The following is a 57,671-nucleotide window of genomic DNA, read 5'->3' as shown; positions in this document are numbered from 1 at the left end:
TGAATATTCTCTTCATGCCCCTTTCCCCGGAAGTTTTATCCGTAGCAATAGATGCTGGATGCAATGTCAATCAAATTGATCATTCAGGGAAAGGATTTATTGAAAATGTATATGATTATGAATTACATGATATCATTCTCTCGCATATTGATAAATTTGACAGAAGAACGCTGCATGTAGATTTTTGTGATCTCGACTCAGCCTTTTTCTTGTATTACCTTTCTGAACATGGATTCAAAATAGAACTTAATAAAGACCATTTCACCATTAACAGTTACATTGGTGATTATAAAGAAATCTTATCCATACTTGATTTCATCAGTGAAATTCATGATATTCACTTCTATAAATATAAAGGCGGCCCTCTCTATAAAGATATCAACAAGCGAATTGTAAAGTGGATGATAAGAAATAATCTCTTGGTTGATTTATCAAAAATAAATAAACACAAGGATTATGAAGAAATTAATTCATACAAAATCCGTCGAGAACAGAAAGAAATCTCCAGGCATTTAAAACCTGCTAAAAGTATATCTGCAACAGTCAAAAACGGCGGAAGATTGTGAGAGCTTATATGTGTGATTCATTCTCATTGTTTCAATATACTGCCTCAACATGAACAAAGAAATTCAGCATCAACTATATTGGGAATTACTCTATGAATCGTATGGAGCTAAGGGTCTGACGCCTCTGCCTGGTGATGTGGAAGCTGCAGGCAATTTTAAAATATCTGCTCGTTGTTTAGTGAACTTGTCAATCATTACCCAAGTGATATTGATTATCAGCACTCGTGCTGGATCACGGCACTTCTGGAAATAAAACTTAATGAGGTAAATGATTGTCAGATGTATTCGAGAACTGCCCATCGCTGATAGCCAGTATCAATGTCAAATCAGGTTCTGATCTCCTAATCGTGCTCTCGCGATCAGTTTTCATAGAAACAGTATCCTTTATGCTCGGAAAGGCATATACCCCTAAAGCAGCTCAGGTTTATCTGGCTGAGGCTATGACGCGAAACCATTAGGGAATCTAAAAAAAGTAAAGACTGTGTGATTTGTGAGCTTGATTGAATGCACTGAGAGCTCACGCCGCTGGCGATATTGCTTAAACACAACCGGCAAATAGATCGATAGTCCCCACGGAGGAACGAGGGCATATGCCAGCTTACGTTGTTCGGGAACTTCTGCTTAGTGCCAGGAGCGGACATTTTGTCTCTCGATTCAGGCGGCCAAATTCAGTAAACCACTTCATACTCACTGATCAGCCGCGATGTGTGCGCTGTGTTGCCGTTATTGCAATCACATCCTAAGAAGATTTCTGAGAAACGCAATTAACTTCAATGATATTATATACAAAGGAAACGCTGGGAAACCGGGGTAAAGTTTGGGTGTCACAAAGCCCCGAACCGTTTCGCGGTGCATCACATAGCAATCACCTATCCCTGAGGTAACTATATGGACTTTACGGAATATCAAGAAGAAATAATCGAAGATGTTAAATCTTGCCTTGAAAACTTACAAGTCCAACCCATTTTATTCATGGGTGCAGGTATTTCACAACGATATATAAAAGCGCCTGACTGGGAAGGTCTATTAAAGCAACTAGCGGAAATATGCCCCTTGATCAAACGCCCTTATGGTTACTACAGCCAAACAAAGGGTGATAACAAACCTTTGATTGCTAGCGATTTTTGTGACTTCTATGCTGAATGGGCTTGGGATGATGGCAAGGATCGCTATCCAGAGACATACTTTGAAGGAACGACTCCAAAAGATATTTATATTAAGCATGAAATTGCATCCATTCTGAATGAATTATCAAACTCCGTTGATTTCTCGAACATGGAATATACAGAGGAAGTTCAGAAATTAAGGAAAGTAAAACCTCATGCAATAATCACAACAAATTATGACGACACATTAGAAAAAATATTTGACAATTATCAGGCAATAGTTGGTCATAACGTTGTTAAAGTGAATTATTCATCTTATGGCGAAATCATGAAAATTCATGGTAGCAGTCATGAAGTTGAAAGTATTGTTATTACAAATGAAGATTATGTTGATTTCTATAAACGTAAGAAATATATCAGTGCTAAGTTGCTAACATATTTTGCTGAACACCCCTTGTTTTTCTTTGGGTACAGTATCAATGATGAAAACATAAAGGCAATTCTCTCTGATATAGATGAAATCATCGCTCCCAATAATGCATTGATTCCAAATATTTATCTTGTCTCCTTCAGTAAGGACTGCGAGGCCACTGGTTCTCATCAAAAGGAATTGCTAATCGGTGTTGGTGAGAATAAAAGCGTTCGAATCAAGGTGATATACGCAAATAATTTTGGTTGGATTTTTGATGCGTTATCATCTAATACACCGGAAATTAGCGTTAATCCAAAACTTGTGCGAGCATTTCTAGCCAGAACGTACACATTCGCATCAGAATCCCTTGTTAAACAAGAACTTCCATACGATTTTGAGATGTTCCGCAATATTGCAGAGCATGATGATGCATTAGCAAAAATGTATGGTATCGCTGAACTCAATAATGGGCAGGCACTAAATGCTAGTTTCCCATATACAATGTCTGATCTGGCAAGGATTCTCGACATGGGATCGTGGCACTATGTTAATCAAGAATTCGAAAAATTAAGAAAACTAACCGACTTCAACATTAAAGCATCAGACAACAATTATCATGTTTTCATTAAATCTGGGAAAAGTGGTGTCGGAAAATACTCATCTGAGGCACTTGACTTATTGCGAAAATTAATAAACGGGGAACAGTTTGAGTTAAACCCATAATTAAAGATGATGCACACAATGACGTTATATTAAAGAGGCCGCTGCGAGAGACTTTTTTGCAGCAGCCTTTTCAACATATGGGCATTTCTAACGAACCAGTGATTAGACATTTTCACTGAATCTTGACATGTCTGCCTGAGTTAAATAGTTTTTTACAGTTGTTTTACGTCCGATCCTCGCTCATAGCAGACATGAATACTCTGCTAATTGGCCACTCCGGGCCTGAACGGACGAGGTACACCATCGACTCAAGCGGACAAGTTTATGGGCCACTACAGTATTTGAGATAGAGCAGTTTTTATTGACCCTCTCAGTAATCAGACGCTAAATATCCAGCCACACTTACATTTAGTTTGCCATAGAGCGTGTTATTTTGAAGTCGCTAGGCATGTTGGAACCATGCGAGGTTCTGTGGTTCTACTTTATGGTTCCTTTTTGGAACCCATAACGAAATTAATTTAAACAAAAATATTAAATATCAATACACTATAATTAAAAGCACAGGGACGCCAGCCCACCAAAATTCTTTCGCGGCGATACCAGAATTGTCCGCTGAAGTCCTGAAAGCCCGCACGGCGCAAGCCTTGCGGGCTTTTTTGTGCCCTCAATTTGCCCCGCGAAGTCCGAAGAGAACTAATTAAATCCGAACCTTTTTAGTCTATTGACAGGCCCAGACATGCCCCGGCTTCAGTGACATAAGATACACGTTGATCTGCTCCATTTTTCGGAGATAGTTGAAGAAATGCCAGTATCTACTCAATCATCGAAGTAATGCATTCTTCCATTAGATTACTCATTCTGATGAAGGTGAATGACTTACGCCAGCGGCAATTCAAAACACTTCACTGGTTTACCATCCTGCAGTTCCACCAGTAAACGTGCCGATTGTGGTTGCTCAGATAACAACACTTGTTGAAATTTATCAAAAGACATTTGTGTCTCTTCAATTGCTACCTTTTGTGGCAATAAGGTGGTTGTTGTCCATTTCCGCAGCAATAATTTATTAGCATTGGTGGTATTGCTTTGTTCTGCCAACGCAGTGATGTTTTGTATTCTCTGTTCTAACTGACGCTCAACTTTGTCAATAATATTCTCAAACTGCTGATAGTTCTGAACAATGGTTTGCTGGCGCTGACTAACGAGTTTTGTGTTCCCTTCGGTACGGGTCAGTAGATGCAACGCTTGCGCACGAACCTTCATTGCCAGGTCCCATTCATGGATTCGTTCATTAAGGATCTTTTGTTCGATTTGGATCTTATTTGTAATATCCGTACTGCCAAAGAACCCACTGTCTCTAAGCTTCAAAATGTTGTCGCCAGCATTAGAAATATCAGTTAGCAAGTGTGCTTGCACGCCGGAAAAATGAACTTCTATATCCTCGAGTTTTTGACGTATTGCAGGAGAGCATTCCCCTTCAAGCACCACAGGGGTAATTTGCTGCAAATATTGAATGGCTCCAATGATCTCCGACTTACGTGCATTGGTCTGAAATGCTGAGACTTCACGTACCGCCTCAATAATCTCCGTCAATTTTTTGCTGATATCTGCCAGATGCTTTTGCGCTAACACAGCAGACGCCACATTTAACAATAAACCAGCGTTAACAAGTTGAAGGAGCCTGTCAGGATTCAGCAGAACGGCATGCTCTTTGATCCCTTTTACACCCATACTGAATCCACGAAACCCTGTGCCGTCTTTTACATTCGCCAGAGAGCCATTGATGATGACTTCCATATATTGATGACTGGAAATGTGTGCAGACGCAGCCAGCGAGGGTAGCATCTGCAGCAGCGGACTCAGGCGTGAAATAGCGGTAATGCTCTGTTGCTGCATCGCTGCCGTGCTAGTAATTTGTGAAGGTTGAATTGCCGAAACCGTAAGCGCAGGTTGGTTAACATCATATCCAAAACCCCAGCGCTGATCGTAGGTGAAAGCTGACATTGTGGATGCTGTTGATTGGGTGGCAAGTCGGAACTGGCGGGAATTTTTTAAGCGAATCCAGGCTATTTGTACCACGCAGGGCAGTGTCACTCGAAATGCCGGATTAGAGATATCATAGGCAGTATACAGACCTGTAATAGCCAGGCCAGCCGGCCCCGTTAAAACGCCCAAAACACGCCCGATCCCAAGTCCTGCAATTAAAGGTAATACCTTACCTGCTGTAGTTTGTGCAAGGCCGTTGGCGACTAATGCTGCTTTCTGCCAGACCGGGATATCCTTACTGACCAGAGAGCTAATGTCCATATCACGCAGGATCTGGTTACGTTCATCATCCGACATTTTTTGCCATGTCGAGGCAAACACACTGTCAATAATCAGCGCTTCTTTTTCTGCTACGGAGGCAGCGATAGGGGCTTTAATTTTCAGACGTGCAGCAACGTCATCTACAATTTCGCTATAGCTAACACCATTGCGACGAAACAGATTCACGAATGTATTACCACCAAAATACTGTAACTCTCGTACAAGCAGACGCAATGTTTCATCATCGGGCTCATCGTAAAGTTTGGCGTCCTGCAATACTTTCCTGACGCTGTTCGACATGGAAAAACCAAACTTACCCGTGTTGGTGATGTAATCAATCAGCAGATCTATATCGCCTTTATCCGCGTTCAGCAGCAGTTTAACCAGAGCCTCATCACCCTTGATATCTATCTCGCTCATCACAACACCCCAGTCATGTTCATCACCACAATCTATTAAAAATGAATATCTCATTAATACACTGATTGAATCGCCACAGATAACCCAGACACTCACAAATAGTTGATAATACTGAATTTAATATTCTTACGGTGACATCTGATCGCTAGAACCATGCCGACTCTTACTGTTATAAAACATTTCGATGTAATCAAAAACATCACTGCGGGCTTCTTCCCGCGTTCCATAGATCTTTCTCTTTATCCGTTCGCGTTTCAGTAACTGGAAAAAGCTTTCTGCAACCACGTTATCGTGGTAGTTACCGCGACGGCTCATGCTGCCCTCCAGGCCGTGTGATTTCAGAAACGACTGCCACTCATGGCTTGTGTACTGACTGCCCTGGTCCGGGTGAACCAGCACCTCTTTTGGGGATTACGCCGCCATACAGCTATCAGCAGTGCGTTCAGGACAATGTCCTTTGTCATCCGGGATTGCATTGACCAGCCGATAATTTTGCGTGAGAACAGATCAATAACCACGGCCAGATACAGCCACCCTTCGTGGGTCCTGATGCAGGTTATGTCCGTTACCCAACGCTCATCCGGAGCATCCGAATTGAACTGTCGCTGAAGCCTGTTGGGTGCCACTATGCTGGCTTCACCTTTACGTGCCCCAGGGCTCCGGTATCCGACCTGAGCTTTTATTCCGGCACGCTTCATCAGCCGCCAGACTCTGTTGACACTGCACTGTTGCCCGCTGTCCCGCAGGTCCAGATGGATCTTGTGATAGTTATAAACGTAACCGGACTCCAGCCAGAACTGTTTGATCTGTCCCGTCAGTCTCAGATCTACCTGGTGGCGCTGAGAATATGGCTGCTGAAGCCAGGCGTAAAAGCCACTGGGATGAACATCCAGCACCCGACAGAGTAGACGAACAGGCCAGTAACTGGTGTTGTCACGGATAGAGGCGTACCTCAGTCGGACAGCTTTGCGAAGTACGCCGCGGCTATTTTTAATATGTCCCGTTCGTCGGTAACCCGCTTCAGCTCTTTCTGGAGACGGCGGATCCCGGCCTGAGCATCTGACTGTTCTTTATTAGTCGATGAGTCCGGATCGTATTTCTTTATCCAGACGTAAAGGCTGTGGGTGGTAATATCAAGATGTGTTGCAACTCTGGAAACAGAATGAACGCGATCAACAACCTGTCTGACTGCTTTAATTTTAAACTCTTCGGGGTAACGCTTACCGCTCATGGGCACCTCTCTTCAGGTCATCTTAAATGACTCTGAGGTGTCTGTTAAACCCGTGGTGATTCAGGATACATTTTGGGAAATGTGGGTACGGTTAGATAGAAGCAGATAGCTAACTCTCCAGGGAACAAAAAAACAACACATTGGTTATTTACTCACCTTCACTCAGTAGATACACTATTTACAGGGATTTACAACAACATAAGGAAAACAGAACATGGCTATTCCCGGTAATATGTGGCTCTATGACGATGGCGGAGCACTAATTAAAGGCGGCTGTGATGTTGCAGACAGGGAGTTCAGTATAGAGTTTAAGGGGTTTCACCATAATCTCTCCATTCCCACTGATAATGCCACTGGCAAACCTACTGGCACTCGTCAGCATTCTCCAATGATCATCGTTAAAGAATTCGACTATTCCAGCCCATACCTATACAAAGCAGTTGCTACTGGTCAAAACCTGAAATCTGCTGAGATCAAATGGTACAAAATCAACGATGCTGGTCAGGAAGTGGAATACTTCAACATGCTACTTGAAGGAGTTCGGATCGTATCAATCTCCCCTACAATGGCTTCCCCAGAAGACAAGAACAACAACCATCTTGAATCTGTGGAGCTAAGGTATGAGAAAATCACCTGGAAGCATTGTGATGGAAACATAATTTTCACCGATACCTGGAATGAACGGCAAACAGCCTAACAGGTGATTGAATGGATACGACAGAAGAACTAAACGGAACCTACTTCTACCACGGACAATCGAACCTGTCAGCAGGTGAACTATTTGATGTAATTTTCCTTGAGCAATTTTGTGATGAACTTGGGATTGGCATTGAGTCAGGTGCTGCTATCCTCGCTGGTCAACCCTGGTTAAAAACCAGAACGAAACCGGGAGAGGCAATCAAAGGGACAAGTGTTATTTCCAGGTATGGGAGAATACTTTTACGAAATGCACGAACTCCTTTTGGTATCAGAGTTCCTACACCAGTTGGTGTAAGAATGCGAAAAACAAATAATCTTGCCGCAGTCATAGCACGATATGTTCCGTGGTTAGGATGGGTTGGTCTTGTGAATTCAATTTACCAGGTATCAAGGAAAACCCAGGCAAAATACAACCTAATAGCACGCCCTAAAGATCGTATACAATGGACATCCTTTTGATGGATACAATTCAGCAAGAGGTGTTAGCACTCTTCCGTGAAGAGATTCCCGGATATTTAGACAGCAATTGGAAAGAAATTCCTTTAGAACTTGACTCTGATTTATTTGAAGCTCCAGGCGATGACCTGCATGAAGCTTTAGATAAATTTGAAAAAAAATTTAATGTGGATTTATCACAGGTTAAATGGGCGTATTATTTCCCTTGGGAGAATACTCCACTGCTTACAAGATGGTTTAAATTAAAACGGAAAGATGTAGAACGAACTCGTAAACCTTTAACAATCAGAATGTTTTCCGAATCAGCGAAAGCAGGAAAGTGGCTTTATGACTGATATAAATATAACATGTTAATGAGAGGTGGTAGTTATGGATTTCATCAATAAGTTAGGACTATATGCAGAGTATTTTAATTTATTTAAAACCACTTAATCTGGGAAAATTATTTTAACAGTTGCATTCTTTTTTATTATAGTGAGATATCGGAAAGCTCACATTTTAGATCAATTAAAAGCAAAGAAATACGTTATCTTCGCCTGCATTGCAATTATTGCTATATTATTAGCGCTCATATTTAACTCCGTTAACAACGTAGATAGCTCGCACCATAAAAAAATTAATTTTCAGAATTAAGCTATTAACTCACCAAATTTTATTATTAACCAAACTCCATATACAATCGGAACAAGGATAATCAAAACGACTTGCTCCGATAGTTCTTTTTTTCCACCATGTCAAATGCTTATCTTTTGCTTTATTTACTAAAGTTATCACTTCAGTCTCCACATTTAATATACGTATTTTATAGAAGGAGACATACCCCCCTATATTTTTAGGAATACTATATTTTTAAAAAATTCAATTTACCTGTTAGCTTTAGGTTTTGAATTAAACCCTCGAAAATAATAATTTTAGTCGTGTGTCCACTATTTGCGGGTAGGATCAGTAAGCTCTGGCAGTTTCGTTACTATCGACCTCTGACAAAGCAGCGAACCAAACAGAGTTTGGGTGCCTACCCTGCCGTCTCACTTTCTGATGTGCGTAAACTCAGAGCGGAATCCCGAGCACTCCTGACGAAAGATATTGATGCTCAGGAACATCAGAAAGAACAGGTGAGAAATTCTCAAGAGTACAAAACCAATACTTTCCTGTTAGTTGCGGAGCATTGGTGGAATGTCAAGAAAGCCAGCGTGACCGAAGACTACGCAGAGGATATCTGGCGCTCGCTTGAGAAAGATGTATTTCCGGCAATAGGTGATATCAGTGTTACTGAGATCAAGGCTCACACCTGGTTAAAGCAATTCAACCAGTCAGGCCAGAGTCGCATCAGAAACTGTTCGCCACCTGAAGTGGCTTACTCCGATGCCCTGGAGAGCCAAAGGCTGAGTTTAAACGGTCAAATCCACACAAACGGTCATAAACAGTCACGTCACAGCAACGATGCCTATATAGTCTGTTAACCCTGTTTGTAATCGCCACCAGCCTGGAGAAGCAAAATACGTGAGGAACATCACTTTTACATGCAATTTATTGCACTACTTTGCATAAAATATTTCGACTATATCACTTAATAAAAGCCAGCCCTATTTACCCACGTGGACTCCTGCCCAGTCCACATTTTCCCGTGTTCGCTTCCAGTAATTTATAGTCATCGGAGGATAAGTATGTTGCCGATTGAAAGACAGCAAAGAATTATTAATGAACTTAATACAAATGGTCGTGTAATTGCTTCAGAGCTGGTCACATTATGTCAGGTTTCGCAGGAAACTATTCGCCGTGATTTAAACCATCTGGAAAAACGCGGATTATTGCAACGCAGCCACGGCGGCGCCGTTCTGATAAAAAGACAGAGCGCCAGCATTCAGGGAAATAGCAGAACGGCTAATGAAGACCATAACGAATTATCTTTTCGTCAGCGTATTAATGAGCACGTTGATGCCAAGATGATGATTGCCAAACGCGCGCTCGACTTTATCAGTCCCGGTGACTGTATTTTGCTGGATAGCAGTACTTCCTGCTGGTATCTGGCGCGACAGCTGCCCGACATTGAATTAACGGTATTAACCAATTCTCTGCGCATCGTGCAGACGCTGGCGGCACGCGGCAGTATTCGCACTATCTGTCTGGGCGGTGAATATTCCGATCGGGATGAAGATTTTCACGGCGTGGTGGCTGAGCAGCCGCTGCGCGAATTTCAAATTAATAAAATATTTTTTTCCTGTAGCAGTCTGGGTAACGACGGATATTTGCGCGAAGGTAATGAAAATAATGCACACCTGAAACAGCAGATGCTGCTGGCCGCTGAAAGAAAACATCTTTTAATGGATGGCAGTAAATTTCTGCGGCCCTCTTTTGCCCGTATATGCCACTACCGCGACGTCGATTTTCTTATTACTGACCAATTAAAAGATAAAGAACTTGAACAGGAACTGGCGTGGAATGGCGTTAACGTTATCGTCTGTTCTCAGCGTTTTCAGTCCATGCAGCTAATTAAAAACTAATCAGGAGTCTGTATGAAAAAGCATCTTATCGCCTGCTCTCTGCTTGCCCTCTTTGCCGCCACCGGTGCGCAAGCCGCTGACAAATTGCGTATGGGTATTGTGGTCAAAATTGGCGGTATTCCCTGGTTTAATGCCATGGAAGCAGGAATTAAAAGTGAAGCAGCGAAGCGCGGAATTGATGCGTGGATGGTAGGGCCCACCGCGGCTGATCCGGCACTACAGGTACGCGCCATCGAAGATTTGATTGCGCAGAAAGTCGATATCATCGGCGTCGTACCGAACGATCCAAAAGTGCTGGAGCCGGTATTGAAACGGGCGCGCAATGCCGGTATCGAAGTCATCACCCATGAGTCACCCGGCCAGCAGGGCGCCAACTGGGATTTCGAACTGGTCGATGCGGCTACGCATGGCATTAACCATATGAAAGCGCTGGCGAAGTGCATGAACGAAGAAGGCAAATACGCCATGTATGTTGGCAGCCTGACGGTGCCACTGCATCAACAGTGGACCGACGCTGCACTCAATTATCAGAAAGAGCACTACCCCAAAATGCAGCTGGTCATCGACAAATTTGGCGTCGGCGAATCGCTGGATGATTCCATTCGCACCACCAATGAGCTGATGTCCAAATATCCCGATCTGAAAGGGATCATGGCGTTTGGTTCACAGGGACCGATTGGCGCCGGGCGTGCGGTCATGAACCGTAAAAAAATCGACCAGGTGTGCGTGATTGGCTCATTCAGTCCGGGACAAGGTGCCTCCCTGGTGCAGCGTAACGCCATTAAAGGCGGCTACATCTGGAATCCGCAGACTGCGGGCGAAGTCTTTGTGCGTATCGCAGACATGATGCATAAGAAAGAGCCCATTACTGACGGCATAACGATTGAAGGGCTGGGCAAAGTAAAAGTGGATGAAGCCACGCACACCATTCTCGGTAACAACACAGAGAGCCTGGATAAAGAAAATCTGCCAAAACTGGTAAAAATGGGGCTCTGATATGCAAGAGGTCACTCCACAGACACTGCTTGTGCTCGAGAATCTGTCGAAAACATTTGGTGGCAACCGCGCACTGAGCGATATCTCACTGACCTTACTGGCAGGCGAAGTGCACTGTCTCGCTGGTACCAACGGCTGCGGCAAGAGCACGCTGATCAAGGTTATCTCAGGGGTACACGCCCCGGACAGTGGCAGTTGCATCACACTGGGCGACGGCCTGCCGCAGCCACGCCTTACTACCCGGCAGGCGCGTGACTTCGGTATCCAGGTGATTTATCAGGATCTGTCGCTGTTTCCCAATCTCAGTGTGGCAGAGAATATCGCCTTCGAGCATAACCTCAATGGCCTGCTGCGATGGCACCACAGCGCACGCCTGCGTGAAAGCGCGCACAGCATTGTTACCGAACTGAAGTTTGATCTCGATCTGGATGAGAAGGTCGCGGCGCTCTCTATTGCTCAGCGTCAGCAGGTGGCGATCTGCCGTGCGCTGGTCGCCGATGCACGACTGGTGATCATGGATGAGCCGACCGCCTCCCTGACCCGCACCGAGGTGAATCAACTGCTGCGAACCGTGCGCTACCTTAAAGATAAAAATATCTGCGTGGTATTTGTCAGCCACCGGTTGGATGAGGTGCTGGAGATCTCTGACCGCGTTACGGTGATTCGCGACGGACACAAAATGGGCTGCTGGCCCGCGCGCGAGATGACACCGCACCACCTGACAGAGCTGATGACCGGCCTGAAACTCGACTACCAGCTGAAAGCGCCGACGCGCAACGGCAATCGCGCCATTCTGGAGATAGAAAATTTAACCCGCACCGGCCAGTATCACGACGTCAATTTTAAACTGTATGAAGGCGAGGTGCTCGGGCTGTGCGGCCTGCTCGGTTCCGGGCGCACTGAACTGGCGCTATCGCTGTTTGGCATGACACGTCCCGACAGCGGTAAAATCTGGCTCGACAGTAAGCCGGTGCGCTTTCGTGGTCATGAAGATGCGATCAAAGCGGGTATCGGCTACGTGTCGGAAGATCGTCTGACGCTGGGCCTGGTGCAGCAGCAGTCGGTGGCAGACAACATGGTGCTGCCGATCCTCGACAAGCTGCAAAACCGGTTTCACCTGATTGATGAATACCGTAAAAACAAGCTGATCCTGCAGTGGATTCAGCAGCTTGGCGTCCGCGTCGCCGATCCAAACCTCGCTATCTCCACGCTTTCCGGCGGTAATCAGCAGAAAATTGTGCTGGCGAAATGGGTGCTGACGCAGCCGCGCATTCTGATCCTCGACTCACCCACCGTCGGCGTAGATGTAGGTGCAAAAGCCAGTATTTACCAGTTGATCCACGAGCTGGCGAAAGAGGGGCTGTCGATCATTCTGATTTCCGATGAGGTGCCAGAGGTCTGGTACAACTGCGACCGCATTCTGCATTTCCGTAATGGCACGATCCATGCCGAGTATCAACCCGATAGCGTCGAGCAGCAGCAGCTGGCGGAGGTGATCAATGCCTGACTTTTCCCGTTTTCGTCCGCACTCCAGTCAGGGTTGGCTCGCCTGGGTGCTGCTGGCGTTCATTCTGTTTTTCTCGGTTGCCAGCGAGCAGTTTCTTACCATGCAGAATCTGCTGGATCTGGCGGAGAGCTACGCGGTCACCGGCATCTTTGCGCTAGGTCTGTTTGTCGTGCTGGTTACCGGCGGTATCGATATCTCCTTCGCGGCAGTCGCCTCAGTGGTGCAGTACCTGCTCGCATCACTGTTTGTACAGTACCAGTTCGATAATGCACTGCTCAGCATTTTGCTGGCAGTGGTGTGCGGCACGCTGTTCGGGGTGATAAACGCGTTACTGATCACCACGCTGCGGGTGGTCTCCATCATCATCACCATTAGCATGCAGTCGCTGCTGTTCGGGCTACTGATGTGGATCACCGGTGGTCGTAGCCTCTACTCACTGCCGGAGTGGTGGATCACGCTGCGCAATGTACTGCCGTTCAGCTGGCAGGGGGAGAGCTTTCAGGTCGGCCTGCCGCTGGCCACTATGCTGCTGATTGCCGCCATTACTGCCTTACTGCTGAACAAAACCAACCTCGGACGCCAGCTCTATGCCGTGGGGGGGGATGCGGAGTCTGCACGCCGTATTGGTATCCGCGTCGGCCTGATCCACGTTTTCGCCTACGGCTGGCTGGGCGCAATGGCGGCGATTGGCGGGCTGGTGCAAGTCTATCGTATGGGAGAAGTCGTTCCCAATGCGCTGGTTGGCGGCGAACTTGATGTGCTGGCGGCTACGGTGCTGGGCGGAGCCAGTCTGATGGGTGGCAAAGGCACAGTCAGCGGCACGCTGATGGGCGTTTTCCTGATCGCCATTCTGAAGAACGGCCTCAACCTGGTGGGAGTATCGAACTACTTCATGAATATCGTGGTAGGCGGCACCATCATGATTGCGATCGCCGTGACGCACTACAAAAAACGCAAAGAAACTGATGTCAGTTTCGTGTGACAGAGGGCACTGATGATGAAATCACTGACTGCACTGCGCCCAGACGGTACCAACATCGGCCTGATGCTGCTTATCGCGCTGGCGCTTGCCACCTTTACGCTGATGTTGCCGGGTCGCTTCCTGACCGACTCAACCTTTATGAGTATGGCGTTTCAGCTGCCGGAACTGGGTTTACTCACGCTGGCGATGTTTATCGCCATTCTCAGCGGCGGCCTGAACCTTGCCATTATCGCTACCGCTAACCTCACGGCACTGTTTGTCGCCTGGACGCTGATGAGCGCGCTGCCCGCCAATGCCGGCATGGCGTTGCAGCTGCTCTGGCTGTTTATCGCCATCATTGGCGCCATGCTGATCGCCGCCGCGATCGGTGTGGTGACGGGTCTGATGGTGACGCGAATCGGCGCACACCCGATTCTGGTAACGCTGGCAACGATGATGACGCTAAACGGCGTCGGAATCTGGCTGACCAAAGGTGCCGCCATTAGCGGTATGCCGCCGGTGGTGCAGGCACTGGGTGCGGACACGTTGCTCGGTATGCCGCTGCCGCTCTGGGTGTTCCTGATTGCCGCCGCGCTGCTGGCGCTGTTTCTCGGTAAAACCCGCGCCGGTAAATGTATCTACATGGGCGGCAGCAACATCAACGCTACCTGGTTTAGCGGCATCAATACCCATCGCATGGTGATGCTGGTTTACGTGATCTCCAGCCTGCTTTGCGTCCTGGCGGGCCTGATTATGATGGCGCGCTTTAACTCCGCGCGCATGGGCTACGGCGACGCCTATCTGCTGCTGACGGTGCTGGCGATTATTCTTGGCGGCACGGATCCCAACGGCGGCTTCGGACGCGTCACGGGCGTGGTGCTGGCACTGATTGCGCTACAGGTGCTTTCCACCGGTTTCAATCTAATGAACATCAGCCAGCACGTCAGTCTGGCGATGTGGGGAGCAGTGCTGATTGTGGTACTCGCTTTTAAACAATTCAAAACCCGATTCAACGAACACCGTGCAGTAAAGCTCAGCAAGCTGGCCGCGGTGCTTAATCCTCTGACTGAAAAGAAGGAAGTATGATGCGTACTCAAATCTCCCCGTCACTGATGTGTATGAACCTGATGGAGATCAAGCACCAGCTGCAGGTTCTCGACTCGCGCGCTGACTTTCTTCACGTGGATATCATGGATGGTCACTACGTAAAAAACATTACGCTCTCCCCCTTCTTTATTGAGCAGATCCGTCCTTATACCCGTGTGGCGATCGATGTGCATTTGATGGTGGAAGAGCCGACTGATTTTATTGAGGCGGTCGCAAAAGCAGGGGCTGACTTTATCTGTCCGCACGCTGAGACCATTAACCGCGATGCATTTCGCGTCATTAACCTGATCCGTAGCTTCGGGAAAAAAGTGGGCGTGGTGCTGAATCCTGCCACGCCGGTTTCCTACATTCAGCATTATATTCATCTGCTCGATAAGATCACCGTGATGACGGTGGATCCTGGCTACGCCGGCCAGCCCTTTATTCCGGAGATGGTTGAAAAGGTGCGCGAGCTGAAAGCGCTGAAGCAACAGCACAGCTATCACTATCTGATTGAGATTGACGGCTCCTGCAATACCCGCACCTATAACCCGCTGATCGGCGCAGGCGCCGAAGTGCTGATTGTCGGCACCTCCGGCCTGTTTAACATCCATGACGATTTAGCCACCGCGTGGGAGATGATGCGCGACAGCATTGATGAGGCCCAGGGGCTGGCGCAGGTGTCCGCATGAGATCACGCTGGCTTGGTATCGATATTGGCGGCACCGGTACCCGACTGCAGCTGATGGAAGAGGGAGGCGTCTGGAGCAGCTTTCGCAAGGTGCCTACCGCCAGCTGGGCGCAGCAGCCCGACGCGCTGCTGGCGCTTGGCCAGCTCATTGATGAGACGCTGGAGCAGCAGCCGGTCAGCGGCATTATGCTGGGTCTGCCGGGTATCCTCAGCCGCGACAGAAAGCAGGTGATCTCGCTGCCCTTTATTCAGGCGCTGGATCATCAGCCAGTGGCGGCACGCCTGGCAGCTCAACTCAGTATGCCAGTGGCGATGGACAAAGATGTTAACCATCTTATGTTGTGGGATCTGCTGCAGCTGGAGCAGCTGCCGGATAACGCAGTGGGCCTCTACCCCGGCACCGGGATGGGCAACAGTCTGTGGCTGAATGGCCGCTTTTATCACGGCGAGCACGGCGGCGCGGGCGAACTGGGGCATGTGCCGGTTGCGGGAAACGATCTCCCCTGCCCGTGCGGCAACCACGGCTGTGCGGAAACGCTGACGTCGGGTCACTGGCTGAGCCACTGGGCGGCACTGAACGCCGCCGACACGCCCATCTCAGCGCTGTTTACCCGCCACGGCGAACAGCCGGATCTGCAGGCGTTTGTGCGGCGGCTGGCTCAGCTGATCGCCACCGAGATGAATATTCTCGATCCGGAGTATCTGATCCTCGGCGGCGGCGTGCTGGCGATGGCTGATTTTCCGCTGGCGCTGCTGCGCAACCAGATTCAACAGCATTTGCGGCCACCGGTCACGCGCGAAAACCTGAAGATTATATTCAGCCACTCAACCGACTATACGGGCTGTCGCGGTGCCTGTCTCGCCGCTGAACGCCGGTTCAGGAGCCTATGATGAAAGGAAAAGTGTGTGTTTTCGGTTCCTTTAATCTCGATATTGTTGCAGTCATGCGTCGCTTTCCGCTGCCGGGAGAGTCGCTGACGGCGCACCACAGTATGATGGGTGCGGGAGGTAAAGGTGCAAATCAGGCCACGGCGGCACTGCGTGCCGGTGCGCGGGTGCACTACATCGGTAAAGTGGGCAATGACGATTTTGGCCTCTTTGCGCGACGTCATCTGGAGAAAACCGGCTTTGACGCGATTACGCTGTTTACCTGTAAAGAGAAGCCCACCGGTAACGCGCTGATTTACGTAGCAGGCGACGACGCCGAAAATATGATTTCAGTCTATCCGGGTGCCAATACCACCGTGACCGCCGCTGAGATTACGCGCTGCCAGCCCACGGTAGCCGCAGCAGATATTCTGCTGGTACAACTGGAGAATAACCTCAACGCTATTCAGCGCATGATTGATAGCGCCCGCGCCAGCGGCACGTTTGTGATCCTCAATCCGGCACCGTGGCAGAAAATCAACGATGCGCTGCTGGCAAAAATTGATCTGCTGACGCCGAACAGCACCGAAGCGACTCAACTCAGTGGCGTAACGGTAACGGATTTTGCCAGCGCGCGCCGTGCCGCCGAGGTGTTGCATCGTAAGGGTGCGCGACAGGTAATCATTACGCTAGGCATTGCCGGCGCCCTGCTATCAACGCCCTCGCAACAGCAGCGCATTCCGCTATTTCCGGCACAGCCGCGCGACACCACCGGCGCCGGCGACGCGTTCAATGGCGCGCTCGCCGCCAGGCTCGCTTCCGGCGACGGTCTGCCGCAGGCGGCGCGGTTCGCTGCGGCATTTGCCTCACTCTGCGTTGAACGCGCTGGTGCCGCCGATTCGATGCCCTCTTATGCCGAGGCTTTAGCGCGACTGCAGGCTCATCCGGAGTGTATAGTGGAACAGATTGAGAACGTATCCGCATAATTCATCGCGCTATTCTGCTCTACAGAATTTCAATTCTGGAACCAGACTAATTCGCGCATGACTTTAAGTAAGGTCGCTTACCGGGCTTTTGTTACTGATAAATTCAACAATGCCCGCTATAGCTATCCCTTTACAGCCCCAACCCAAACACGAAATAATAACCCGGCTATCTGCACCACCGAGCGCAGGCAGCACCTGAACGGAACCTCAACTTAGCGGACTCTTTATGACTAACGATATTCCCCTCAAGTACTATGACGTCGCAGATGAGTATGCGACCGAATCCGCTAAGCCGGTGAGCGACGCAGAACGCACACCGCTGGCGCACTATTTCCAGTTACTGATCACCCGTCTGATGAACAATGAAGAGATCAGTGAAGAATCGCAGCAGCAGATGGCCACTGAAGCGGGCATCGATGCAGAGCGTATCGATGAGATTGCGACCTTCCTGAACCAATGGGGTAACGAGTAACCTTACCCGAACGCGCCGGGCAGGCGGCAGGTTACGATGGTGACCTCACCTGCCCGGATCATGCGACCGGCATCATCATCTGCAGCGCTTATCCGCGTACTGTCCAGACCAGGCCAACGTCCCTTCTCTTTGCAACTGCGTGGTGAACTTTTTCACAACGCCTGACCCGCGATTATCCCGGCACCGTTTAGCGCTTCACCGGCTTGCTCTCTTACAGACCAAAATTTATCATCCACACTGATATAGTCTGCGCAGGCATTGTGCTTTACACTGCGCGCTGTAAAAAACTGAGTAGATAAACGATTAAACAGGCGGTAATGGCGATGAACGGAACAATCACAACCTGGTTCAAAGATAAGGGTTTTGGTTTTATCAAAGATGAAAACGGTGAGAACCGCTATTTTCATGTGATTAAGGTCGCCAACCCTGATCTGATCAAGAAAGACGCTGCCGTCACCTTTGAACCCACCACCAACAACAAAGGTCTGTCGGCCTATGCGGTGAAAGTGGTGCCGGAAAGCAAATACATCTTTATCGCCGGCGAGCGCATCAAGATCACCGCGATCAAATCTTACCTGGTCTACAGCGAAGAAGTGCCGGTCGACACCCGCATCGATAAAGAGAATCCGGTGCTGTCGGTAGGCGTGCTGTTAAGCAATATCCGACCGAAATCAGACGTGAAGCCCGGTGAAATGCGATCGCTGAAAAAGCTGGCAATCACTACCTTTCAGGGTTCGACCTTAATCTTCACCGAAGATGAGATCGACATCGAAAGCACGGTGAAACTGCTCAAAGGTCTGAAGTAACCCGGTGACGCTGGTCGAAATCCTGCCATTCAGCCGCAGGATTTCGCCATAGCCTTTTCTTCAGGGCACTCTGTTGCTCGTTCCGCTAAGCCTGATTCTGATTAAAAAGCGATAGCGTCAGGATTGCCCGCCGACGGTAAAGCGTTTTACCGATTGTCATCAATCAGCCCGTCAAATTGCCTGACTCCGCTTAAACTCGCCTGATGCTGGCCGGTCAATAAAGGATCACCTTCCTAAAACCTTTTTCCAGGGTAGAATTAGTCACTTCCTTCAGACGTTGCCAATTTTTTTCTATTATCGCCGTTGGTGTTATTGATACGAAAAGGGGCTGAAATAAGGTATAAAGCCGCATGAAAATCCCAAACAGAATCCAACCTCTGGTCGATGATGGCCTGATTGATGACGTGCTTCAGCGACTGAAAAGTGGCAAGGAAGCTGACGTCTACACTGTGTTATGCGGTGACAAGATCCAGTGCGCCAAAGTCTATAAAGAGGCGACGCAGCGTAGCTTTAAGCAGGCAGTGCAGTATCAGGAAGGACGTAAAACCCGTAACACCCGTAACGCGCGTGCGATGCAGAAAGGTACCAAATTCGGTCGCAAGCAGCAGGAAGAGTCGTGGCAGACGGCAGAAGTTGATGCGCTGTTCCGCCTCGCCAACGCCGGTGTCCGCGTGCCGCAGCCTTATCTGTGCATTGACGGTGTATTACTGATGGAGCTGGTGACCGATGCGGACGGCGCAGTTGCGCCACGGCTGAGTGATGTCACCCTGTCAGAAGCGGACGCCATCGCTGATTTCCACACCATGATCCGCAATATCGTGCGCATGCTCTGTGCCGGTATCGTGCACGGCGATTTGTCAGAATTTAACGTGCTGCTTGATGCCGAAGGTCCGGTGATTATCGACCTGCCACAGGCGGTCGATGCCGCGGCGAACAACCACGCCGAATCGATGTTCGAGCGTGACGTTAACAATATCACCGCTTATTACGGCCAGTTCGCCCCGCAGCTGTTACAGACGCGCTATGCCAAAGAGATCTGGCTGCTGTATGAAGACGGGAAATTAACCCCTGAAACGCCGCTCACCGGTCTGTTCGTTGAAGAAGAGCACAACGTAGATATGGATTCGCTGCTGGATGAGATCATTACCGCAGAAGATGAATACTACGAACGCCAGCGCGCCAGTCGGGAACGCGATGAGCAGTAAGCGCTGAAAGCGGCGTGAACCAACAGTAAAGGCGGCCTTCTGAGCCGCCTTTTTTATTGCCGCAGGCCGCGAGTCTTCCCGCGGCCGCTGTTTAGCGCAGAATTACCGTCAACATGATCAGCACAACACCGATGAGCATCACGCCGATGAACACCTTGTCGATCCGGCCATTTTTCATCATCGTCTCCTCAGAACCACTGGCCGAAACGGCGGATATACCAACGTTTCATTCCCTGCGCCACCAGGCAGTAGCTGAATAGCGTCAGCACCAGCCACGGGAAGTACTGCCATGGCAGCGGCACCAGCCCGACCATCGCCCCCAGCGGCGAGAACGGAATCAGAATGCCCAACACCATTACTGTCAGGGTGGTCAGCATCACCGGTAAGGTGGCGCGACTCTGGATGAACGGAATCTTCTGGGTCCGCAGCATGTGCACCACCAGCGTCTGAGACAGCAGACCTTCAATAAACCAGCCTGACTGGAACAGCGATTGCACCTCAGCGTGGTTGGCACTGAAGATAAACCACATCAGCGCAAAGGTGGTGACGTCAAAAATCGACGAAGTTGGCCCCATCCACAACATAAAGCGTTTAATGTTGCCGGCATCCCATTTGCGTGGCTTACGCAGAAAATCACGGTCTACTTTGTCCCACGGCAGTGCCAGCTGGGAAACGTCATACATCAGGTTCTGAATCAGCAGATGAATCGACAGCATCGGCAGAAACGGAATAAAGGCGCTGGCGATCAGCAGCGAGAACACGTTGCCAAAGTTTGAGCTGGCGGTCATGTTGAGATACTTGATGATATTGCCAAAGGTCTCCCGTCCTTTCAGCACACCCTCACCCAGCACCTGCAGATCTTTCTCCAGCAGGATAATATCGGACGAGGCTTTTGCCACATCCGCCGCGCTATCGACAGAAATACCGGTGTCGGCCGCGCGCAGCGCTGGCGCATCGTTGATACCATCGCCAAGGAAACCCACGGTATGGCCGTTGTGTTGCAGCAGGCGCACCACGCGTGATTTCTGCTGCGGCGTCAGCTGAGCAAACAGGCTACAACGCTCCGCTTCCTGCGCCAGCTGCGCATCATCCATCGCCTCAATCTGATCACCGGTCAGCATCGCCGGATCGCTCAGCCCGACATCCTGACAGACGCGCAGGGTCACCAGCGGGTTATCGCCGGTCAGCACTTTAACCGCCACGCCGCTGTCGCGCAGTGCCCGAATCGCCTTGCCGGCACTGGCTTTTGGTGGATCGCGGAAGGTCAGCAGCCCTTCCAGCGTCAGCTCACGCTCGTCACTGTTACTGAGCGGCGCGTGCAAATCACCTTCGCGCGTCGCCACCAGCAATACCCGATAGCCCTGCTGATGGTAGCGTTGGGTCAGCGCCAGCAGTTCTGCCCGCTGCCGTTCATCCAGCGGAACCACCGTCTCGCCCTGACGAATCGCACTGCTCACCGCCAGCATCTCCTCTACCGCGCCTTTGCAAATCAGCAGCGAGCGATGATGCGCCAGATCTTCAACCAGCACCGACACCCGGCGGCGGGTGAAGTCGAACGGCAACTCATCAATCAGATGAAACTGGCTGCGCCGGGTCTGAGAGATCACTTTGTCGCCAGCCATCAGCACCGCCCGATCCATCAGGTTTTTCGCGCCACTCTGGCTGCCGCTGTTTAACCAGCCCAGCAGCAGAACCTGCCCATCTTCCTGTCCCATCGGGTTGAGGTGGTGCGCCAGCAGGATGGTATCCTGAGTCAGGGTGCCGGTTTTATCGGTGCACAGCACGTCCATCGCGCCGAGGTTCTGAATGGCGTTCAGCCGTTTAACGATCACTTTGCGTCGCGACATCGCAATCGCGCCTTTGGCCAGATTGGCGCTGACAATCATCGGCAGCATTTCCGGGGTTAAGCCGACCGCCACCGCCAGCGCAAACAGGGTGGCATCCATCCAGTCGCCTTTACTGAAGCCGTTAATCAGCAGCACCACCGGCACCATCACCAGCATAAAGCGAATCAGCAGCCGGCTGACGCTATTAACCCCGCGATCAAAGGCGGTCTGCGGTCGGCTTCCCACCAGCGAGGCGGCCAGCGATCCAAACCAGGTATCGCCGCCCGTCGCCACTACCACTGCGCTCGCCGTGCCGCTGGCGACGCTGGTACCCATCAGACAGATGTTATTGAGCGCCAGCAGCTCCTGGGCAGATTTGCTGTGCGGATCGACGGTGATATTGCCACTCTGTTTCTCCACCGGCAGGGATTCCCCGGTCAGCACCGCTTCGCTGATAAACAGATTGCGTGAACTCAGCAGCCGGACATCGGCAGGCACCTGATCGCCGGTGCTCAGCAGAATGACATCGCCCGGCACCAGTTCGCGCATATCAACGTCGTGACGCTGTGCAGTTTCACTGGCGCTATCACGCCGCAGCACTGTGACCTGGCTGCGCACCAGTGACTTCAGCGCCTGCGCCGCACGATTGGTGCGGAACTCCTGCCAGAAGCGCAGCAGTCCGCTCAGCAGCACCATAGTGGAAATGATGATCACACCCGATAGTTCGGTTTCCTCACCGGCGCGCAGCGGCAGCAGATAGTCGGTAAACAGGCTGACCAGCGCCAGCACCAGTAATACGTAGATAAACGGATTGTTGAAGGCCATCAGCAGCTGAATCAGCGCCGGAGGGGCTTTTTCATGCGCCACCTCATTCGGGCCATACTGTTTCAGACGGGCTGCAGCCTCGGCGTGGGTCAGTCCATCGCGGTCGCTGCGCAGGTTGGCCAGCGTGACGTCGACTGGCTGGACCGCTTCACGGGCGATAGCAAAAAGTTTTTTGGTTTTCTTCATGGTGCGGTGGTCGTCAGATTTGATGACAACCTGTTCCAGTTTCATGTCGCTCATTTCGACATCTCCCTGATTTAAAGCAATAGTTATCCTGCACACCCAAATAAGGTATGCGGAGAAGACCTGGCGTTGCCGGGTTATTTAATTAAGTGTCCTTCGGGGATCGTCCATATATCCCTCCTGTATTCAGAAATAAGGGCGTGCAGAATTTCGCGCGACGCGAAATTAGCGCTGCGTAATAGGTGTCAGAAAGCAGAGATCGGGCGCAGCCTGGGCTACGCCAGTCGGGGTGGAGGAAAAAGGGCTAAGATAAACAGCAGCATAACGCGCACTCATTCAGATAACAGGATGATAAATAAGGAGCGCAATCGTCACTAACAGAGAGGATTGCTGCCCGCCGGGTGGCAAGCAGCGAAAAGAATTCAGCTTGCCGGAATAAAGATAAATCGAGGGTGACTGTCCAACTGAATTCTCCTGAAATAATTTGCCGCTATTATAAACAGCGTAAGGTCGTGGTAAAGGGTTAATAATAGCAATTATCGTTTCGTTGATGTTCCGTTTCTGCACTGCCGGAAATAACACAACAAATACTTTACCTTCTTATAACCACAACCTTTCGCTTATACCTTTTTGGCATATGATTAGCCCATATTCGACTATTCTTCGCATCAGCCCTTTCGTAAACTCGCGTAACTTTTTAAGGCAAGGAAATTTCATGAAAACTATAATTCCATCACTGCTGGCGCTGACGCTGGCTGCCGCCTTCTCTGCTCAGGCTGCGACGCCCAAAGATACACTGGTGATTGCGCAGTCTACCGACGATGCCGATAGCTTCGATCCGGCCAAAGGGTTTGAACTCACCAGCGTGCAGGCCTTTACCAATATTTATCAACGCCTGGTTCAGTCTGACCCGCAGAATCCGGTCGATCTGAAACCGACGCTGGCAACTTCGTGGCAGCCCGGCAGCGACAACCGCAGCCTGACCTTTGAACTGCGTAAAGACGCGAAATTCTCCACCGGCAATCCGCTGCGTCCGGAAGATGTGATCTTCTCGCTGGGCCGGGTGGTGAAACTGAACCTCGATCCCTCTTTCATCCTGACGCAGCTCGGCTGGAACAAAGATAACGTTGATGGCTTTCTGAAGAAGGTCGATGACAATCACGTGCAGATCAGCTGGACCGCCGACGTCAGCCCGACCTACGTACTGAGCCTGCTTTCAGCCCCGGTTTCGTCGATCATCGACGAGAAAACTGCGATGGCGAATCAGAAAAATGGCGATTTCGGTAACGGCTGGCTGGCAACTCATTCAGCCGGCAGCGGCCCGTATCAGATCCGTAAAGTGGTGATGCATCAGGTGGTGCTGCTGAGCGCCAACCCAACCTCGCCAGCCGGTGCGCCAAAAATGAAGAACATCCTGATCAAGAACGTGCCGGAACCGGCCGCGCGTCGTCTGCTGCTGGAACAGGGTGATGCCGATATTGCCCGTAACCTCGGTGCCGATCAGATCGCCGCGCTGAACGGCAAACCCGGCGTGAAGACCGAAGCGATTCCGATGGCCTCGCTCTACTACATCCAGTTCAACATCGGTGCCAACGAGACGATGAAGAACCCGGCATTCTGGGAAGCGGCGCGCTACCTGTGGGATTACAAAGGTATCGCCAATGAGCTGCTGAAAGGCCAGTTCGATGTGCACCAGACCTTCCTGCCGAAAGGCTTCCTCGGCGCAATCAACGACACGCCTTACAGCTACGATCCTGAGAAAGCCAAAGCGATTCTGAAAAAAGCCGGCCTGACCAACGTCAGCTTTAAGCTTTCCACCAGCAACCAGCCGCCTTATCTCGACATCGCGCAGGCGCTGCAGGGCAGCTTCGCCAAAGGTGGCGTGAAGGTCGAGGTGGTTCCGGGCCTGAGTTCTGAAGTCTCAACCAACGTCAAAGCGCATAAGTATGAAGCCACGCTGAACGCCTGGGGCTCGGACTATTTTGATCCCAACACCAACGCCGCCTCGTTTGCCTATAACCCGGAAGATGGCAGCAAAACCATCGCCTTCCGTTCCGACTGGCACATTCCGGAGCTGAACAAGCAGGTGGTAGCGGCGACGGCGGAAAGCGATGCGAAAAAACGCGTCGCCCTGTATGAAGCGATGCAGCGTGAGGTCATGAAAAACTCCCCTTACGTGATTGGGATGCAGGCGAAGAACCTGATCGCCCTGCGCGACAACCTGAAAGGCTATGTCCAGGGCATTAACCCTGACATGGTGTATTACTCGCAGGTCACTAAGTAATGGCACAATCTGTTGCTACAGCCGGGTTCGCCCGGCTTTTTTGGCAGCGTGGCGGGCGCCTGATCGGTAGCGTACTGTCGCTGCTGGTCACGCTGCTTGGCCTGCTCGCCTTTACCTTTATGCTGTCGCATCTGTCGCCGATCGATCCGGTGCAGCAGATCGCCGGCGATCACGCCAGTGAAGCGACTTATGCCCAGGTGCGCCACGATCTCGGGCTGGATCAGCCGGTGCTGGTGCAGTTCTGGCGCTACATTGCGCATCTGGCGCAGGGCGATCTCGGCGTGTCGCGGCTGACCAATCAGTCAGTCAGCAGCGATCTGATGACCACCTTCCCCGCCACCATCGAGCTGGCGACCTGCGCGATGATCTTCGCCGTGGTGTTCGGCGTAACGCTGGCGCTGCTGGCTGCCTGGAAACCGGGCAGCTGGATCGATAATCTGGCCCGCTTCATCTCCCTGCTCGGCTATTCGGTGCCGGTGTTCTGGCTCGGCCTGCTGGGTCTGCTGCTGTTTTATGCGGTGCTGCACTGGTCTGCCGGGCCGGGACGACTCGACGATATCTGGGTCTACACCCTTGAGCCGAAAACCGGCTTTGTGCTGATCGACAGCTGGCTGTCGGGTGAGCCGGAGATGTTCCGCAACGCCATCGCACACCTCTGGCTGCCGGTAGTGATCCTCGGGCTGCTGGCAATGGCCGGGATTACCCGTCTGCTGCGCGCCGCGCTGCTGGAAGAGAGCAGCAAAGAGTATGTGGTGCTGGCGCGTGCTAAAGGCGCGGGTCGGGTGCGCATCCTGCTGCGCCATATCTTCCCCAACGTGCTGGGCACGCTGGTGACGGTGATCGCTCTCTCCTACGCTACGCTGCTGGAAGGCTCGGTGCTGACAGAAACCGTCTTCGCCTGGCCAGGTGTCGGCCGCTACATGACCAATGCCCTGTTCTCCGGCGATGTGCCGGCGATTCTCGGCTCCACCCTGTTGATCGGCAGCTGCTTTATCCTGATCAACACCCTGGCGGATGTTTTAACCTGGTTAACCGATCCGAGAACCCGATGACGCAACAACTTTCTGAACTCGAAACGCTGCGGCCACGCCGTCGCCGTCAACGCGTTACCTCGTTAACCGTTGGGCTGACGCTGGTCGCCATCCTGATCCTGATGGCGCTGCTGGCACCGCTGATTGCGCCGTTCGATCCTAATCTGCAAACGATGTCGAGCCGGCTGCTGGCGCCGTCGGCGCAGCATTGGTTCGGCACCGACGGCTTTGGCCGCGATCTGCTGTCGCGGGTGATTTACGGCGCGCGTCCGACCCTGCTGCTGGTGTCGCTGATTCTGGTGCTGACCATTCCGGCCGGCCTGCTGATCGGCATCACCGCCGGTTACGTCGGCGGCTGGACTGAACGCCTGCTGATGCGGATTACCGATATCTTCCTGTCGCTGCCCAATCTGGTGATTGCGCTGGCGCTGGTGGCGATTCTCGGTCCTGGCCTGATGAACGGCGCACTGGCGCTGGCGCTGACCAGCTGGCCGCCGTTTGCCCGTCAGGCGCGCGCCGAAACGCTGGCGCTGCGCCGTAGCGACTACCTTGCCGCCGCGCGGATGCAGGGCATCACCGGCTTTCGTCTGATGTTCGGCCATATCCTGCCGCTCTGTCTGCCGACCGCAGTAGTGCGTGCGGCACTGAGCCTCGGCGGCATCATTCTGGCGGCTGCCGGTCTCGGTTTTCTCGGCATGGGCGTACAGCCGCCAACCGCCGAATGGGGATCGATGGTGGCCGAAGGCAGTAAAGTCATTTTCGATCAATGGTGGGTCGCCGCTGCACCGGGCGCTGCCATTCTGTTTGCCAGCCTGGCCTTTAACCTGACAGGCGACGGCCTGCGCGACCGACTGGATACCCGTCATGCCAAATAATCTGCTGCACGCCGAAGGGCTGACCATCCGTAGCGATGATGCGCTGCTGGTCGACAACATTGGTTTTTCTATTGGCCGCGAGCGCGTGGCGCTGGTCGGTGAATCCGGCTCAGGGAAATCGCTGACCGCCCGCAGCCTGATGGGACTGCTGTCACCGGCCCTGCATCTGCAGGCTACGCAGCTACAGGTGGCAGGCGAGGATGCGCTGACGCTGACGGAGCGCCGCTGGAGCCAGCTGCGCGGTAACCGGGTGGCGATGGTGATGCAGGACCCGAAATATGCGCTTAACCCGACGCGTACCATTGGCTGGCAGGTTGAAGAACCGCTGATTCTGCACCGTCACCTGAGCCGCGCCGAGCGCAAAGAGAAGGTCTGCGAGATGCTGGATGCGGTCGGCCTGCCCGATCCACGTCGCCTGATGCAGCACTATCCGCATCAGCTCTCTGGCGGCATGGGCCAGCGTGTGATGCTGGCGATCGCCCTGATTACCGATCCTGATTTCCTGATCGCCGATGAACCAACCTCAGCACTCGATCATGCGATGCGCGATCAGGTGCTGGCGCTGATTCGCGGTCTGGTCGAAGCGCGTAATATGGGGCTGCTGCTGATCAGTCACGATTTGCAGCAGGTGTCGGAACACTGTGAGCGGGTGATGGTGATGTACAAAGGCCGCCTGCTCGATACCCTGCCTGCCGCCGAACTGCCGCGGGCGACCCATCCTTATACCCGCACGCTGTGGGCCTGCCGTCCGGGTAAAGCGACCCACGGCCAGCTGCTGCCGGTGCTGGATCGTGCGGCGCTGGAGGCACATCATGATTAAGTTGCAGGATCTCAGCGTCGCCCATAAGCAGGGTTACGAGCTGCGCACCGTGGTGCATGAGGTCAACCTTGAGGTTAATGCCGGGGAATGTTTTGGTCTGGTGGGTCCCTCTGGCTGCGGGAAGTCGTCGCTGCTGTGGGTGCTGGCCGGTCTGAATCCCCACTGGCAGGGCCGGATGCAATTAGCCGGTCATCTGGTGGAGCCGGGCAAAGCCTTTACCGGCGCGCTACGTCAGGAAGTGCAGATGGTGTTTCAGGATCCCTACGCCTCACTGCATCCCCGTCACCGGCTGCGCCGGACGCTGGCCGAGCCGCTGAAGCTGATTAAACGTGACAACATCAACGATCGCATCGACCAGGGCTTTCGCCACGTCGGGCTCGATCCGGCGCTGGCCGATCGCTATCCGCACCAGCTTTCCGGCGGTCAGCGCCAGCGCGTGGCGATTGTGCGTGCCCTGCTGTTGCAGCCGAAGATCCTGCTGCTGGATGAGCCTACCTCGGCGCTGGATATGTCGGTACAGGCGGAGATCCTCAATCTGCTGAACGATCTGAAGCGTCAGGATGGCTTAACCATGGTGCTGGTCAGCCACGATCCTGATGTTATCGACCACATGTGCGATCGGGCGGTACGGATGGCGCACGGTCGGATCATCGAACAGATCGGTGCCTGAAAACTGCCGGACGGCCCCTGCCTGCCGTCCGGCACTTAGTGCTCCAGCGCCTGCAGCGTTTCACTGCGGATCGACTCGGTAATCTCCGCCTTGAGCGCCATAAAGGCCGGCGAGGTTTTCAGGGTGTAGTCACGCTCAATGCCGAAGTTAACCGCCACCTCCTGTTTAATTCGTCCCGGCCGCGCACTGAAGATCGCCACTTTGTTGGCCATGAAAATCGCCTCATCAATATCGTGGGTCACGAACAGCACCGTTTTGCGTGACTGCTGCCAGACCGACAGTAACAGCTCCTGCATCATCACCCGCGTCTGGTTATCCAGCGCGCCAAACGGCTCATCCATCAGCAGCACTTTCGGATCGTTGGCTAACGCCCGGGCGATGGCGGTGCGCTGCTGCATACCGCCGGAGAGCTGGCGTGGATAGTGACGGGCGAAGCCGCGCAGCCCTACCTGATGCAGATAGTAGTCGCAGCGCTGCTGCTGCTGTGCGGCGCTGATGCCGCGTTCACGCAGGCCAAAGCAGACGTTCTCTTCTACCGTCAGCCACGGAAACAGGGTGTAGCTCTGGAAGACCATGCCGCGATCTGCGCCGGGCCCGTCGACCGGCGCACCATCCAGCCAGATTTCGCCGCGCGTCGGGCTGTCCAGTCCGGCGATAATCCGCAGCAGAGTCGATTTGCCGCAGCCGGACGGGCCGAGAATGGTGACGAAGTCGTTCTCCTCCACCCGCCAGGAGATCGGTTGCAGCGCCTGGGTTTGCTCACCCTGCGGCCCGTTGAACCAGCGTTCGACGCCGCGTACGTTCAGTTTGCTCTGTTTCATGCCGGGTAACTCCATGCAAACAGCCGCCGATTGACCCGCTTAAACAGGTAATCGGACAGCAGCCCAATCAGGCCGATGACGATAATGCCGAAGATGATCTGTCCGGTATTCAGCAGCGCCTGACTGTCGACGATCATATGACCGATGCCGCTTTCCGATCCGATCAACTCCGCAACGATCACATAGGTCCAGGCCCAGCCCAGTACCAGACGCAACAGTTCCGCAATGCCGGGTGCCGCGCCGGGGATCAACACCCGTCGCACTATCGATCGGTTGCTACAGCCCAGCGTATAGGCAGCTTCCACCAGATCGCGCCGGGCACTGCTGACCGTTACCGCCACCATCAGGACGATCTGGAAAAATGATCCGATAAAGATCACCAGGATTTTCTGCATCTCGCCAATGCCTGCCCAGAGGATCAGCAGCGGCACAAAGGCTGACGCCGGCAGATAACGACAAAACGAAACGAAAGGCTCAAGAAACGCTTCCCAGATTTTGAACGCACCCATCATGATGCCAAGCGGCACCGCGATTACCGCCGCCAGCACAAATCCCGAAAGCACCCGCATCACCGTCATGCCGATATCCAGCGCAAAATTGTACTCGGTGAACAGCGTTACGCCCTGTTGCAGCATAGTGATCGGATCGGCGAGAAAGGTGGGCGACACCATGCCGCCCAGCGTGACCAGCGCCCAGACCGCGACAAACAGCACGAAAAAACCGATGCCGAGGCCGATACGCAGCCGCGCAGCAACCGGTTTTAGCGGCACCATTAAGGGATTGTGCCAGCGCTTCGGTGCGTCCGGCAGCGTGTCCGGCGGCGTGGCTGGCTGAGGTTTACTGATCTCCATCGGCGATCTCCCGTTACTGGACAAAGCTGGCATCGTAGAGACTGTTGATATCCGGCACGGTTTTGATCACGCCGGCGCGCAGCAGCAGTTTGCCCGCTTCGTCGCTGAAGCTCTGAATGCCACCGTTAAAGAATGCCCGATTTTCTTCGCGTCCCTGCCAGCGCAGATAACTCGCTGATTCGGCGAACTCTTTGCCGCTCGATTTCACCGCCGCGCCCATAATTTGGTACGATTTCTCCGGTTGCTGTTTGATCATCTCCAGCGCATCGAAGTAGCTCTCAACCAGCGCTTTTGCCGCCTGCGGATGGGCTTTCAGGAAGGTCGGTGTGCAGCCTAAAGTATCCATCACCATCGGATAGTCGAGAGTGGTGGCGATAATTTTGCCGGCCGCCGGCTGTTTGCGGATTGCAGAGAGATAAGGTTCATAACTCATGGCGGCGTCGTTTCGCCCGGCAGTAAAGGCCTGTGCGGCGGCCTGCGGCGACAGGGTGGCCAGACGGACATCTTTCATCGTCATGCCATTTTTATCGAGTATCCACGCCAGCGCGAAATAAGGTGAGGTGCCGGGTGCGTCGACGCCCACCACTTTGCCCCGGAGATCGCTGATACTGTTGATTCCGCCGCGCACCGCCAGACCATCAGCACCGTAGGATTTGTCGAGCTGGACAATCTGCTTGATCGGCACGCCGGCCGCGTTCCACGAGATGTAGGTTTCCACCGTGGTGGCGGCACACTGAATGGTGCCGGATGCCACGGCCAGATGACGGCTGCTCTGCGGGATCATTTTGACCTCCGCCGCCAGACCATGCTTTTTAAAGATGCCCGCTTTGTCCGCCAGCGTCAGCGGTGCAAACCCGGTCCAGCCCGAAATGCCGATGGCGACCGGGGTTTCTTCCGCCTGCGCCACCATCGTGCTGCCGATCGCTACCGATAACGCCACTGCACTGACCGCCCGCCTGATTTGCTGATTCATCTTCCACTCCCGTCACAAGGTGAACATCTCAAGGTTGTATAGTCTTATCTATACAAGCCAAGCAATGGCTGTGCCAGAACGCCAAACACGCCTGAAAAATGGTTTCAGAAGCGCCAGCAGAGGCCGTCGCGCACCGTTAAGGTGCAACTGAGCGCAGCGCGGCCGCAGGCTGGTGCGTTATACTCGCGGCAATCGCCTAACGAAAGGAAAAGAGCATGACGGTAAAACTGCGTCCACTGGAAAGGGAAGATCTGCATTTTGTTCATCAACTGGATAACAACGCCAGCGTGATGCGTTACTGGTTCGAGGAGCCGTATGAGGCGTTTGTAGAACTCTCCGATCTTTACAACAAGCACATTCACGATCAAACGGAACGGCGCTTTGTGGTGGAGCATGACGGGCAGAAAGCGGGGCTGGTCGAGCTGGTGGAGATTAATCATGTGCATCGCCGCGCCGAGTTTCAGATCATTATCGATCCGGCGCATCAGGGCAAAGGTCTGGCGACCCAGGCGGCAAAGCTGGCAATGGATTATGGCTTCTCGGTGCTGAACCTGTATAAGCTCTACCTGATTGTCGATCAGGAGAATGAGAAAGCGATCCACATCTATACCAAGCTCGGCTTCGAGATTGAAGGCGTGCTAAAGCATGAGTTTTTTATCAACGGAGAATACCGTAACACCATCCGCATGTGCATTTTCCAGCATCAGTATCTGGAGCGCCACAAAACGCCAGGCGGAATGGTGAAACCGACCGCGCAGTAATCAGCCGCGCGCGCCGACCGGGTTCATAAATGGACGCGGGTGCTCAGGCTTCAGGTCGTACATGCCGCCATAGAACGGATCGACCAGCAGCCAGCCGGGGAAGCCGCCCAGCGGAATATTGCCCAGCAGGTACCACAGGTTGGCGCGCGCTTCGATCGGCATGGTCACCGGCACATAGCCCGGGCTTTCCAGCATCAGCAGATAGTGTTTTTTGCCGAAGTAGCGACCGGTGGATTTCTCCAGCTCAACGGTCTGCGGCGTGAAACCCTGTGCGACCGCGAAACCGCGCTCATCCTGCACGGTAAAACGCGCGCCCTGCGGCAGGGAGTCGATGCGTACCGATTGGGTTTCATTGCCGACAATGGTGGCGCAGCCGCTAAGCAGCAGCGCGGCGGCCAGAGCCAGAATTCGCTGTTTCATGAAGGGTTCCGCAAAAAGGTCAGGAAGCACAGTGTAAACCGCCCTTCCCGCCTTTTCACGCGCCTCAATCGGGCTATCATCGCCCGATTCAACCGCCTTATTGCGGTTGACAAGCGTGCGCAATAGCCGCGATGTCTTTGGGTGAGGTACGGCAGCAGCCGCCAATCAGCTTCGCGCCTGCCCGCTGCCACTCATCCAGCTTGTGTTCCAGGGTGCAGCCCGACGGCGCCGAATGCCAGGTTTTGCTGCTGGCGTCATACTGTTCGCCGGAGTTGGGATAGACCACCAGCGGCTTGTCGGTCAGCTGCTGTAGCTGCTGCAGCGCCGGCGTCACGCTCTCCAGCGCCACGCAGTTGACGCCCAGCGCTACCACCTGCGGCTGGGTGTTAAGCCAGCCAACCACTTCGGATAACGGCGTACCGTCGCTGATGTGGCCCGCGTCGCGCAGCGTAAATGAGAACCAGGCAGTGCTGTCCGGGAATTCAGTCAGCAGTGTTGCCAGCGCCTGCGCTTCGGCAAACGATGGCAGGGTTTCGCAGGCCAGCAGATCGGCCCCCGCCGCCAGCAGCGCTGCGATGCGCGGGCGATGAAACGCCATCATCTCCGTTTCCGGCAGCGCGTAGTCGCCACGATACTCCGAACCATCCGCCAGAAACGCACCGTAAGGCCCGACCGATCCCGCCACCAGCAAGGTTTTCGCCTCAGATTGTGTCGCCAGATAATCTTCGCGCGCGCGTCGCGCCAGTTCGACGCTCTGCGCAATCAACGCCAGCGACTGTGCCTGATCCAGCCCGCGTGTGGCAAAGCCCTGCGGCGTCGCCTGATAGCTGGCGGTAATCGCGCAGCGGGCGCCTGCGGCAAAATAGTCGTAGTGAACCTGATAAATCAGCTCAGGGTTTTCCATCAGTACTTTCGCTGACCACAGCGCATCGGCCAGCTGGCAGCCGCGCGCTTCCAGTTCGGTGGCCAGCGCGCCATCGAGGATCAGCAACGGCGATTCAGACAGCGCCTGCGCGACAGGATTATGCGACATCATTGGCCTCCTCAGGCTTCGGCGATGATTTATGGGTCAGATGGTAAGCGGCGTAGCAGAACAGTACAAACGGAATGCCACACCACAGGGCGATGCGCTGGGTCGGATCGAACGCCAGTCCGATGCAGGCCAGCAGACAGAGCAGAAACCCGAGCACCGGCGTCAGCGGATAGAGCGGCGCGCGATAGCCCAGCTGCGCCAGAGATTTTCCCTGCTGCAGGTGGCGGCGACGGAAGACAAAATGTGAGGCGCAGATGCTGAGCCAGACGGCGACCACCGCAAAGCCGGATATCGCCGACAGCGCCACAAATACCGTATCGGGCGCGACCACGCTGGAGATCAGCGCCAGCAATCCGCCAATCATGCTGACGGTGATCGCCAGCAGCGGCACGCCTCGTTTATTCACCCGGGCAAAAGCGCGCGGCAGCGTATTTTCATTCGCCAGTGACCAGAGCATGCGGCCCGATGCATACAGACCGGAGTTGGCGGCTGACAGAATGGCGGTCAGGATGACAAAGTTGATGATATCCGCAGCCCAGGGCACACCGATCTTTTCAAACACCAGCACAAAAGGACTCTTGACGATCCCGGCCTGATCCATCGGGATCAGCGCTGCCAGCACCAACACCGTGCCGATAAAAAAGATGATCAACCGCGCCACGGTGGTGCGGATCGCCAGCGGCAGCACTTTCTCTGGCTGCTGGGTTTCACCCGCCGCAATACCAATCAGTTCGGTGCCGGAAAAAGCGAAGTTAACCGCCACCATGGTCATCAGAATCGGCAACACGCCGTTCGGCAGCCAGCCGTGAGCGGTGAGGTTGCTTAAGCCGGGCGCGGGGGTCCCATCTTTCATCGGGATGAAACCGAACATCGCGGCGCCGCCGAGCAGGATGAAGGCAATAATAGTGATCACTTTAATCAGCGAGAACCAGAACTCCCCTTCCGCGAAGAAGCGGGTTGAGATCACATTCAGCAGATAGATGGCACAGCAGAACACCAGACACCAGATCCAGACCGGCACCTGGGGAAACCAGTACTGCATACAGAAGCCGGCTGCCGTCAGGCTGGAGCCCAGCGCCACGGTCCACGTCAGCCAGTAGAGCCAGGCCACGGTGTAGCCGGTGGCGGGACTCAGATAGCGCGCCGCATAGACGTGAAACGCGCCGGTCTCCGGCATCGCCACGGAGAGTTCGCCAAGGCAGACCATTACCAGCCACACCACTAAGGCACCAATCAGGTAGGCCAGCAGCGTACCGGCCGCGCCGGTGGTGGAGATGATGTAGCCGGTGTTAAAAAACAGCCCGGTGCCGATGACGCCGCCCAGCGATAACATCACCAGATGGCGCACTTTCATGGTGCGTTTGAATTGATCCTGCGCGGGGGGGTGTTGTTCACTCATCACTTTTATCCGTATGGACGTCTAAACATCTATAGTGAAGAGTTTTATACGCGTCACAGCGGTGAATTGCAATGAATTGCCGGGGGTGGGATTGGGGAGATGGGTTCAGTGCCCCGTCGCGGCGGGGCCTGATGCGTTAGCCGAAAACGCTTTGTAGATAGCGTTCCAGCGCCATGCGGGAACTGAATCCGTGCGGGATGCCGTAATGTTCCTGAGAATCACCCGCCAGGTAGAGAGGGAATTGGGTGTAGTGATCGCAGGTCTTCATTTCAGAAGCCGGTTCAGCGAACGGCTGGCTCTTCTCTTTCAGTGTCGGATGAATCACCAGTGCCGTGCGCCCCATACGCGCTTCGCGATTCACATAAACATAGTTGTCACCACGGCGATAACCATAAGCCCGTGGGGTGATCTCATCCACTTCGAAACCCGCTTTTTCCAGTACGCGCGCTACCTCATCTGGTCGTAAATACATGCTCGATCCTCTCCTCTTTCAAAAGCTTCGCAACCTTACCTCAGCATGACAGAGTGGGCATTCGGAATTTTCCCTAAAGCCCATTCTCGCGTCTCGTTTATCGCAAGGTCGTCTACACTAAGTATTACGTTTTAAATCAAAGGGAGCCAAAAAATGTTTAATCGAACCGTAAAAAACGATGACATTGATATCAATCAGGATGTTAACGAACTCGCTGATTCACTTGAAGCACTGCTGAAATCTTACGGCAGCGATGCTAAAGATGAAGTAGATTCCGCACGCAGCCAGGCAGAAGCGTTGTTGAAGCAGACGCGCGCACGACTGAACGGCGGCAGCAACCGTGTGGCTCAGGTTGCCCGTGACGCCGGCGCGCAGGTTGATACCTATGTGCATGACAAACCATGGCACGGTGTCGGCGTCGGTGCCGCCATTGGTCTGGTATTCGGCGTGCTGCTGGCTTCACGCCGCTAAGCGCACCGCCTCATATCATCCGAGCCTCGCCCCGTGCGGGGCTTTTTTATGTCCATTTTTTGAGCGTTAAAATTTACAAATCAATTTCCTGCCCCTGAAGGCGCATCGCCACTGGCTTTGCCCCGCTGATGCAAATGCAAATCGCAAAACCCTATATCTGGTGGGCTTGACCCTGCAAAACACTACATCTAGTATTTAGCTCATCAGCACGACGCCCGATGTCCCGTTGAACGAAGCCCGCCACCTGCGGTGCCTGCTTCGTTTCCCGGCATCCGCTCCGCATACAGAGGGAAATACGAATCATGCGCATTATTATTTACACTAAAGATAATTGTGTCCAGTGCAACGCTACCAAAAACGCGCTGGATCGGCAGGGTATTGCCTATCAGCTGATCAACCTGGACAGCCAGCCAGAGGCGATCGACAACCTGAAATCACTGGGGTACCGCCAGGTGCCGGTGGTGATGGCGGATAACGATCACTGGAGCGGCTTCCGTCCGGACAAAATCGCCTCGCTGCGCCAGCTCGCCGCTGTCGGAGGGTAAAGCGATGTTCCCACTGGTCTATTTTTCCAGCCAGTCGGAAAACACCCACCGGTTCATCCTGCGCCTGGGCTTACCGGCCCGGCGCATCCCGCTCGATGCTAAACAGTCACTGCACACCGACCAGCCTTACATTCTGGTGGTGCCGAGCTATGGCGGGGGCAGCAGTCGTGGCGCAGTGCCACGTCAGGTGATTCAGTTTCTTAATGATGAAGCTAACCGCCGCGGCATCCGTGGGGTGATCGCAGCCGGTAACCGTAACTTCGGTGCCGGTTACTGCCTGGCCGGCAGCATCATTGCAAAAAAATGTCAGGTTCCCTGTCTCTACCGCTTTGAGCTGATGGGAACGCCTGACGATATCGCGAAAGTTAAAGCGGGAGTAACCCAATTTTGGCAACAACAGATACCCTCAACACCGTGACGCTGGACTACCACGCGCTCAACGCCATGCTCAACCTGTACGACGCCGATGGCCGGATTCAGTTTGATAAGGATCGGGAAGCGACGCGTCAGTTCTTCCTGCAGCACGTGCAGCCCAATACCGTGCCTTTCGCCAGTAACGCCGAGCGGTTGCGCTATCTGGTGGCGGAGGGCTATTACGAAGCCGGGGTGCTGAATCAGTACCATTTTGACTTCCTGCTTGAACTGCATGCTGTGGCGGAAAATTGGGGCTTTGAATTCAAAACCTTTCTCGGTGCCTGGAAGTACTACACCAGCTACACGCTGAAAACCTTTGACGGCAAACGTTACCTCGAAAGCTTTGAGCAGCGGGCCTGTATGGTCGCGCTGACGCTGGCGCAGGGTGATGAAAGCCTGGCACGTTCACTGCTGGAAGAGATGCTCAGCGGCCGGTTCCACCCTGCCACGCCGACCTTCCTTAACTGCGGTAAGCAGCAGCGCGGCGAACTGGTCTCCTGCTTCCTGCTGCGTATTGAAGACAATATGGAGTCGATTGGCCGCGCGGTGAACTCGGCGCTACAGCTGTCGAAGCGCGGCGGCGGCGTCGCTTTCCTGCTGTCTAACCTGCGCGAATCAGGCGCACCGATCAAACGCATCGAAAATCAGTCATCGGGAGTAATACCGGTGATGAAAATGCTGGAAGATGCCTTCTCCTACGCCAATCAGCTCGGTGCGCGTCAGGGCGCGGGCGCGGTGTGGCTCAACGCTCACCATCCCGATATTTTCCGTTTTCTCGACACCAAACGTGAAAATGCCGATGAGAAGATCCGCATTAAAACCCTGTCGCTTGGCGTGGTGATCCCCGATATCACCTTCCAGCTGGCGAAAGAGAACAAGCCGATGGCGCTGTTCTCACCCTATGACGTGGAGCGTATCTACGGTCAGGCGTTTGGCGACATTAGCATCAGCGAAAAATATGACGAGATGCTGGCGGATGAGCGCATCCGTAAAACCTATATTCAGCCGCGCGACTTCTTCCAGACGCTGGCCGAAATCCAGTTCGAGTCGGGCTACCCTTACATCATGTTTGAAGACAGCGTGAACCGCAGTAACCCGATCGCCGGCCGCATCAATATGAGTAACCTGTGCTCCGAAATCCTGCAGGTAAACAGCGCCAGTGAGTATTTTGACGACCTCAGCTATCGCCGGATCGGCAAAGATATCTCCTGTAACCTCGGTTCGCTGAATATTGCCCACGCCATGGATTCGCGTGACCTGGCCCGCACTGTCGATGTGGCGGTCCGCGCCCTCACCGCCGTCTCCATGATGAGCGAGATCGGCTCGGTGCCGTCAGTGGCTGAAGGTAACCGCCGCTCACATGCGATTGGCCTCGGCCAGATGAACCTGCACGGCTATCTGGCGCGCGAAGGCATGGCCTACGGTTCACCGGAAGCGCTGGACTTCACCAATCTCTACTTCTATTGCATCACCTACTATGCGTTGCGCACCTCTAACCAGCTGGCGCGGGAACGGCAGCAGCGCTTTGACGGTTTTGCTGATTCGCAGTACGCCAGCGGCCGCTACTTCGATAAATACGTTCAGCAGGCATGGCGTCCGCGCACCGAACGGGTAGCGCAACTGTTTGCTGATGCCGGTATTACGCTGCCGACCCAGGCGGACTGGCAGGCGCTGCGTGAGGCGGTAATGCAGCACGGTCTGTTTAATCAGAACCTGCAGGCGATTCCGCCGACCGGTTCGATCTCGTACATCAACCATGCCACCTCGAGCATTCATCCGATCGTGTCACGCATTGAGATCCGTAAAGAGGGTAAAACCGGTCGCGTCTATTATCCCGCGCCGTTTATGACCAATGACAATCTCGATCTCTATCAGGATGCGTATCAGATTGGGCCGGAAGCGATTATTGATACCTACGCCGAAGCCACGCAGCACGTCGATCAGGGCCTGTCGCTGACGCTGTTCTTCCGCGATGACGTCACCACCCGTGATATCAACAAAGCGCAGATTTACGCGTGGAAAAAAGGCATCAAAACACTCTATTACATCCGACTGCGCCAGATGGCGCTACAAGGCACAGAGGTTCAGGGCTGCGTCTCCTGCGCGCTGTGATAAAAACTATGCAACTAAAACAAATTCAAGCGATTAACTGGAACCGGATTCAGGATGACAAAGATCTTGAGGTCTGGAACCGCCTGACCAGCAACTTCTGGCTACCGGAAAAGGTGCCGCTCTCCAACGATCTGCCCGCCTGGCAGACGCTGGATGCTCAGCAACAGCAACTGACTATCCGGGTTTTCACCGGCCTGACGTTGCTCGATACCATTCAGAATGTGATTGGTGCGCCGGGCCTGATGGATGATGCGCTGACGCCACACGAAGAGGCGGTGCTGTCGAACATCAGCTTTATGGAGGCGGTCCATGCCCGCTCCTACAGTTCGATCTTCTCGACGCTGTGTAACACGCAGGATGTCGATGCGGCCTATCAGTGGAGCGAAGAGAATGCGCCGCTGCAAAATAAAGCGCGCATCATTCTTGAGCATTACCGGGCCGACGACCCGCTGAAGAAGAAGATCGCCAGCGTGTTCCTGGAGTCGTTCCTGTTCTACTCCGGCTTCTGGCTGCCGATGTACTGGTCAAGCCGCGGTAAGCTGACCAACACTGCCGATCTGATCCGTCTGATTATTCGTGATGAGGCGGTACACGGTTATTACATCGGTTATAAGTTCCAGAAAGCGCTGGAAACGGCGGATGATCTGCGCCGCGAAGAGCTGCAACAGTTCGCTTACGATCTGCTGCTGGCGCTGTATGAGAACGAAGTCGCCTACACCGAAGCGCTGTACGCCGATGTCGGCTGGGTTGAAGAGGTGAAAACCTTCTTACACTACAACGCCAACAAAGCCCTGATGAATCTGGGTTATGAGGCGCTGTTCCCGGCCGAGCTGACGGCGGTGAATCCGGCCATTCTGTCGGCGCTCTCGCCGAACGCTGACGAAAACCACGATTTCTTCTCCGGTTCCGGCTCCTCCTATGTGATGGGAAAAGCGGTCGAAACCGAAGACGAAGACTGGAACTTCTGATCCCTGCCGGGCGCTGCCACGCTGCGCCCGGTACTGCCGGTTTCATCTCCCTGCCCTGCCCGCCCGCTGCGGCTTCACCCCCACGAATTCAGCCCCTGCCGCCTCACCGGAATTGGCCTTTTTCGCCAGCACCGGTATTGTCATAATATCTCTCTTCCAGCGGCGATTATTCTGCTAAAAAATGTCGATGACTGAGACGATTATTTTCCGCTATCGGTCGTCTTTATTCTGGCAATATTTGCCGTTTGCGAATGTCATTTTCCCGCCTTTAGCGCGGCAATCCGGCCAGAATGCCAATAATTTCGTTTTCAATTCATAAAAAATTAATCTGCGCTGATCCCTTGTGAGCACTGGCGATAATCGGCATTGACCGGTCTGACAGCGCGCCAATATCGGCCTGCAGGGTTGTCAGATGATCTCAGTGTGCTACGGTATGGCCTGCTCAAATTTCAGTGGGACAGACAGATTAATATTAAATATTACAACCAGGATTTAATTACTGCATGGCAATTAAACTCGAAGTAAAAAATCTCTATAAGATATTTGGCGATAATCCGGACCGCGCATTTAAATATATTGAAAAGGGGGCAACCAAAGATGTGATCCTTGAGAAGACCGGTCTCTCTCTCGGGGTTAAGAACGCCAGTCTGGCCATTGAAGAAGGCGAGATATTCGTCATCATGGGGTTATCCGGTTCAGGAAAATCGACCATGGTTCGCCTTCTCAATCGTCTGATAGAGCCGACACGCGGCCAGGTGATCATTGACGGTGTCGATATTGCAAAAATATCCGACAGCGAACTGCGCGAGGTGCGCAGAAATAAAATCAGCATGGTATTCCAGTCATTTGCTTTGATGCCGCACATGAATGTACTAAATAATAGTGCATTCGGCATGGAATTAGCCGGAGTACCGCTGGCGGAACGGCAGGAAAAAGCATTAGACGCGTTACGTCAGGTCGGGCTGGAGAATTATGCCCACGCCTACCCGGATGAACTTTCCGGCGGCATGCGTCAGCGCGTCGGATTAGCCCGCGCGCTGGCGATTAATCCCGATATATTATTAATGGATGAAGCCTTCTCTGCGCTGGATCCGTTGATTCGTACCGAGATGCAGGATGAGCTGGTCAATTTACAGGCCCGGCATCAGCGTACCATCGTCTTTATTTCCCACGATCTGGATGAAGCGATGCGTATTGGCGATCGAATTGCCATTATGCAGGGCGGCGAAGTGGTCCAGGTCGGTACCCCGGATGAAATCCTGAATAATCCGGCCAATGACTATGTGCGCACCTTCTTCCGCGGAGTGGATATCAGTCACGTCTTCAGCGCCAAAGATATTGCCCGTCGCAGCGCCGGTGCGCTAATCCGTAAGGCTGCCGGTTTCGGTCCACGCTCCGCCATCAAACTGCTGCAGGATGAAGATCGCGATTACGGCTACGTGCTGGAAAAGCAGAAATTCATCGGCGTCGTCTCCACCGATTCGCTGAAAGCCGCGCTGGCAGCCGGCGAAGGGATAGACAGCGCGCTGCTCGACGCACCGGCTGCGGTCCCCGCCGATACCTCACTGAACGATTTGCTCTCTCACGTTGCCCAGGCCCCCTGCGCGGTGCCGGTGGTGGGTGAGGATAATCAGTACGTCGGTATCATTTCCAAAAGCACGCTGTTGCGCGCATTAGATCGTGAAGGAGCCCAGCCATGAGTCAGGACACCAGCAATCCGTGGGAAAGCGGCAGCGCCACCACCACCAGCAGCCAGGCCGCGCCAGCCAGCAGCAGCGGCACCGATGCCTGGGGCACGCCGGATGGCAGCGCAACACCGGATGCTGCCAGCAGTGACTGGCTGCACAGCGCACCGGCGGCCCAGCCTGAACACTTCAATATTCTGGACCCGTTTCACAAAACCTGGATTCCGCTCGATCACTGGGTCACTGACGGTATCGACTGGGTGGTAAATCATTTCCGTCCGCTGTTCCAGGGTATTCGGGTGCCGGTCGATTACATTCTCAGTGCCTTTCAGCAACTGCTGCTGGGCATGCCCGCGCCGGTTGCCATTCTGGTCTTCGCGCTGATCGCCTGGCAGATCGCCAGCCCGGCGATGGGAATTGCCACGCTGATTTCGCTGGTGCTGATTGGCGCGATTGGTGCCTGGTCGCAGGCGATGGTGACGCTGGCGCTGGTCCTTACCGCGCTGCTGTTCTGTATTCTGATCGGTCTGCCGCTGGGGATCTGGCTGGCCCGCAGTCAGCGCGCCGCGCGTATTATCCGGCCGCTGCTGGATGCGATGCAGACCACGCCCGCCTTCGTCTATCTGGTGCCGATCGTGATGCTGTTTGGTATCGGCAACGTGCCTGGCGTAGTGGTGACGATTATCTTCGCCCTGCCGCCGATTGTTCGTCTGACCATTCTTGGGATTAAGCAGGTGCCCGCTGACCTGATCGAAGCGAGCGAATCGTTCGGTGCCAGTCCGCGCCAGCTGCTGTTTAAAGTGCAGTTGCCGCTGGCGATGCCGACCATTATGGCTGGCGTTAACCAGACGCTGATGCTGGCGCTGTCGATGGTGGTCATTGCCTCGATGATTGCCGTCGGCGGACTCGGCCAGATGGTACTGCGCGGCATTGGCCGTCTCGATATGGGACTGGCAACGGTCGGCGGCGTCGGCATCGTGATCCTCGCCATCATTCTCGACCGTCTGACCCAATCCTTTGGTCGCGATAACCGCAGCCGTGGCAACCGTCACTGGTACCACAGTGGCCCGATTGGTCTGATCCTCTCCCCGTTTCGTAAGAAATGAGTTTTCGGGCGGCACCCGCGTGTCGCCCGCTCCGCTACAATCGAAAAAATAAGGAATTACTATGCGCAAGACAGCTCCTCTGCTGGCCGCCGTGTTAGCCACCTTTGCCGTTTCACAGGTTTCTGCAGCCGATCTGCCCGGCAAAGGGATTACGGTGAAACCGATTCAGAGCACCATTTCTGAAGAGACTTTTCAGACCCTGATTGTTAGCCGGGCGCTGGAAAAGCTCGGTTATCAGGTCGAAAAACCGAGTGAAGTGGATTACAACGTTGGCTACACCACGATAGCGGCTGGCGATGCGACCTTTATTGCCACTAACTGGCAGCCGCTGCACGATGATATGTATAAAGCCGCCGGCGGTGATGCGAAGTTCTACCGTCAGGGCACATTCGTCACCGGTGCCGCCCAGGGCTACCTGATCGACAAGAAAACCGCCGATCAGTATCACATCACCAATATTGAGCAGTTAAAAGATCCTAAAATCGCCGCGCTGTTTGATACCAACGGTGACGGCAAAGCGGACCTGACCGGTTGTACCCCAGGCTGGGGCTGTGAAGCGGTGATTAATCATCAGATCGAGGCGTTTGGCCTGAGCAAAACCGTTGAACACAATCAGGGCAACTATTCCGCCATGATTGCTGACACCATTACCCGCTTTAAGCAGGCTAAACCTATCCTCTATTACACCTGGACGCCTTACTGGGTCAGCGATGTGATGAAGCCAGGCCGCGATGTCACCTGGCTGCAGGTGCCGTTCTCCTCAATGCCGGGCGAGCAGAAAAATGTCGATACCAAACTGCCTAACGGCGCGAACTACGGCTTCCCGGTGAATACCATGCACATTGTGGCCAACAAAGCCTGGGCTGAGAAAAACCCGGCGGCGGCCAGACTGTTCGCTGAAATGAAACTGCCGCTGGCAGATATCAATGCTGAAAACGCCGCGATGCATGCCGGCCAGTCGTCAGAAGAGGCGATCAATGGTCACGTCGACGGCTGGATTAAAGCACACCAGGCCGAATTTGATAAATGGGTCAGTGACGCCCAGGCTGCTGCGCAGTAAGTTCTGTCGTTTCCTGCCGGGCGGATCTTTTCCGCCCTTTTTTGTATCTGTTAAACACACTGGTATGGCCTGTTAATAAAGATGCGTGTGAAATAGTTTTTTGAGTTATTATTAACCTCTTATGATTATTAGCTGCCGTTGTTGTTTATGAATGCATCCCGTCAGGGTCTGACGCCTGCTTTAGTATTGTTGATGTCGGTAGCCACCGGGCTGTCCGTTGCCAGCAATTACTACGTTCAGCCCTTGCTCAGTACCATTGCTAACCAGTTCGATCTCTCAGTCAGCCTCGCCGGTTTTATCGTTACCACCGCGCAACTGGGCTATGCCTGTGGATTACTGCTGCTGGTGCCGCTCGGTGACCGATTCGAACGACGCAGCCTGATCGTGACCATGATCCTGCTGGCTGCGGCGGGTATGGTCATTATCGCCCTCTCCCGCTCTTTCCTGTTTTTGCTGCTCGGTACGCTGATGACCGGTCTGTTCTCGGTGGCGGCGCAAATTCTGGTGCCGCTGGCAGCAACGCTAGCTGAGCCGGAGCGGCGCGGCAAAATTGTCGGCACGGTAATGAGCGGGCTGCTGCTGGGTATTCTGCTGGCGCGCACCGTCTCTGGCGGGCTGGCGCAACTTGGCGGCTGGCGTACGGTCTACTGGACCGCCAGCCTGTTAATGGCCGTGATGGCGCTGGCGTTGTGGCGCTTCCTGCCGCGCGTCAGCGTGTCGGTGACGATGAGTTACCGTCAGCTGCTGGCGTCGATTTTCAGGCTCTACGCCGGTAATCGGGTGATCCGTACCCGCGCCTGGACCGGCTGCCTCTCGTTTGCCAACTTCAGCCTGCTCTGGACCTCGATGGCCTTTTTGCTTTCAGCCGCGCCTTATCACTTTTCAGAGGGCGAAATTGGTCTGCTGGGACTGGTGGGTGCCGCCGGCGCGCTGGCAGCCCGTCAGGCGGGTTCGCTGGCAGATAAAGGTAAAGCGAAGCTCACTACCCGCGTCGGTTTGCTGATTATGCTGCTGTCGTGGATCGCGATTGCCCTCGGTGCCCACTCTCTTGCGGCCCTGATCGTCGGCATTCTGCTGCTGGATCTGGCGGTGCAGGCGGTACATATCACCAATCAAAGTGTGATTTATGCCCAGATGCCGGACGCGCGTAACCGCCTTAATGCCGGTTACATGACCAGCTATTTTATTGGCGGCGCAGCGGGTTCGCTGCTTTCCGCTACCGCCTACCATCTGTCCGGCTGGTACGGCGTATGTAGCGCAGGCGCTGTCCTGACGCTGATTAACCTGTTGATTTGGTTTAACGGACAGCAGTATGAGCAAGCGAAAATGAGCTGAAGCGCAGGCCGGACAGCTGATTGAGTCTGGTCACATATGGTTAGGTTTGTTATGGTTAGTGATAAACCTATTCACTTCAGTTATTTTTCCTCGCGAAATTATTAAATTCGACACCTTTTCTTGATCACGTCCCGGCGCATTCGCTGTCGCCGGGCGTACGGGTTTTTTAACCCAGGGCCACGGATTGGCCTGGAATCGCCAGATGGTGGCAGCGTGACCGTAGCCCTACTCACCTGCCGAAAATGTGACTACGCTTAATCTGTCACCATAGTTATTATACAAGTTGCAATTAGTGAGGTTTTTTTTAATGGAAAGTTCGTTTACTCCCATTGAGCAGATGCTAAACATCCGTGCCAATCGCCATAAGGATTTTCCGTTACAGGAAATTATCCTGACGCGTCTCTGTATGCACATGCAGGGTAAACTGCTGGACAACCGCAACAAGATGCTGAAGGCACAGGGAATCAACGAAACCCTGTTCATGGCATTGATTACGCTGGATGCACAGGAGAACCAGAGTATTCAGCCGTCAGAGCTGAGCTCCGCCCTGGGGTCATCACGTACCAACGCGACACGCATTGCTGATGAGCTGGAAAAACGCGGCTGGATCGAGCGTCGTGAAAGCGATCATGACCGCCGCTGTCTGCACCTGCACCTGACCGAAAAAGGCAATGAGTTCTTACGTCAGCTGCTGCCGCCTCAGCACCAGAGCCTGCAATATCTCTGGTCGTCACTGTCGGTCGATGAGAAGTCCCAGCTGGAAGGTATCACCCGTAAGTTACTTAACCGCCTCGATAAAATGGACGAAGATCAGTTGATCGCCTCGCTGTCCCGCTAATAGCAAGAAGTGCGACACAATCACCTGTCGAAACCGTTATTTTAATTTCCTTTTTTATCCGGCCAGCGCTCAGTCGCTGGCTTTTTCGACTCGGGCACTTGCGGGAATGGATTGCTGCATCCCGACTAAATGGAAAACGTGGAGAAAGACATGAGTGCAACGGCAGAAGCACAAAGCCCGCAACCGTCAGCTAACAAAAAGAAGAAGCGCAAAGGTGTGCTCATCGTGCTGGCGCTGATCTTTGTGCTGATTGGGATTGCCTGGGGCGTCTACTGGTTCCTGGTGCTGCGCCATTTTCAGGAGACCGATGACGCTTACGTTGCAGGTAACCAGGTTCAGGTGATGGCACAGGTTTCCGGTAGCGTGAACAAAGTCTGGTTTGAAGATACCGACTTCGTTAAAAAAGGCGATGTGCTGGTTTCGCTGGATAAAACCGATGCGGAACAGGCGTTTGAAAAAGCACAGACCGCACTGGCCACCAGCGTACGTCAGACGCATCAGCTGATGATTAACGCGAAGCAGTATCAGGCCACTATCACCTTACGTCAGACGGCGCTGGCTCAGGCAGAAGCGGATCTGAAGCGCCGTGAGCCGCTGGGTGCCTCGAATCTGATTGGCCGTGAAGAGTTACAGCACGCCCGTGATGCCGTGGCTTCTGCCAAAGCTGAGCTGGACGTGGCGGTACAGCAATACAACGCCAATCAGGCGATGATCCTCAATACCTCGCTGGAGAACCAGCCAGCGGTTAAACAGAGCGCCGCTGAACTGCGTGACGCCTGGCTGGCGCTGCAGCGTACTGAGATCCGCAGCCCGATGGACGGTTTTGTCTCACGTCGTAGCGTGCAGGTAGGTTCGCAAATCTCCACCAGCACACCGCTGCTGGCGGTGGTGCCGGCGACCAATCTGTGGATCGACGCCAACTTTAAAGAGACCCAGCTGGCGGGCGTGCGCATCGGCCAACCGGCCACGGTGGTGGCTGATATCTACGGCGACGACGTGGTTTATCATGGCAAAGTGGTCGGGTTAGATATGGGCACCGGCAGCGCGTTCTCGCTGCTGCCAGCCCAGAACGCCACCGGTAACTGGATCAAAGTGGTTCAGCGTCTGCCGGTTCGTATCGAGCTTAACCCGCAGGATATCGAGAAGCATCCGCTGCGTATTGGTCTGTCGACGCTGGTGAAAATCGATACCACCAGCACAGAGGGCAGCACCCTGGCGACCAGCGTGCGTCAGCAGGCGGCTTACAGCAGCAATGCGCTGGCGATTGACCTTGCACCGGTCAATCAGCTGATCACCGATATCGTCCGCGCCAACGCCGGATGATGACGCGGAGGCTGTAATGGCACAAAAACCGCTTGAAGGGATGCCGCTGGTCTTAATGACCATTGCGCTGTCGCTGGCGACGTTCATGCAGGTCCTGGACTCGACCATCGCCAACGTGGCCATCCCCACTATCGCCGGTAACCTCGGTGCCTCGAACTCGCAGGGCACCTGGGTAATCACCTCGTTTGGCGTCGCCAACGCCATTTCGATTCCGATTACCGGCTGGCTGGCAAAACGCATCGGTGAAGTGAAGTTGTTCACCTGGGCTACCATTCTGTTTGCCATCGCCTCGTGGGCGTGCGGCATGTCAGACAGCCTTGAGATGCTGATTTTCTTCCGCGTGCTGCAGGGGATCGTTGCCGGTCCGCTGATCCCGCTGTCGCAAAGTCTGCTGCTGAGCAACTATCCTCCGGCCAAACGCAGTATCGCTCTGTCGCTATGGGCGATGACGGTGATTGTGGCCCCGATCTGCGGCCCGATACTCGGCGGCTGGATCAGTGATAACTATCACTGGGGCTGGATCTTCTTCATCAACGTGCCGATTGGCGCGGTGGTGGTGATGCTGACGCTGCAAACCCTGCGTGGCCGGGAAACCAAAACTGAAATCCGTCCGATCGATATGGTCGGACTGGTGTTGCTGGTGGTCGGGATTGGCTGCCTGCAGGTGATGCTGGACCGCGGTAAGGAGCTGGACTGGTTCAGTTCCACCGAGATCATCGTTCTGGCGGTGGTGGCAGTGATTGCACTGGCGGTGCTGCTGGTGTGGGAGCTGACCGACGACCACCCGATTGTCGATCTGTCGCTGTTTAAGTCGCGAAACTTCACCATCGGCTGCTTATCGATCAGTCTGGCTTACATGCTCTACTTCGGCTCGATCGTGCTGTTGCCGCAGCTGCTGCAGGAGGTCTACGGCTACACCGCGACCTGGGCCGGACTGGCCTCGGCACCGGTGGGGATTTTGCCGGTGATCCTGTCGCCAATTATTGGTCGTTTCGCCCATAAACTCGATATGCGGCGGCTGGTCACCTTCAGCTTCATTATGTATGCCGTCTGCTTCTACTGGCGCGCTTACACCTTTGAACCGGGGATGGATTTTGGTGCATCGGCCTGGCCGCAGTTTATTCAGGGCTTTGCGGTGGCCTGCTTCTTTATGCCACTGACCACCATTACGCTGTCAGGCTTAGCACCGGAGCGACTGGCGGCGGCGTCCAGCCTGTCTAACTTTGTCCGTACGCTGGCCGGCTCGATTGGTACCTCGATCACCACGACCATGTGGACCGATCGCGAGTCGATGCATCATAGTTATCTGGCCGAGTCGATTACGCCGTACAACGTTAATTCGCAACAGATGTACAGCCAGCTGGAAAGTATGGGAATGACGCAGCAGCAGGCGTCAGCATATATCGCCCAGCAGATAACCAATCAGGGACTGATTATCTCGGCAAATGAGATTTTCTGGGCGTCGGCGGGGGTGTTCCTGATCCTGCTGATACTGATTTGGTTTGCCCGTCCACCGTTTGGTGCTGGCGGTGGTGGCGGTGGCGCGCACTAATCTCAGACAGCAAAACGGGCCTTTCGGCCCGTTTTTTTTTATGCGTTCTGACGCCACCATTCGGCGAGCAGCACGCCGGTCGCTACCGAAACGTTGAGGCTTTCAACGTTGCCGGTACCACCAATCGACACGCTGATGTCACCCTGCTGAAAGGCGCTGTCAGACAGACCTTCACGTTCCTGACCCAGCACCAGCACCATTTTGGCCGGCAGTTCCGCTTTCGCCAGCGGCGTACCCTGATGGCTGGAGGTCGTCACGATGGTGTAACCGGCTTTACGGAACGCTTCCAGACCTTCACTGAAGGTCGCGCCGCTGATGGCCTGCACGTGTTCCGCACCGCCTTCAGCAGTACGCACCGCTGCACCTGACTCCAGCAGTGAGGCATCGTTGACCAGCAGACCTTTCACGCCGAAATGCGCGCAGCTACGCATGATTGCGCCGAGGTTGTGCGGGTTGCTGACATCTTCCAGCGCCAGCACGCAATCTTTGGCGCTCGCCTGGCTCAGCCATTCTGACACGGCCATACCCATGCGCTTTTTGATCAGGAAGCAGACGCCGCCATGATGCTCAGTGCCGGAGGCTTTGGTGATCTCCGCATCTTCGACCACGTGGTAAGCTTTGCGGTTCGCCGCCAGCCAGCGCAGCGCTTCGCGGAAACGCGGTGTCACCTCCTGAATAAACCAGGCGCGTACAATCGCTTCCGGACGGCTCTGGAACAGTGCCTGACAGGCGTTCTCGCCATAGACGCGCGTCTCTTCCATACGCTGACGACGGATCTGCTCGGGATCGACAAAGCTCTTACCGCTGATGCCACCGTGATCGGGCTTATCACTTTCGGTCGCAGCCGGACGCTCTGACGGGGCACGAGAAACGGTACGCCACGGCGAGTCGCTGTTGCTGAAAGCGCCGCGATTATCCTCTGCGCGCTCGTTGCGGCGGCCTGCACCTTCACCGCTACGGCGTGGCGCACCACGGCCGCCTTCATCGCGACGGGCAGAACCGCTGCGGGCACCGTCATCACTACGACGGCCAGCAGAGCGTCCGCCCTCTTCATTACGTTCAGTGCGGGGGCCAGAAGAACGACGATTATCATCCTGACGGGCAGCGGGACGGCCACCTTTGCCGGTACGAGGATTTGGCGCACCCGCGCTCTTATCATCTTCGCCACGCACGTACATCACTTTGACCTTGCCGCTTTTGCCTTTAAATTCGTCGTTCATATGTTCCTCCTGCATTGAGAGCGCGCAGATTACCTGATGTGCTGGCGCTTAGCTATCAACTATTGAACCTATAGAGCGATCCAGATTGAGAGGGCATTCGCCCCCTTTCATAATGGACAATATTACCAGACTGACACATTCCAATATCAGAGGTTTCTATGAATACGGTATGCGCTTCCTGCCAGGCAACCAATCGCGTTCCGGAAGAACGGCTTGCCGAAGGCGCAAAATGTGGTCGCTGTGGAAATGGATTATTTGATGGCGAAGTGGTGAGCGCGACCGCGACCACCTTAGACAAGTTTCTGCAGGATGATTTGCCGGTGGTCGTCGACTTCTGGGCGCCGTGGTGTGGTCCCTGCGTCAACTTTGCGCCGGTATTTAAAGAGGTTGCCAGCGAACGCAGCGGTAAGGTGCGCTTTATTAAAGTGAATACCGAGGCCGAACCGGCACTCAGCAGCCGTTTTCGCATTCGCAGCATCCCGACCATTATGCTGTTTAAGAACGGTGAGATGGTTGACATGCTGAATGGCGCGATGCCCAAAGCGCCGTTCAACGAGTGGCTGGACGAGTCACTGTAATCCGCTAAGGCCAGCTCTGCTGGCCTTTTCCTTTTCGGCGGCGCTTCGATTACACTGTGGTTTTTCCTGCCCTGAATACTCATGTCTGATAATGCTGTTTTGCGCTTGCGCACCCAACGCCTCGCCCGTGCCACCCGCCCTTTCCTTGCGCGCGGCAATCGCGTGTTACGCTGCCAGGGCTGTCTGCTGCCTGAGAAGAACTGTCTGTGCAGTGATATCGTGCCGCAAACGGCGCGCAGCCGCTTTTGCCTGGTAATGTTTGATACCGAGCCGATGAAGCCGAGTAATACCGGCCGCCTGATTGCCGATATCCTGCCCGATACCCAGGCGTTTGGCTGGTCGCGCACCGAGCCGGATCCGCTGCTGCTCGACGCGGTACGCAATCCTGATTACCAGCCGCTGGTGGTGTTCCCGGCCGCCTATGCCGACGCCGATCGCGAAGTGCTGACCGCGCCGCCTTTGAGCGGTAAACCGCCGCTGTTTATCATGCTGGACGGCACCTGGACCGAAGCGCGCAAAATGTTCCGCAAAAGTCCGTGGCTCGACGCCTTACCGGTGATGTCGCTGACGGTCACCGCCCCGTCGCGCTATACGCTGCGCGAGGCGCACGGCGTTGGCCAGCACTGTACCGCTGAAGTGGCGGCGGCACTGCTGGAGCAGGCAGGCGATAGTCAGGCAGCTCAGGCTTTATCGCGCCATTTTGAACAGTTCCGCGCCGCCTATCTGGCGGGCAAGCCGCATCACGCCCCCTCCACGTAAGCGATGCAGTCAGTCAGCGGGCCGATCGGTTAATCGATCCCTCATAGTGATCCTGATGCTCAGCCTGCGATCTGCCCGAAAGCACTGACGGGAAAAAGCGTTTACAATCACGCAAATCCCGATCTCTGGAGGGCGAGATGAGCCAACGCGGACTGGAAGCGCTGTTAAGACCCAAATCCATTGCGGTAATCGGCGCCTCGGTAACGCCGGGACGTGCCGGTTACTTTATGATGCGCAATCTGCTGGCCGGTGGTTTTAGCGGCCCGGTATTGCCGGTGACGCCGAAATACAAAGCCGTCAGCGGCGTGCTGGCCTGGCCTGATATCGACAGTTTGCCGTTCGCGCCGGACCTGGCCATTATCTGCACCCATTCAAAACGTAATCTGACACTGCTGCAACAACTGGGTGAAAAAGGCTGCAAAGCCTGCATTATTCTCTCCGCTCCCGCCAGCCAGCGGGAAGAACTGCAGGCCTGCGCCAGCCAGTGGCAGATCCGTCTGTTGGGTCCGAACAGCCTTGGGCTGCTGGCACCGTGGCAGGGATTAAACGCCAGCTTCTCGCCGGTACCGATTGCCAAAGGCCGTATTGCCTTCATTTCACAATCCGCCGCCGTCTCCAATACCATTCTTGACTGGGCGCAACAGCGTAACCTGGGCTTTTCCTGGTTTATCGCGCTGGGAGACAGTCTCGACACTGATGTCGATGACCTGCTCGACTTTCTGGCGCGTGACGGTAAAACCAGCGCGATCCTGCTCTATCTTGAACATCTCAGCGATGCCCGGCGCTTTGTTTCCGCCTCGCGTAGCGCGTCACGCAATAAACCGATCCTGGTGATCAAGAGCGGCCGCAGCCGTCAGGCGCAGGCGCTGCTCGGTAGCCACAGCGGGCTGGATGCGGCCTGGGACGCCGCCATTCAGCGTGCTGGCCTGCTGCGGGTGCAGGATACGCATGAACTGTTCTCCGCCGTCGAGTCGCTGAGCCACATGCGGCCGCTGCGTGGTGAGCGATTGATGATCATCAGTAACGGTGCTGCACCCGCCGCGCTGGCGCTGGATGAACTGTATGCGCGTAACGGTAAACTGGCCCAACTCAGCGATGAGATGCGTCAACAGCTGGAAACCCTGCTGCCAGCCGGTGCTGGTCACGGCAACCCACTGGATTTGAAGGATGACGCCACGCCGGACCGTTACGTGGCCTGCGTGGAGTGCCTGCTCGACAGTCATGAGCTTGATGCACTGATGATTATTCATGCGCCGAGCGCGGTGGCACCTGCCACTGAAACCGCCGAGCGTCTGATTGCCGCCATTGCTGCTCATCCGCGCGGTAAGCAAATCACCCTGCTGACTAACTGGAGCGGCGAATTTTCCTCCCAGGCCGCGCGTCGTGCATTTACCCAGGCTGGGATCCCGACCTGGCGCACGCCCGAAGGCACCGTGACGGCATTTATGCATCAGGTCGAATATCGACGCAATCAGAAGCAACTGCGCGAAACGCCTGCCCTGCCGGCCAGCCTGACCCAGGACAGCGCCCATGCCCACCAGCTGTTATCGCAGGCGCTCGACCGCGGCATTACGGCGCTGGATACCCACGAGGTCCAGCCGGTACTGCAGGCCTACGGGCTGGCAACGCTGCCAACCTGGATCGCCAGCGACAGTGCCGCAGCGGTCGCCATCGCCGATCAGATTGGTTATCCGGTGGCGCTGAAGCTGCGCTCGCCGGATATCGCCCATAAATCGGATGTGCAGGGTGTGATGCTTTACCTGCGCAATGCCAGTGAGGTAGCACATGCGGCCGAAGCCATTTTTGATCGGGTCAGGCAGACGCTACCGCAGGCGCGGATTGAAGGCCTGCTGGTGCAAAGCATGGCGAACCGGGCTGGCGCTCAGGAACTGCGGGTGGTGGTGGAACAGGATGCGCTGTTTGGCCCGATCATTATGCTGGGCGAAGGCGGCGTCGAGTGGCAGGCCGATAAACAAGCCGCCGTTGCGCTGCCGCCGCTGAATATGACTCTGGCGCGCTATCTGGTGATTCAGGCAATCAAGAGCGGCAAAATACGCAGCCGCAGCGCCCTGAATCCGCTGGATATTGCCGGCCTCAGCCAGCTGCTGGTGCAGGTTTCCAACCTGGTGGTTGATTGCCCGGAGATTCAGCGGCTGGATATTCATCCGCTGCTGGCGGCGGGCAACGACTTTACGCTGCTGGATGTCACCCTGACGCTGGCACCGTTTCATGGCGATAACGAAGCGCGCCTGGCGATACGTCCCTACCCGCAACATCTGGAGGAGCAGGTTCAGCTCAAGGATGGGCAAACCTGCCTGTTCCGCCCTATCCTGCCCGAAGATGAACCGCTGCTACGTGACTTTATCAGCCAGGTAACCAAAGAAGATCTCTATTACCGTTACTTCAGTGAAATCAGCGAGTTTACGCATGAGGATCTCGCCAATATGACGCAAATCGATTACGACCGTGAGATGGCGATCGTGGCGGTACGTCAGCAGCAGGGACGGTCGGAAATCATTGGCGTGACGCGTGCCATCTCTGATGCTGACAATATTGACGCCGAGTTTTCCGTGCTGGTGCGCTCCGATCTCAAAGGCCTCGGCATGGGCCGACGCTTGCTGGAAAAGATGATCCGCTACACCCGGCATCACGGCTTGCAACAATTGAACGGTATCACTATGCCGCATAATCGCGGCATGATTACCCTGGCGCGCAAACTTAACTTTCATGTTGATATTCAACTGGATGACGGTATTGTCAGCCTCAAACTGTCGCTGCAGGATGCGCTAAGCTAACCTTGTAGAGAAAGGTAAAAAACGCCCGGATCGCGACAGTTGATGTTATTATTTGTCGTTATGACCCTGATTTGATGGCAAAAGGCCATGCAATGAACAGAGAAGAAGTGCACTGTGATGTTGTCTAAATTTAAACGTAATAAACACCAACAACACCTCGCACAGTTGCCGAAACTGTCACAATCCGTTGCGGATGTGTCGACGCTTTACTCGCCTGCTGAATTTCGTCAGACGCTGCTGGAGAAAATCGCGGCAGCGCAGTCCCGTATTTGCATCGCTGCACTTTACCTGGAAAACGACGATGCAGGTCGGGCGGTGATGAACGCCCTGTATGCGGCAAAACAGGCGCGGCCAGCGCTGGATATCTCTATCCTGGTCGACTGGCACCGGGCGCAGCGTGGGCGAATTGGCGCGGCACGCGGCCTGACCAATGCCGACTGGTATTGTGATCTGGCAACCCAACACGCTGATATTGCCATCCCGGTGTATGGCATTCCGGTCAATACCCGGGAAGCGCTGGGCGTGCTGCACCTGAAAGGTTTCATCATTGATGACGAACTGATCTACAGCGGCGCCAGCATCAATGATGTTTATCTGCATCAGCATGATAAATATCGTTATGACCGCTACCAGATTATCCGCAACCCGCAGCTGGCTGACACCATGTACGCGTGGATTAACCTCAACCTGAAGCAGGCTGAGGCCGTCAACCGGCTCGATTTTGCCGAGCGCCCTTCCAGTCCGGAAATCAAAAATGAAACGCGTCAGTTTCGTCAGGATTTGCGCGGCTTCAATTATCAGTTTGAGGGCAATGCCAGTAATGAAGAGCTGGCGGTGACGCCGCTGGTCGGCCTGGGCAAGCATAGCCTGCTCAATAAGACTATCTTCCACCTGATGCCCTGCGCCGAACAGAAACTGACTATCTGTACGCCTTACTTCAACCTGCCGGCCTTACTGGTGCGTAACATTATTCATCTGCTGCGGCAGGGTAAGCAGGTCGAGATCATCGTCGGCGACAAGACCGCCAACGACTTCTATATCGCGCCGGATCAGCCGTTTAAAATTATTGGCGCGCTGCCCTATCTGTATGAGATTAACCTGCGTCGCTTCCTGAGCCGGCTACAGTATTACGTCACCAACGATCAGCTGGTGGTGCGGTTATGGAAAGATGGTGATAACAGCTATCACCTGAAAGGTATGTGGGTGGATGACGAATGGCAGCTGATTACCGGCAATAATCTCAATCCGCGCGCCTGGCGGCTCGATCTGGAAAATGCGGTGTTGATCCACGATCCGCTGCAACAGCTGGCCGATCAACGCGAAAAAGAGCTGACGCTGATTCGCCAGCACACCACAGTGGTGAAGCATTTCCGCGAGCTGGAGAGCATTGCCGATTACCCGGCTAAAGTCCGTAAATTGATACGCCGTCTGCGCCGGATCCGAATCGACCGGTTAATCAGCCGTATTCTTTAATCGTCGCCGCCGACGAGGCATCCGCTATGCGAATTTTGCTGTTTGCAGTGCTGTTGTGTAGTGGATGTGCTCATATGGCAGAGGATCGGTGGACCGGGCGGGATAAAGCACAGCACTTCGTTACCTCTGCTGCCCTGGCCGCAGCAGGAACAGAATACGGTCAGCGTCAGCATCTCTCTACCCGTCAGAGTCATACGCTGGGGATCATATTTTCGCTCAGTCTCGGGGCGGGAAAAGAGTGGTATGACAGCCGCCCGTCAGGGAGCGGCTGGAGCTGGAAAGATTTTGCCTGGGATGCCGCCGGTACCGCCAGCGGCATCGCCTTATGGAACCTTAGCCAGTAAGCCGGTTCAGCCAGTAGCGGTTACAGCCCAATCCCTTTTCCCCGCTTGTGCAGCAATAGCGACACCAAAAAGGCCACCGCGCCCATGGCGGAGACATACCAGAAGAAGGTAGTCTCAATCCCCTGCTGCTTCATCAGTAACGCCACATACTCCGCCGATCCGCCAAAGATGGCATTCGCCACCGCATAAGAGAGTCCTACACCTAATGCCCGCACCTGAGGAGGAAACATTTCTGCCTTCAAAATACCGCTGATGGCGGTGTAGAAACTGGTGATCAGCAGCGCCAGCATAATTAACAGGAACGCAACGCCTGGGCTCTGGACATTTTGCAGCAAGGTCAGAATGGGCACGGTACAGATAGCGGCACCGGCACCAAAAATCATCATTGAAGTGCGACGGCCAATTTTGTCAGACAGCGCACCAATAGCCGGCTGCAGCAACATGAAGACCAGCAGCGCACCGGTCATCAGGCCGCTGGCGGTCTTAGGATCCATTCCCGAGGTGTTGACCAGATACTTTTGCATATAGGTGGTAAAGGTATAGAAGCTCAGCGATCCGCCGGCGGTGAAGCCCAGCACCATCAGGAACGGACGGGTATGATTGCGTAACAGGCCTATCACGCTGCCCGCATCACGGTGCTGACGGCTGCTTTTGTCTGAGGTTTCTTCCAGTGAGCGACGTAACCACAGCGCCACTACGGCCAGCAATGCGCCGAGGAAGAATGGAATGCGCCAGCCCCAGCTGCGCAGCTCTGCATCGCTCAGCACAAACTGCAGCACCACTACCGTCAGCACCGCGGCCAGCTGACCGCCGATTAAGGTGACGTACTGGAATGAGGCGTAAAAACCTTTGCGTCCTTCCAGCGCCACTTCGCTCATGTAGGTTGCGCTGGTGCCATATTCACCGCCAACGGATAATCCCTGAAACATCCGCGCCAGCAGCAGAATGATCGGTGCCGCGATGCCAATGGCGTCATAGCCGGGTAAACAGGCGATCACCAGCGATCCAAAACACATCATGCACACTGAGATCAGCATGGAGCTTTTACGTCCGTGCTTATCACCGATGTAACCGAACAGCCAGCCGCCGATAGGACGCATCAGGAATCCGGCAGCAAAGACGCCGGCCGTCTGTAATAGCTGCGTGGTGGTATCGCCTTGTGGGAAGAAGATGTGGGCAAAATAGAGAGAAAAGAATGAGTAGACGTAGAAATCGAACCACTCGACCAGGTTACCCGATGACGCGCCAACGATAGCCCAGATGCGCTTTTTCGTATCGTCTGTCTGATCTTTATTATTTATGGGTGTCATGCCTTGCCTCTGTTCCTTGCTGATCAACAGCATTTAAAGAAGTGAGTAAAGCATTTAAGTCCACCGGAGGTAAAGGCGGTGTATTCTGAGATTATAAATGTGAGCCACATCGCTAATTGCTGCAAAATCAGCGGGTTGTTCAGAGCAGGATGTCCCCATTGTGCCTGAGTAAGGGGAAGTAAGAATGGCAGACGGGAATGAAAATCAGCGATCTCCAGACGTAAAAAAGCCCCGCACTTTCGTGCGGGGCTTTTTTACTCGTATGATGCCTGGCAGTTCCCTACTCTCGCATGGGGAGACCCCACACTACCATCGGCGCTACGGCGTTTCACTTCTGAGTTCGGCATGGGGTCAGGTGGGACCACCGCGCTACAGCCGCCAGGCAAATCTTGGTGCACGGAACGAATCTTTTACGTCATGAACATACTGCCATGCCGCAGAATCCTTCGTTCCCGCTAATTCTTTAATCCGGTAAACAGGCTGAAAATCTTTCGTCTCTCAAAACGCCTCTGGCGTTGTAAGGTTAAGCCTCACGGGTCATTAGTACCGGTTAGCTCAACGCATCGCTGCGCTTACACATCCGGCCTATCAACGTCGTCGTCTT

51 protein-coding genes, 2 rRNA genes and 2 pseudogenes (1 of these 55 running past the window's edge) are annotated in these 57,671 nt (G+C 54.2%); 40 read left to right on the top strand and 15 right to left on the bottom strand.

What is annotated here, in order from left to right; all coding sequences use genetic code 11:
- Both AABB92_RS00280 and AABB92_RS00275 read left to right on the top strand, forming a co-directional pair.
- Positions 1–566: the 3' portion of an ankyrin repeat domain-containing protein gene (locus AABB92_RS00280; RefSeq protein WP_000424355.1), read on the top strand. Its footprint begins 427 nt before the window's first position; 566 of the gene's 993 nt are visible here — the last part of the coding sequence; the start codon falls outside the window, past its left edge; its stop codon occupies positions 564–566.
- A gap of 888 nt (positions 567–1,454) precedes the next feature.
- Positions 1,455–2,807 carry an SIR2 family NAD-dependent protein deacylase gene (locus AABB92_RS00275; RefSeq protein WP_023317204.1) on the top strand — a complete coding sequence of 451 codons (1,353 nt, stop codon included), beginning with the start codon at positions 1,455–1,457 and terminating at the stop codon, positions 2,805–2,807.
- An 816-nt stretch (positions 2,808–3,623) separates the two neighbouring features.
- Here AABB92_RS00275 and AABB92_RS00270 read toward each other — a convergent pair.
- Together AABB92_RS00270 and AABB92_RS00265 are read right to left on the bottom strand one after the other, a co-directional pair.
- Positions 3,624–5,471, bottom strand: coding sequence for a YaaW family protein (locus AABB92_RS00270; protein ID WP_031376615.1), 1,848 nt, complete (start codon positions 5,469–5,471; stop codon positions 3,624–3,626).
- Between the two features lie 126 nt (positions 5,472–5,597).
- Positions 5,598–6,702: pseudogene (locus AABB92_RS00265) on the bottom strand (IS3 family transposase).
- A gap of 214 nt (positions 6,703–6,916) precedes the next feature.
- Between AABB92_RS00265 and AABB92_RS00260 the strand changes: the two are divergent.
- The 15 genes and pseudogenes from AABB92_RS00260 (at position 6,917) to AABB92_RS00190 (ending at position 19,935) form a co-directional block, all read left to right on the top strand.
- Positions 6,917–7,399, top strand: a complete 483-nt coding sequence (locus tag AABB92_RS00260) for an Hcp family type VI secretion system effector (protein WP_031376613.1) — start codon at positions 6,917–6,919, stop codon at positions 7,397–7,399.
- A gap of 11 nt (positions 7,400–7,410) precedes the next feature.
- Positions 7,411–7,860 carry an STM2901 family protein gene (locus tag AABB92_RS00255; RefSeq protein WP_072050968.1) on the top strand — a complete coding sequence of 150 codons (450 nt, stop codon included), beginning with the start codon at positions 7,411–7,413 and terminating at the stop codon, positions 7,858–7,860.
- The gene (locus AABB92_RS00250; protein WP_031376612.1) at positions 7,845–8,192 is read left to right on the top strand and encodes a DUF1493 family protein; all 348 of its coding nucleotides are present in this window, start codon (positions 7,845–7,847) and stop codon (positions 8,190–8,192) included. Before AABB92_RS00255 ends, AABB92_RS00250 begins: the two co-directional genes overlap by 16 nt.
- 609 nt (positions 8,193–8,801) lie before the next feature.
- Positions 8,802–9,204, top strand: a pseudogene (locus tag AABB92_RS00245) (phage integrase central domain-containing protein); the annotation flags it as partial.
- Positions 9,205–9,521: 317 nt separating this feature from the next.
- Entirely contained in the window at positions 9,522–10,358 is an 837-nt protein-coding gene (locus AABB92_RS00240; RefSeq protein WP_046288162.1) for a DeoR/GlpR family DNA-binding transcription regulator, read from the top strand.
- A gap of 12 nt (positions 10,359–10,370) precedes the next feature.
- Positions 10,371–11,354 carry a substrate-binding domain-containing protein gene (locus tag AABB92_RS00235; RefSeq protein WP_031376610.1) on the top strand — a complete coding sequence of 328 codons (984 nt, stop codon included), beginning with the start codon at positions 10,371–10,373 and terminating at the stop codon, positions 11,352–11,354.
- A 1-nt stretch (position 11,355) separates the two neighbouring features.
- Positions 11,356–12,861, top strand: coding sequence for a sugar ABC transporter ATP-binding protein (locus tag AABB92_RS00230; protein WP_031376609.1), 1,506 nt, complete (start codon positions 11,356–11,358; stop codon positions 12,859–12,861).
- Complete coding sequence (locus AABB92_RS00225; RefSeq protein WP_046288161.1) at positions 12,854–13,843, top strand: ABC transporter permease; 990 nt, start codon at positions 12,854–12,856, stop codon at positions 13,841–13,843. Before AABB92_RS00230 ends, AABB92_RS00225 begins: the two co-directional genes overlap by 8 nt.
- A gap of 15 nt (positions 13,844–13,858) precedes the next feature.
- Positions 13,859–14,908 carry an ABC transporter permease gene (locus AABB92_RS00220; RefSeq protein ID WP_031376607.1) on the top strand — a complete coding sequence of 350 codons (1,050 nt, stop codon included), beginning with the start codon at positions 13,859–13,861 and terminating at the stop codon, positions 14,906–14,908.
- Positions 14,908–15,600 carry a D-allulose 6-phosphate 3-epimerase gene (gene alsE, locus AABB92_RS00215; RefSeq protein WP_031376606.1) on the top strand — a complete coding sequence of 231 codons (693 nt, stop codon included), beginning with the start codon at positions 14,908–14,910 and terminating at the stop codon, positions 15,598–15,600. The genes AABB92_RS00220 and alsE overlap by 1 nt, the downstream gene beginning before the upstream one ends.
- The gene (gene alsK / locus AABB92_RS00210) at positions 15,597–16,490 is read left to right on the top strand and encodes an allose kinase (protein ID WP_031376605.1); all 894 of its coding nucleotides are present in this window, start codon (positions 15,597–15,599) and stop codon (positions 16,488–16,490) included. Before alsE ends, alsK begins: the two co-directional genes overlap by 4 nt.
- Positions 16,490–17,452, top strand: coding sequence for a ribokinase (locus AABB92_RS00205; protein WP_046288160.1), 963 nt, complete (start codon positions 16,490–16,492; stop codon positions 17,450–17,452). Before alsK ends, AABB92_RS00205 begins: the two co-directional genes overlap by 1 nt.
- A gap of 226 nt (positions 17,453–17,678) precedes the next feature.
- A complete protein-coding gene (locus AABB92_RS00200; protein ID WP_031378051.1) occupies positions 17,679–17,924 on the top strand; it encodes a YmjA family protein in 246 nt (81 codons plus the stop codon).
- 317 nt (positions 17,925–18,241) lie between these two features.
- Positions 18,242–18,730: a cold-shock protein gene (locus AABB92_RS00195; RefSeq protein WP_031378050.1), complete on the top strand. Its 489-nt coding sequence runs from the start codon at positions 18,242–18,244 to the stop codon at positions 18,728–18,730.
- A 350-nt stretch (positions 18,731–19,080) separates the two neighbouring features.
- Positions 19,081–19,935 carry a PA4780 family RIO1-like protein kinase gene (locus AABB92_RS00190; protein ID WP_031378049.1) on the top strand — a complete coding sequence of 285 codons (855 nt, stop codon included), beginning with the start codon at positions 19,081–19,083 and terminating at the stop codon, positions 19,933–19,935.
- A gap of 91 nt (positions 19,936–20,026) precedes the next feature.
- Here the strand turns inward: AABB92_RS00190 and mgtU are convergent, their stop codons facing one another.
- On the bottom strand, positions 20,027–20,116 hold the full coding sequence (mgtU, locus tag AABB92_RS00185; protein WP_252867572.1) for a magnesium transporter protection protein MgtU: 90 nt from the start codon (positions 20,114–20,116) through the stop codon (positions 20,027–20,029).
- Positions 20,117–20,123: 7 nt separating this feature from the next.
- Positions 20,124–22,826, bottom strand: coding sequence for a magnesium-translocating P-type ATPase (mgtA, locus tag AABB92_RS00180; RefSeq protein WP_031378048.1), 2,703 nt, complete (start codon positions 22,824–22,826; stop codon positions 20,124–20,126).
- Positions 22,827–23,484: 658 nt separating this feature from the next.
- Here mgtA and AABB92_RS00175 point away from each other — a divergent pair.
- Genes AABB92_RS00175 through AABB92_RS00155 form a run of 5 tightly spaced genes read left to right on the top strand, consistent with a single transcriptional unit; the run spans position 23,485 to position 28,449 of the window.
- Positions 23,485–25,053, top strand: coding sequence for an ABC transporter substrate-binding protein (locus AABB92_RS00175; RefSeq protein ID WP_031378047.1), 1,569 nt, complete (start codon positions 23,485–23,487; stop codon positions 25,051–25,053).
- The gene (locus tag AABB92_RS00170) at positions 25,053–26,105 is read left to right on the top strand and encodes an ABC transporter permease (protein WP_031378046.1); all 1,053 of its coding nucleotides are present in this window, start codon (positions 25,053–25,055) and stop codon (positions 26,103–26,105) included. Before AABB92_RS00175 ends, AABB92_RS00170 begins: the two co-directional genes overlap by 1 nt.
- Positions 26,102–26,959, top strand: coding sequence for an ABC transporter permease (locus tag AABB92_RS00165; protein WP_046288159.1), 858 nt, complete (start codon positions 26,102–26,104; stop codon positions 26,957–26,959). The genes AABB92_RS00170 and AABB92_RS00165 overlap by 4 nt, the downstream gene beginning before the upstream one ends.
- Positions 26,949–27,779, top strand: a complete 831-nt coding sequence (locus AABB92_RS00160) for an ABC transporter ATP-binding protein (protein WP_031376468.1) — start codon at positions 26,949–26,951, stop codon at positions 27,777–27,779. The genes AABB92_RS00165 and AABB92_RS00160 overlap by 11 nt, the downstream gene beginning before the upstream one ends.
- Positions 27,772–28,449 carry an ABC transporter ATP-binding protein gene (locus AABB92_RS00155; RefSeq protein WP_031376467.1) on the top strand — a complete coding sequence of 226 codons (678 nt, stop codon included), beginning with the start codon at positions 27,772–27,774 and terminating at the stop codon, positions 28,447–28,449. The genes AABB92_RS00160 and AABB92_RS00155 overlap by 8 nt, the downstream gene beginning before the upstream one ends.
- 35 nt (positions 28,450–28,484) lie before the next feature.
- On the opposite strand, the gene AABB92_RS00150 is transcribed toward AABB92_RS00155, so the two are convergent.
- From AABB92_RS00150 to AABB92_RS00140, 3 genes are read right to left on the bottom strand one after another with little or no spacing between them, the layout of a single operon-like run.
- Positions 28,485–29,270, bottom strand: coding sequence for an ABC transporter ATP-binding protein (locus AABB92_RS00150; protein ID WP_031376466.1), 786 nt, complete (start codon positions 29,268–29,270; stop codon positions 28,485–28,487).
- Positions 29,267–30,121 (bottom strand): ABC transporter permease, encoded by an 855-nt coding sequence (locus AABB92_RS00145; protein WP_046288158.1) that lies wholly within the window; start codon positions 30,119–30,121, stop codon positions 29,267–29,269. Before AABB92_RS00145 ends, AABB92_RS00150 begins: the two co-directional genes overlap by 4 nt.
- Before the next feature lie 13 nt (positions 30,122–30,134).
- Positions 30,135–31,031, bottom strand: a complete 897-nt coding sequence (locus AABB92_RS00140) for an ABC transporter substrate-binding protein (RefSeq protein WP_371601280.1) — start codon at positions 31,029–31,031, stop codon at positions 30,135–30,137.
- 278 nt (positions 31,032–31,309) lie between these two features.
- On the opposite strand from AABB92_RS00140, the gene speG reads away from it, so the two are divergent.
- Positions 31,310–31,855 (top strand): spermidine N1-acetyltransferase, encoded by a 546-nt coding sequence (gene speG / locus AABB92_RS00135; RefSeq protein ID WP_009088567.1) that lies wholly within the window; start codon positions 31,310–31,312, stop codon positions 31,853–31,855.
- Here speG and AABB92_RS00130 read toward each other — a convergent pair whose 3' ends face one another.
- The 4 genes from AABB92_RS00130 to AABB92_RS00115 all read right to left on the bottom strand — a co-directional run bounded on the left by AABB92_RS00130 (position 31,856) and on the right by AABB92_RS00115 (position 35,179).
- Complete coding sequence (locus AABB92_RS00130; RefSeq protein WP_031376463.1) at positions 31,856–32,275, bottom strand: hypothetical protein; 420 nt, start codon at positions 32,273–32,275, stop codon at positions 31,856–31,858.
- A 97-nt stretch (positions 32,276–32,372) separates the two neighbouring features.
- Entirely contained in the window at positions 32,373–33,308 is a 936-nt protein-coding gene (gene mmuM, locus AABB92_RS00125) for a homocysteine S-methyltransferase (protein ID WP_031376462.1), read from the bottom strand.
- On the bottom strand, positions 33,298–34,707 hold the full coding sequence (gene mmuP / locus AABB92_RS00120) for an S-methylmethionine permease (protein ID WP_069729695.1): 1,410 nt from the start codon (positions 34,705–34,707) through the stop codon (positions 33,298–33,300). The genes mmuM and mmuP overlap by 11 nt, the downstream gene beginning before the upstream one ends.
- 136 nt (positions 34,708–34,843) lie before the next feature.
- Positions 34,844–35,179 carry a DUF2002 family protein gene (locus AABB92_RS00115; RefSeq protein ID WP_031376461.1) on the bottom strand — a complete coding sequence of 112 codons (336 nt, stop codon included), beginning with the start codon at positions 35,177–35,179 and terminating at the stop codon, positions 34,844–34,846.
- Between the two features lie 153 nt (positions 35,180–35,332).
- Between AABB92_RS00115 and AABB92_RS00110 the strand changes: the two genes are divergently transcribed.
- The 12 genes from AABB92_RS00110 (at position 35,333) to emrB (ending at position 48,588) form a co-directional block, all read left to right on the top strand.
- Positions 35,333–35,650 carry a DUF883 family protein gene (locus AABB92_RS00110; RefSeq protein WP_031376460.1) on the top strand — a complete coding sequence of 106 codons (318 nt, stop codon included), beginning with the start codon at positions 35,333–35,335 and terminating at the stop codon, positions 35,648–35,650.
- A gap of 302 nt (positions 35,651–35,952) precedes the next feature.
- A complete protein-coding gene (locus AABB92_RS00105; RefSeq protein ID WP_031376459.1) occupies positions 35,953–36,195 on the top strand; it encodes a redoxin NrdH in 243 nt (80 codons plus the stop codon).
- 4 nt (positions 36,196–36,199) lie between these two features.
- The gene (gene nrdI / locus AABB92_RS00100; protein WP_031376458.1) at positions 36,200–36,613 is read left to right on the top strand and encodes a class Ib ribonucleoside-diphosphate reductase assembly flavoprotein NrdI; all 414 of its coding nucleotides are present in this window, start codon (positions 36,200–36,202) and stop codon (positions 36,611–36,613) included.
- Positions 36,583–38,721, top strand: a complete 2,139-nt coding sequence (nrdE, locus tag AABB92_RS00095; protein ID WP_072050967.1) for a class 1b ribonucleoside-diphosphate reductase subunit alpha — start codon at positions 36,583–36,585, stop codon at positions 38,719–38,721. Before nrdI ends, nrdE begins: the two co-directional genes overlap by 31 nt.
- Positions 38,722–38,729: 8 nt before the next feature.
- The gene (nrdF, locus tag AABB92_RS00090) at positions 38,730–39,689 is read left to right on the top strand and encodes a class 1b ribonucleoside-diphosphate reductase subunit beta (RefSeq protein WP_046288156.1); all 960 of its coding nucleotides are present in this window, start codon (positions 38,730–38,732) and stop codon (positions 39,687–39,689) included.
- Between the two features lie 503 nt (positions 39,690–40,192).
- Positions 40,193–41,389, top strand: a complete 1,197-nt coding sequence (gene proV, locus AABB92_RS00085; protein WP_031376457.1) for a glycine betaine/L-proline ABC transporter ATP-binding protein ProV — start codon at positions 40,193–40,195, stop codon at positions 41,387–41,389.
- Complete coding sequence (gene proW / locus AABB92_RS00080) at positions 41,386–42,480, top strand: glycine betaine/L-proline ABC transporter permease ProW (protein WP_031376456.1); 1,095 nt, start codon at positions 41,386–41,388, stop codon at positions 42,478–42,480. The genes proV and proW overlap by 4 nt, the downstream gene beginning before the upstream one ends.
- Before the next feature lie 61 nt (positions 42,481–42,541).
- The gene (proX, locus tag AABB92_RS00075; RefSeq protein ID WP_031376455.1) at positions 42,542–43,540 is read left to right on the top strand and encodes a glycine betaine/L-proline ABC transporter substrate-binding protein ProX; all 999 of its coding nucleotides are present in this window, start codon (positions 42,542–42,544) and stop codon (positions 43,538–43,540) included.
- Positions 43,541–43,687: 147 nt separating this feature from the next.
- A complete protein-coding gene (locus tag AABB92_RS00070; protein ID WP_031376454.1) occupies positions 43,688–44,875 on the top strand; it encodes an MFS transporter in 1,188 nt (395 codons plus the stop codon).
- 307 nt (positions 44,876–45,182) lie between these two features.
- Positions 45,183–45,713 carry a transcriptional repressor MprA gene (gene mprA, locus AABB92_RS00065; RefSeq protein ID WP_031376453.1) on the top strand — a complete coding sequence of 177 codons (531 nt, stop codon included), beginning with the start codon at positions 45,183–45,185 and terminating at the stop codon, positions 45,711–45,713.
- Between the two features lie 150 nt (positions 45,714–45,863).
- Positions 45,864–47,036: a multidrug efflux MFS transporter periplasmic adaptor subunit EmrA gene (emrA, locus tag AABB92_RS00060; RefSeq protein WP_031376452.1), complete on the top strand. Its 1,173-nt coding sequence runs from the start codon at positions 45,864–45,866 to the stop codon at positions 47,034–47,036.
- Positions 47,037–47,052: 16 nt separating this feature from the next.
- Positions 47,053–48,588: a multidrug efflux MFS transporter permease subunit EmrB gene (gene emrB / locus AABB92_RS00055; protein WP_031376451.1), complete on the top strand. Its 1,536-nt coding sequence runs from the start codon at positions 47,053–47,055 to the stop codon at positions 48,586–48,588.
- 38 nt (positions 48,589–48,626) lie between these two features.
- On the opposite strand, the gene AABB92_RS00050 is transcribed toward emrB, so the two are convergent.
- A complete protein-coding gene (locus AABB92_RS00050; protein ID WP_031376450.1) occupies positions 48,627–49,808 on the bottom strand; it encodes a tRNA/rRNA methyltransferase in 1,182 nt (393 codons plus the stop codon).
- Positions 49,809–49,966: 158 nt separating this feature from the next.
- Between AABB92_RS00050 and trxC the strand changes: the two genes are divergently transcribed.
- From trxC to AABB92_RS00020, 5 genes are all read left to right on the top strand, one after another.
- Positions 49,967–50,386, top strand: coding sequence for a thioredoxin TrxC (gene trxC, locus AABB92_RS00045; protein ID WP_031376449.1), 420 nt, complete (start codon positions 49,967–49,969; stop codon positions 50,384–50,386).
- A gap of 81 nt (positions 50,387–50,467) precedes the next feature.
- Positions 50,468–51,145, top strand: a complete 678-nt coding sequence (locus tag AABB92_RS00040) for a tRNA-uridine aminocarboxypropyltransferase (RefSeq protein ID WP_046288155.1) — start codon at positions 50,468–50,470, stop codon at positions 51,143–51,145.
- A gap of 137 nt (positions 51,146–51,282) precedes the next feature.
- Positions 51,283–53,940 (top strand): bifunctional acetate--CoA ligase family protein/GNAT family N-acetyltransferase, encoded by a 2,658-nt coding sequence (locus AABB92_RS00035; RefSeq protein ID WP_031376448.1) that lies wholly within the window; start codon positions 51,283–51,285, stop codon positions 53,938–53,940.
- Positions 53,941–54,057: 117 nt separating this feature from the next.
- A complete protein-coding gene (gene pssA / locus AABB92_RS00025) occupies positions 54,058–55,413 on the top strand; it encodes a CDP-diacylglycerol--serine O-phosphatidyltransferase (protein WP_031376447.1) in 1,356 nt (451 codons plus the stop codon).
- Positions 55,414–55,439: 26 nt separating this feature from the next.
- Entirely contained in the window at positions 55,440–55,757 is a 318-nt protein-coding gene (locus AABB92_RS00020) for a YfiM family lipoprotein (RefSeq protein ID WP_031376446.1), read from the top strand.
- 20 nt (positions 55,758–55,777) lie between these two features.
- Here AABB92_RS00020 and AABB92_RS00015 read toward each other — a convergent pair whose 3' ends face one another.
- The 3 genes from AABB92_RS00015 to AABB92_RS00005 all read right to left on the bottom strand — a co-directional run.
- Positions 55,778–57,067 carry an MFS family transporter gene (locus AABB92_RS00015; protein ID WP_031376445.1) on the bottom strand — a complete coding sequence of 430 codons (1,290 nt, stop codon included), beginning with the start codon at positions 57,065–57,067 and terminating at the stop codon, positions 55,778–55,780.
- A 267-nt stretch (positions 57,068–57,334) separates the two neighbouring features.
- A 5S ribosomal RNA gene (gene rrf, locus AABB92_RS00010) occupies positions 57,335–57,450 on the bottom strand.
- A 136-nt stretch (positions 57,451–57,586) separates the two neighbouring features.
- Positions 57,587–57,671, bottom strand: a 23S ribosomal RNA gene (locus AABB92_RS00005); the annotation flags it as partial.

Origin of the sequence: Pantoea brenneri, assembly GCF_038594305.1 — a bacterium.
Lineage (GTDB): Bacteria > Pseudomonadota > Gammaproteobacteria > Enterobacterales > Enterobacteriaceae > Pantoea > Pantoea brenneri.
This window is presented reverse-complemented; position numbering and strand designations above follow the sequence as displayed.

Excerpts from the sequence above, each read along its gene's own strand:
- AABB92_RS00130 (WP_031376463.1), bottom strand. The coding sequence starts at position 32,275 with ATGAAACAGCGAATTCTGGCTCTGGCCGCCGCGCTGCTGCTTAGCGGC.
- mgtA (WP_031378048.1), bottom strand. The coding sequence starts at position 22,826 with ATGAGCGACATGAAACTGGAACAGGTTGTCATCAAATCTGACGACCAC.
- AABB92_RS00270 (WP_031376615.1), bottom strand. The coding sequence starts at position 5,471 with ATGAGCGAGATAGATATCAAGGGTGATGAGGCTCTGGTTAAACTGCTG.
- mgtU (WP_252867572.1), bottom strand. The coding sequence starts at position 20,116 with ATGATGAAAAATGGCCGGATCGACAAGGTGTTCATCGGCGTGATGCTC.
- AABB92_RS00235 (WP_031376610.1), top strand. The coding sequence starts at position 10,371 with ATGAAAAAGCATCTTATCGCCTGCTCTCTGCTTGCCCTCTTTGCCGCC.
- AABB92_RS00155 (WP_031376467.1), top strand. The coding sequence starts at position 27,772 with ATGATTAAGTTGCAGGATCTCAGCGTCGCCCATAAGCAGGGTTACGAG.
- nrdF (WP_046288156.1), top strand. The coding sequence starts at position 38,730 with ATGCAACTAAAACAAATTCAAGCGATTAACTGGAACCGGATTCAGGAT.
- AABB92_RS00240 (WP_046288162.1), top strand. The coding sequence starts at position 9,522 with ATGTTGCCGATTGAAAGACAGCAAAGAATTATTAATGAACTTAATACA.
- AABB92_RS00250 (WP_031376612.1), top strand. The coding sequence starts at position 7,845 with ATGGACATCCTTTTGATGGATACAATTCAGCAAGAGGTGTTAGCACTC.
- AABB92_RS00015 (WP_031376445.1), bottom strand. The coding sequence starts at position 57,067 with ATGACACCCATAAATAATAAAGATCAGACAGACGATACGAAAAAGCGC.
- AABB92_RS00165 (WP_046288159.1), top strand. The coding sequence starts at position 26,102 with ATGACGCAACAACTTTCTGAACTCGAAACGCTGCGGCCACGCCGTCGC.
- nrdI (WP_031376458.1), top strand. The coding sequence starts at position 36,200 with ATGTTCCCACTGGTCTATTTTTCCAGCCAGTCGGAAAACACCCACCGG.
- AABB92_RS00205 (WP_046288160.1), top strand. The coding sequence starts at position 16,490 with ATGAAAGGAAAAGTGTGTGTTTTCGGTTCCTTTAATCTCGATATTGTT.
- AABB92_RS00150 (WP_031376466.1), bottom strand. The coding sequence starts at position 29,270 with ATGAAACAGAGCAAACTGAACGTACGCGGCGTCGAACGCTGGTTCAAC.
- AABB92_RS00275 (WP_023317204.1), top strand. The coding sequence starts at position 1,455 with ATGGACTTTACGGAATATCAAGAAGAAATAATCGAAGATGTTAAATCT.
- pssA (WP_031376447.1), top strand. The coding sequence starts at position 54,058 with ATGTTGTCTAAATTTAAACGTAATAAACACCAACAACACCTCGCACAG.
- AABB92_RS00170 (WP_031378046.1), top strand. The coding sequence starts at position 25,053 with ATGGCACAATCTGTTGCTACAGCCGGGTTCGCCCGGCTTTTTTGGCAG.
- AABB92_RS00225 (WP_046288161.1), top strand. The coding sequence starts at position 12,854 with ATGCCTGACTTTTCCCGTTTTCGTCCGCACTCCAGTCAGGGTTGGCTC.
- AABB92_RS00020 (WP_031376446.1), top strand. The coding sequence starts at position 55,440 with ATGCGAATTTTGCTGTTTGCAGTGCTGTTGTGTAGTGGATGTGCTCAT.
- AABB92_RS00035 (WP_031376448.1), top strand. The coding sequence starts at position 51,283 with ATGAGCCAACGCGGACTGGAAGCGCTGTTAAGACCCAAATCCATTGCG.
- AABB92_RS00040 (WP_046288155.1), top strand. The coding sequence starts at position 50,468 with ATGTCTGATAATGCTGTTTTGCGCTTGCGCACCCAACGCCTCGCCCGT.
- emrA (WP_031376452.1), top strand. The coding sequence starts at position 45,864 with ATGAGTGCAACGGCAGAAGCACAAAGCCCGCAACCGTCAGCTAACAAA.
- AABB92_RS00105 (WP_031376459.1), top strand. The coding sequence starts at position 35,953 with ATGCGCATTATTATTTACACTAAAGATAATTGTGTCCAGTGCAACGCT.
- AABB92_RS00200 (WP_031378051.1), top strand. The coding sequence starts at position 17,679 with ATGACTAACGATATTCCCCTCAAGTACTATGACGTCGCAGATGAGTAT.
- AABB92_RS00140 (WP_371601280.1), bottom strand. The coding sequence starts at position 31,031 with ATGGTGGCGCAGGCGGAAGAAACCCCGGTCGCCATCGGCATTTCGGGC.
- proV (WP_031376457.1), top strand. The coding sequence starts at position 40,193 with ATGGCAATTAAACTCGAAGTAAAAAATCTCTATAAGATATTTGGCGAT.
- proX (WP_031376455.1), top strand. The coding sequence starts at position 42,542 with ATGCGCAAGACAGCTCCTCTGCTGGCCGCCGTGTTAGCCACCTTTGCC.
- AABB92_RS00160 (WP_031376468.1), top strand. The coding sequence starts at position 26,949 with ATGCCAAATAATCTGCTGCACGCCGAAGGGCTGACCATCCGTAGCGAT.
- mmuM (WP_031376462.1), bottom strand. The coding sequence starts at position 33,308 with ATGTCGCATAATCCTGTCGCGCAGGCGCTGTCTGAATCGCCGTTGCTG.
- AABB92_RS00255 (WP_072050968.1), top strand. The coding sequence starts at position 7,411 with ATGGATACGACAGAAGAACTAAACGGAACCTACTTCTACCACGGACAA.
- emrB (WP_031376451.1), top strand. The coding sequence starts at position 47,053 with ATGGCACAAAAACCGCTTGAAGGGATGCCGCTGGTCTTAATGACCATT.
- mmuP (WP_069729695.1), bottom strand. The coding sequence starts at position 34,707 with ATGAGTGAACAACACCCCCCCGCGCAGGATCAATTCAAACGCACCATG.
- AABB92_RS00230 (WP_031376609.1), top strand. The coding sequence starts at position 11,356 with ATGCAAGAGGTCACTCCACAGACACTGCTTGTGCTCGAGAATCTGTCG.
- speG (WP_009088567.1), top strand. The coding sequence starts at position 31,310 with ATGACGGTAAAACTGCGTCCACTGGAAAGGGAAGATCTGCATTTTGTT.
- AABB92_RS00145 (WP_046288158.1), bottom strand. The coding sequence starts at position 30,121 with ATGGAGATCAGTAAACCTCAGCCAGCCACGCCGCCGGACACGCTGCCG.
- alsE (WP_031376606.1), top strand. The coding sequence starts at position 14,908 with ATGCGTACTCAAATCTCCCCGTCACTGATGTGTATGAACCTGATGGAG.
- alsK (WP_031376605.1), top strand. The coding sequence starts at position 15,597 with ATGAGATCACGCTGGCTTGGTATCGATATTGGCGGCACCGGTACCCGA.
- AABB92_RS00070 (WP_031376454.1), top strand. The coding sequence starts at position 43,688 with ATGAATGCATCCCGTCAGGGTCTGACGCCTGCTTTAGTATTGTTGATG.
- AABB92_RS00115 (WP_031376461.1), bottom strand. The coding sequence starts at position 35,179 with ATGTATTTACGACCAGATGAGGTAGCGCGCGTACTGGAAAAAGCGGGT.
- proW (WP_031376456.1), top strand. The coding sequence starts at position 41,386 with ATGAGTCAGGACACCAGCAATCCGTGGGAAAGCGGCAGCGCCACCACC.
- AABB92_RS00260 (WP_031376613.1), top strand. The coding sequence starts at position 6,917 with ATGGCTATTCCCGGTAATATGTGGCTCTATGACGATGGCGGAGCACTA.
- AABB92_RS00175 (WP_031378047.1), top strand. The coding sequence starts at position 23,485 with ATGAAAACTATAATTCCATCACTGCTGGCGCTGACGCTGGCTGCCGCC.
- AABB92_RS00220 (WP_031376607.1), top strand. The coding sequence starts at position 13,859 with ATGAAATCACTGACTGCACTGCGCCCAGACGGTACCAACATCGGCCTG.
- mprA (WP_031376453.1), top strand. The coding sequence starts at position 45,183 with ATGGAAAGTTCGTTTACTCCCATTGAGCAGATGCTAAACATCCGTGCC.
- AABB92_RS00050 (WP_031376450.1), bottom strand. The coding sequence starts at position 49,808 with ATGAACGACGAATTTAAAGGCAAAAGCGGCAAGGTCAAAGTGATGTAC.
- trxC (WP_031376449.1), top strand. The coding sequence starts at position 49,967 with ATGAATACGGTATGCGCTTCCTGCCAGGCAACCAATCGCGTTCCGGAA.
- AABB92_RS00190 (WP_031378049.1), top strand. The coding sequence starts at position 19,081 with ATGAAAATCCCAAACAGAATCCAACCTCTGGTCGATGATGGCCTGATT.
- AABB92_RS00195 (WP_031378050.1), top strand. The coding sequence starts at position 18,242 with ATGGCGATGAACGGAACAATCACAACCTGGTTCAAAGATAAGGGTTTT.
- AABB92_RS00110 (WP_031376460.1), top strand. The coding sequence starts at position 35,333 with ATGTTTAATCGAACCGTAAAAAACGATGACATTGATATCAATCAGGAT.